57 protein-coding genes (1 of these 57 only partly in view) are annotated in these 55,424 nt (G+C 70.7%); 27 read left to right on the top strand and 30 right to left on the bottom strand.

What is annotated here, in order from left to right; all coding sequences use genetic code 11:
• Positions 1–89: 89 nt before the first annotated feature.
• The 3 genes from AB3M90_RS11765 to AB3M90_RS11775 are packed head-to-tail and all read right to left on the bottom strand — an operon-like array spanning position 90 to position 2,787.
• Positions 90–1,652 carry a S8/S53 family peptidase gene (locus tag AB3M90_RS11765; RefSeq protein ID WP_412952150.1) on the bottom strand — a complete coding sequence of 521 codons (1,563 nt, stop codon included), beginning with the start codon at positions 1,650–1,652 and terminating at the stop codon, positions 90–92.
• A 56-nt stretch (positions 1,653–1,708) separates the two neighbouring features.
• Positions 1,709–2,164 (bottom strand): hypothetical protein, encoded by a 456-nt coding sequence (locus AB3M90_RS11770; RefSeq protein WP_412952152.1) that lies wholly within the window; start codon positions 2,162–2,164, stop codon positions 1,709–1,711.
• The gene (locus tag AB3M90_RS11775) at positions 2,161–2,787 is read right to left on the bottom strand and encodes an RNA polymerase sigma factor (protein ID WP_412952154.1); all 627 of its coding nucleotides are present in this window, start codon (positions 2,785–2,787) and stop codon (positions 2,161–2,163) included. The genes AB3M90_RS11770 and AB3M90_RS11775 overlap by 4 nt, the downstream gene beginning before the upstream one ends.
• A 99-nt stretch (positions 2,788–2,886) precedes the next feature.
• Between AB3M90_RS11775 and AB3M90_RS11780 the strand changes: the two genes are divergently transcribed.
• Both AB3M90_RS11780 and AB3M90_RS11785 read left to right on the top strand, forming a co-directional pair.
• Positions 2,887–3,795, top strand: coding sequence for a PfkB family carbohydrate kinase (locus tag AB3M90_RS11780; RefSeq protein WP_412952156.1), 909 nt, complete (start codon positions 2,887–2,889; stop codon positions 3,793–3,795).
• Positions 3,796–3,825: 30 nt separating this feature from the next.
• The gene (locus tag AB3M90_RS11785) at positions 3,826–4,656 is read left to right on the top strand and encodes a zinc-ribbon domain-containing protein (protein ID WP_412952158.1); all 831 of its coding nucleotides are present in this window, start codon (positions 3,826–3,828) and stop codon (positions 4,654–4,656) included.
• Between the two features lie 34 nt (positions 4,657–4,690).
• On the opposite strand, the gene AB3M90_RS11790 is transcribed toward AB3M90_RS11785, so the two are convergent.
• From AB3M90_RS11790 to AB3M90_RS11820, 7 genes are all read right to left on the bottom strand, one after another.
• Complete coding sequence (locus AB3M90_RS11790) at positions 4,691–5,803, bottom strand: FUSC family protein (protein WP_412952160.1); 1,113 nt, start codon at positions 5,801–5,803, stop codon at positions 4,691–4,693.
• 120 nt (positions 5,804–5,923) lie between these two features.
• The gene (locus tag AB3M90_RS11795) at positions 5,924–6,610 is read right to left on the bottom strand and encodes a hypothetical protein (protein WP_412952162.1); all 687 of its coding nucleotides are present in this window, start codon (positions 6,608–6,610) and stop codon (positions 5,924–5,926) included.
• Positions 6,610–7,521, bottom strand: a complete 912-nt coding sequence (locus tag AB3M90_RS11800) for an ABC transporter ATP-binding protein (RefSeq protein WP_412952164.1) — start codon at positions 7,519–7,521, stop codon at positions 6,610–6,612. The genes AB3M90_RS11795 and AB3M90_RS11800 overlap by 1 nt, the downstream gene beginning before the upstream one ends.
• Positions 7,518–7,922 carry a GntR family transcriptional regulator gene (locus AB3M90_RS11805; RefSeq protein WP_412952166.1) on the bottom strand — a complete coding sequence of 135 codons (405 nt, stop codon included), beginning with the start codon at positions 7,920–7,922 and terminating at the stop codon, positions 7,518–7,520. Before AB3M90_RS11805 ends, AB3M90_RS11800 begins: the two co-directional genes overlap by 4 nt.
• A 130-nt stretch (positions 7,923–8,052) precedes the next feature.
• Positions 8,053–8,853 carry an ABC transporter permease subunit gene (locus tag AB3M90_RS11810; RefSeq protein WP_412952168.1) on the bottom strand — a complete coding sequence of 267 codons (801 nt, stop codon included), beginning with the start codon at positions 8,851–8,853 and terminating at the stop codon, positions 8,053–8,055.
• Positions 8,850–9,848: an ABC transporter ATP-binding protein gene (locus AB3M90_RS11815; protein WP_412952170.1), complete on the bottom strand. Its 999-nt coding sequence runs from the start codon at positions 9,846–9,848 to the stop codon at positions 8,850–8,852. The genes AB3M90_RS11810 and AB3M90_RS11815 overlap by 4 nt, the downstream gene beginning before the upstream one ends.
• Positions 9,845–10,519, bottom strand: coding sequence for a TetR/AcrR family transcriptional regulator (locus tag AB3M90_RS11820; RefSeq protein ID WP_412952172.1), 675 nt, complete (start codon positions 10,517–10,519; stop codon positions 9,845–9,847). Before AB3M90_RS11820 ends, AB3M90_RS11815 begins: the two co-directional genes overlap by 4 nt.
• A 62-nt stretch (positions 10,520–10,581) precedes the next feature.
• Between AB3M90_RS11820 and AB3M90_RS11825 the strand changes: the two genes are divergently transcribed.
• From AB3M90_RS11825 to AB3M90_RS11850, 6 genes are all read left to right on the top strand, one after another.
• The gene (locus tag AB3M90_RS11825) at positions 10,582–11,916 is read left to right on the top strand and encodes a class I SAM-dependent methyltransferase (RefSeq protein WP_412952174.1); all 1,335 of its coding nucleotides are present in this window, start codon (positions 10,582–10,584) and stop codon (positions 11,914–11,916) included.
• A gap of 472 nt (positions 11,917–12,388) precedes the next feature.
• Entirely contained in the window at positions 12,389–13,765 is a 1,377-nt protein-coding gene (locus AB3M90_RS11830) for a quaternary amine ABC transporter ATP-binding protein (protein WP_412952176.1), read from the top strand.
• Entirely contained in the window at positions 13,765–14,724 is a 960-nt protein-coding gene (locus AB3M90_RS11835) for an ABC transporter permease (protein WP_412952178.1), read from the top strand. The genes AB3M90_RS11830 and AB3M90_RS11835 overlap by 1 nt, the downstream gene beginning before the upstream one ends.
• Positions 14,717–15,637, top strand: coding sequence for a glycine betaine ABC transporter substrate-binding protein (locus AB3M90_RS11840; protein WP_412952181.1), 921 nt, complete (start codon positions 14,717–14,719; stop codon positions 15,635–15,637). The genes AB3M90_RS11835 and AB3M90_RS11840 overlap by 8 nt, the downstream gene beginning before the upstream one ends.
• A 198-nt stretch (positions 15,638–15,835) precedes the next feature.
• Positions 15,836–17,329 carry a lipase maturation factor family protein gene (locus AB3M90_RS11845; protein ID WP_412952183.1) on the top strand — a complete coding sequence of 498 codons (1,494 nt, stop codon included), beginning with the start codon at positions 15,836–15,838 and terminating at the stop codon, positions 17,327–17,329.
• A 76-nt stretch (positions 17,330–17,405) separates the two neighbouring features.
• Positions 17,406–17,564, top strand: coding sequence for a hypothetical protein (locus AB3M90_RS11850; protein ID WP_412952185.1), 159 nt, complete (start codon positions 17,406–17,408; stop codon positions 17,562–17,564).
• Positions 17,565–17,667: 103 nt separating this feature from the next.
• Here AB3M90_RS11850 and AB3M90_RS11855 read toward each other — a convergent pair whose 3' ends face one another.
• From AB3M90_RS11855 to AB3M90_RS11875, 5 genes are all read right to left on the bottom strand, one after another.
• Entirely contained in the window at positions 17,668–18,435 is a 768-nt protein-coding gene (locus tag AB3M90_RS11855; protein ID WP_412952187.1) for an ABC transporter permease, read from the bottom strand.
• Positions 18,432–19,280, bottom strand: coding sequence for an ABC transporter ATP-binding protein (locus tag AB3M90_RS11860; RefSeq protein ID WP_412952188.1), 849 nt, complete (start codon positions 19,278–19,280; stop codon positions 18,432–18,434). Before AB3M90_RS11860 ends, AB3M90_RS11855 begins: the two co-directional genes overlap by 4 nt.
• Positions 19,277–19,645 (bottom strand): DUF1048 domain-containing protein, encoded by a 369-nt coding sequence (locus tag AB3M90_RS11865; protein WP_412952189.1) that lies wholly within the window; start codon positions 19,643–19,645, stop codon positions 19,277–19,279. The genes AB3M90_RS11860 and AB3M90_RS11865 overlap by 4 nt, the downstream gene beginning before the upstream one ends.
• Before the next feature lies 1 nt (position 19,646).
• Complete coding sequence (locus tag AB3M90_RS11870; protein WP_412952190.1) at positions 19,647–19,991, bottom strand: PadR family transcriptional regulator; 345 nt, start codon at positions 19,989–19,991, stop codon at positions 19,647–19,649.
• Positions 19,992–20,237: 246 nt separating this feature from the next.
• Positions 20,238–20,840: a TetR/AcrR family transcriptional regulator gene (locus AB3M90_RS11875; RefSeq protein ID WP_412952192.1), complete on the bottom strand. Its 603-nt coding sequence runs from the start codon at positions 20,838–20,840 to the stop codon at positions 20,238–20,240.
• Between the two features lie 65 nt (positions 20,841–20,905).
• Here AB3M90_RS11875 and AB3M90_RS11880 point away from each other — a divergent pair, with 65 nt between their 5' ends.
• Positions 20,906–21,409 carry a hypothetical protein gene (locus AB3M90_RS11880; RefSeq protein ID WP_412952193.1) on the top strand — a complete coding sequence of 168 codons (504 nt, stop codon included), beginning with the start codon at positions 20,906–20,908 and terminating at the stop codon, positions 21,407–21,409.
• A gap of 51 nt (positions 21,410–21,460) precedes the next feature.
• Here the strand turns inward: AB3M90_RS11880 and AB3M90_RS11885 are convergent, their stop codons facing one another.
• Genes AB3M90_RS11885 through AB3M90_RS11900 form a run of 4 tightly spaced genes read right to left on the bottom strand, consistent with a single transcriptional unit; the run spans position 21,461 to position 26,515 of the window.
• Complete coding sequence (locus tag AB3M90_RS11885) at positions 21,461–21,763, bottom strand: putative quinol monooxygenase (protein ID WP_412952194.1); 303 nt, start codon at positions 21,761–21,763, stop codon at positions 21,461–21,463.
• A complete protein-coding gene (locus AB3M90_RS11890; RefSeq protein ID WP_412952195.1) occupies positions 21,760–23,304 on the bottom strand; it encodes an FAD-binding oxidoreductase in 1,545 nt (514 codons plus the stop codon). Before AB3M90_RS11890 ends, AB3M90_RS11885 begins: the two co-directional genes overlap by 4 nt.
• Positions 23,301–24,968, bottom strand: a complete 1,668-nt coding sequence (locus tag AB3M90_RS11895; RefSeq protein WP_412952196.1) for a glycerol-3-phosphate dehydrogenase/oxidase — start codon at positions 24,966–24,968, stop codon at positions 23,301–23,303. Before AB3M90_RS11895 ends, AB3M90_RS11890 begins: the two co-directional genes overlap by 4 nt.
• An 11-nt stretch (positions 24,969–24,979) precedes the next feature.
• Positions 24,980–26,515 carry an FGGY-family carbohydrate kinase gene (locus tag AB3M90_RS11900; RefSeq protein WP_412952198.1) on the bottom strand — a complete coding sequence of 512 codons (1,536 nt, stop codon included), beginning with the start codon at positions 26,513–26,515 and terminating at the stop codon, positions 24,980–24,982.
• Positions 26,516–26,598: 83 nt separating this feature from the next.
• Between AB3M90_RS11900 and AB3M90_RS11905 the strand changes: the two genes are divergently transcribed.
• The 15 genes from AB3M90_RS11905 (at position 26,599) to AB3M90_RS11975 (ending at position 41,564) form a co-directional block, all read left to right on the top strand.
• Positions 26,599–27,564: a dihydrodipicolinate synthase family protein gene (locus AB3M90_RS11905; protein ID WP_412952199.1), complete on the top strand. Its 966-nt coding sequence runs from the start codon at positions 26,599–26,601 to the stop codon at positions 27,562–27,564.
• Positions 27,564–28,682, top strand: a complete 1,119-nt coding sequence (locus tag AB3M90_RS11910) for a mandelate racemase/muconate lactonizing enzyme family protein (RefSeq protein WP_412952200.1) — start codon at positions 27,564–27,566, stop codon at positions 28,680–28,682. Before AB3M90_RS11905 ends, AB3M90_RS11910 begins: the two co-directional genes overlap by 1 nt.
• The gene (locus tag AB3M90_RS11915) at positions 28,682–29,611 is read left to right on the top strand and encodes an MBL fold metallo-hydrolase (RefSeq protein ID WP_412952201.1); all 930 of its coding nucleotides are present in this window, start codon (positions 28,682–28,684) and stop codon (positions 29,609–29,611) included. Before AB3M90_RS11910 ends, AB3M90_RS11915 begins: the two co-directional genes overlap by 1 nt.
• Complete coding sequence (locus tag AB3M90_RS11920; RefSeq protein WP_412952203.1) at positions 29,608–30,690, top strand: hypothetical protein; 1,083 nt, start codon at positions 29,608–29,610, stop codon at positions 30,688–30,690. Before AB3M90_RS11915 ends, AB3M90_RS11920 begins: the two co-directional genes overlap by 4 nt.
• On the top strand, positions 30,683–31,435 hold the full coding sequence (locus tag AB3M90_RS11925; RefSeq protein WP_412952205.1) for an SDR family NAD(P)-dependent oxidoreductase: 753 nt from the start codon (positions 30,683–30,685) through the stop codon (positions 31,433–31,435). Before AB3M90_RS11920 ends, AB3M90_RS11925 begins: the two co-directional genes overlap by 8 nt.
• A gap of 30 nt (positions 31,436–31,465) precedes the next feature.
• Positions 31,466–32,611: a Gfo/Idh/MocA family protein gene (locus AB3M90_RS11930; protein WP_412952207.1), complete on the top strand. Its 1,146-nt coding sequence runs from the start codon at positions 31,466–31,468 to the stop codon at positions 32,609–32,611.
• Positions 32,608–33,342, top strand: a complete 735-nt coding sequence (locus AB3M90_RS11935) for a carbohydrate-binding family 9-like protein (RefSeq protein WP_412952209.1) — start codon at positions 32,608–32,610, stop codon at positions 33,340–33,342. The genes AB3M90_RS11930 and AB3M90_RS11935 overlap by 4 nt, the downstream gene beginning before the upstream one ends.
• A gap of 29 nt (positions 33,343–33,371) precedes the next feature.
• Entirely contained in the window at positions 33,372–34,067 is a 696-nt protein-coding gene (locus AB3M90_RS11940; RefSeq protein WP_412952211.1) for a FadR/GntR family transcriptional regulator, read from the top strand.
• 125 nt (positions 34,068–34,192) lie between these two features.
• Positions 34,193–35,509, top strand: coding sequence for an ABC transporter substrate-binding protein (locus tag AB3M90_RS11945; RefSeq protein ID WP_412952212.1), 1,317 nt, complete (start codon positions 34,193–34,195; stop codon positions 35,507–35,509).
• Positions 35,506–36,405, top strand: coding sequence for a carbohydrate ABC transporter permease (locus tag AB3M90_RS11950; RefSeq protein WP_412952213.1), 900 nt, complete (start codon positions 35,506–35,508; stop codon positions 36,403–36,405). Before AB3M90_RS11945 ends, AB3M90_RS11950 begins: the two co-directional genes overlap by 4 nt.
• Before the next feature lie 7 nt (positions 36,406–36,412).
• Complete coding sequence (locus AB3M90_RS11955; protein WP_412952214.1) at positions 36,413–37,228, top strand: carbohydrate ABC transporter permease; 816 nt, start codon at positions 36,413–36,415, stop codon at positions 37,226–37,228.
• 2 nt (positions 37,229–37,230) lie between these two features.
• Positions 37,231–38,670 (top strand): NAD-dependent succinate-semialdehyde dehydrogenase, encoded by a 1,440-nt coding sequence (locus tag AB3M90_RS11960; protein WP_412952215.1) that lies wholly within the window; start codon positions 37,231–37,233, stop codon positions 38,668–38,670.
• Positions 38,661–39,413: a sulfite exporter TauE/SafE family protein gene (locus AB3M90_RS11965; RefSeq protein ID WP_412952216.1), complete on the top strand. Its 753-nt coding sequence runs from the start codon at positions 38,661–38,663 to the stop codon at positions 39,411–39,413. The genes AB3M90_RS11960 and AB3M90_RS11965 overlap by 10 nt, the downstream gene beginning before the upstream one ends.
• 17 nt (positions 39,414–39,430) lie before the next feature.
• Positions 39,431–40,561, top strand: a complete 1,131-nt coding sequence (locus tag AB3M90_RS11970) for a zinc-binding dehydrogenase (RefSeq protein WP_412952217.1) — start codon at positions 39,431–39,433, stop codon at positions 40,559–40,561.
• 37 nt (positions 40,562–40,598) lie between these two features.
• The gene (locus AB3M90_RS11975) at positions 40,599–41,564 is read left to right on the top strand and encodes an acetylxylan esterase (protein WP_412952218.1); all 966 of its coding nucleotides are present in this window, start codon (positions 40,599–40,601) and stop codon (positions 41,562–41,564) included.
• A gap of 6 nt (positions 41,565–41,570) precedes the next feature.
• Here AB3M90_RS11975 and AB3M90_RS11980 read toward each other — a convergent pair whose 3' ends face one another.
• Entirely contained in the window at positions 41,571–42,932 is a 1,362-nt protein-coding gene (locus AB3M90_RS11980) for a threonine/serine exporter family protein (protein WP_412952220.1), read from the bottom strand.
• On the bottom strand, positions 42,929–43,321 hold the full coding sequence (locus tag AB3M90_RS11985) for a VOC family protein (protein WP_412952222.1): 393 nt from the start codon (positions 43,319–43,321) through the stop codon (positions 42,929–42,931). Before AB3M90_RS11985 ends, AB3M90_RS11980 begins: the two co-directional genes overlap by 4 nt.
• 473 nt (positions 43,322–43,794) lie before the next feature.
• On the opposite strand from AB3M90_RS11985, the gene AB3M90_RS11990 reads away from it, so the two are divergent.
• The gene (locus tag AB3M90_RS11990) at positions 43,795–44,760 is read left to right on the top strand and encodes a GlxA family transcriptional regulator (RefSeq protein WP_412952224.1); all 966 of its coding nucleotides are present in this window, start codon (positions 43,795–43,797) and stop codon (positions 44,758–44,760) included.
• Here the strand turns inward: AB3M90_RS11990 and AB3M90_RS11995 are convergent.
• From AB3M90_RS11995 to AB3M90_RS12015, 5 genes are all read right to left on the bottom strand, one after another.
• Complete coding sequence (locus tag AB3M90_RS11995; RefSeq protein ID WP_412952226.1) at positions 44,757–45,761, bottom strand: zinc-dependent alcohol dehydrogenase family protein; 1,005 nt, start codon at positions 45,759–45,761, stop codon at positions 44,757–44,759. The genes AB3M90_RS11990 and AB3M90_RS11995 overlap by 4 nt on opposite strands.
• Before the next feature lie 353 nt (positions 45,762–46,114).
• Positions 46,115–46,948, bottom strand: a complete 834-nt coding sequence (locus tag AB3M90_RS12000) for an SDR family NAD(P)-dependent oxidoreductase (RefSeq protein ID WP_412952227.1) — start codon at positions 46,946–46,948, stop codon at positions 46,115–46,117.
• Between the two features lie 8 nt (positions 46,949–46,956).
• Positions 46,957–47,805 carry an SMP-30/gluconolactonase/LRE family protein gene (locus tag AB3M90_RS12005; protein ID WP_412952229.1) on the bottom strand — a complete coding sequence of 283 codons (849 nt, stop codon included), beginning with the start codon at positions 47,803–47,805 and terminating at the stop codon, positions 46,957–46,959.
• Complete coding sequence (locus AB3M90_RS12010) at positions 47,802–48,626, bottom strand: hypothetical protein (protein ID WP_412952230.1); 825 nt, start codon at positions 48,624–48,626, stop codon at positions 47,802–47,804. The genes AB3M90_RS12005 and AB3M90_RS12010 overlap by 4 nt, the downstream gene beginning before the upstream one ends.
• Positions 48,627–48,638: 12 nt before the next feature.
• Complete coding sequence (locus AB3M90_RS12015) at positions 48,639–49,154, bottom strand: gluconokinase (protein ID WP_412952232.1); 516 nt, start codon at positions 49,152–49,154, stop codon at positions 48,639–48,641.
• A gap of 206 nt (positions 49,155–49,360) precedes the next feature.
• Here AB3M90_RS12015 and AB3M90_RS12020 point away from each other — a divergent pair, with 206 nt between their 5' ends.
• Positions 49,361–49,909 carry a DUF7010 family protein gene (locus AB3M90_RS12020; protein ID WP_412952233.1) on the top strand — a complete coding sequence of 183 codons (549 nt, stop codon included), beginning with the start codon at positions 49,361–49,363 and terminating at the stop codon, positions 49,907–49,909.
• 99 nt (positions 49,910–50,008) lie between these two features.
• On the opposite strand, the gene AB3M90_RS12025 is transcribed toward AB3M90_RS12020, so the two are convergent.
• Both AB3M90_RS12025 and AB3M90_RS12030 read right to left on the bottom strand, forming a co-directional pair.
• Positions 50,009–50,365, bottom strand: a complete 357-nt coding sequence (locus AB3M90_RS12025) for a TraR/DksA family transcriptional regulator (RefSeq protein ID WP_412952235.1) — start codon at positions 50,363–50,365, stop codon at positions 50,009–50,011.
• Positions 50,366–50,594: 229 nt separating this feature from the next.
• The gene (locus AB3M90_RS12030; protein WP_412952236.1) at positions 50,595–53,198 is read right to left on the bottom strand and encodes an MMPL family transporter; all 2,604 of its coding nucleotides are present in this window, start codon (positions 53,196–53,198) and stop codon (positions 50,595–50,597) included.
• Positions 53,199–53,267: 69 nt separating this feature from the next.
• Between AB3M90_RS12030 and AB3M90_RS12035 the strand changes: the two genes are divergently transcribed.
• Positions 53,268–53,840 carry a TetR/AcrR family transcriptional regulator gene (locus tag AB3M90_RS12035; protein ID WP_412952237.1) on the top strand — a complete coding sequence of 191 codons (573 nt, stop codon included), beginning with the start codon at positions 53,268–53,270 and terminating at the stop codon, positions 53,838–53,840.
• Positions 53,841–54,109: 269 nt separating this feature from the next.
• Here the strand turns inward: AB3M90_RS12035 and AB3M90_RS12040 are convergent, their stop codons facing one another.
• Together AB3M90_RS12040 and purL are read right to left on the bottom strand one after the other, a co-directional pair.
• Complete coding sequence (locus AB3M90_RS12040) at positions 54,110–54,256, bottom strand: hypothetical protein (protein WP_412952239.1); 147 nt, start codon at positions 54,254–54,256, stop codon at positions 54,110–54,112.
• A 55-nt stretch (positions 54,257–54,311) separates the two neighbouring features.
• Positions 54,312–55,424, bottom strand: the 3' portion of a protein-coding gene (gene purL, locus AB3M90_RS12045; protein ID WP_412952240.1) for a phosphoribosylformylglycinamidine synthase subunit PurL. It continues 1,260 nt past the right edge of the window; the window shows 1,113 of its 2,373 coding nt (coding positions 1,261–2,373); the start codon falls outside the window, past its right edge; the stop codon is at positions 54,312–54,314.

The raw sequence follows: 55,424 nt of genomic DNA on the forward strand, positions 1-55,424 counted from the left end.
AGGTCGATTCGGCGGGTTTCGACCTGCAGGTGTGTTTTCGACCGACGGATGCAACGGCCGCCGGACACCCGACCCGGGATGCCGCGGCCTCAGCCCCGGTCGCCAGGGGTGGGCAGGGCGTCGAGCACGGCGGAGACGGCCTTCGCCGCGGCATCCGGCGACACGCCCTCGACGGGCACGGTGCCCAGCTGCGCCGCGATCCGGCCGGCGACGTAGGGAGCCGCGAACGACGTGCCGCTCCACACCGCGAAGCCGCCGCGGTAGTCGTCGGGGTCGAGGGTCTCGCGGTGCAGCCCGTCGACGTCGGCTCGACTCGCGGCCTGCTCGCCGCCGAGGAACGCCGGCGAGCAGCTGACCACCGCGGCGCCGGGTGCGTAGGCCCGCACCCACGGTCCGACGTTCGAGAACAGGGCGACCGACCGCGCCGAGGGGTTCAGCGCCCCGACCGAGACGAGCGGTGCGCCGTCGTCCGACGGAATGCCGTTGTCGGCACCCGGCCACGGCCACAGCGACGCGGGGAACGACGGTCGATCGATCGCGTCGTTCCCTGCCGAGCACACCACGACGCAGCCCAGTGCGCGTGCCGTCGCGAGGAGTGCGTAGAGGGTGCGGCTGAAGAGTCCGTCGGTCGGCGTCTCGTGGTAGTACCCCAGCGAGAGGTTCAGCACGTCGATGGGGAAGCCCGTCGACGGATCGTCGCGGTGGCGGCGCAGCAGCTCGACGACCTGGGCGACGGTGTGCAGCAACGTGCTCTCGTCGATGACGCCGAGCGCCCCGGCGACGCGGATGGAGAGGATGTCGGCATCCGGCGCGCACTGCCGCACGATTCCGGCGATGAACGTGCCGTGGCCGGCGACGGCGTCGATCTCGCCGTCGAGCTGGCCGTACAGGTCGGGATAACGCTCGGGGTCGGCGTCGTCGGTGAGCCCGACGGGGTGCCCGTCGAGCTCGACGTGCCGCGTGACGATGTCGGCCGGCAGCCAGGCGTGCTCGCCGCAGCCGGTGTCGAGCACCGCGACGACCGGGCGCCGGCCCTTCTCGGGGAAGGGCCCGCGCTGCGGGGCCGGGCCCACCCAGCTCACCGGCTGTCGGGCGCCGCGGCCCGGCTCGAGGTAGTCGTCGCTGCCGCCGTACCCCGCCCCGCGGATCGGGTTCGTGCGGGTGAACGGGTTCGTGCGGGTGAAGGGGTTCGTACGGGTGAACGGGTTCAGCCCGACCGGGTCGATCGACAGCACGTGCTCGAGGCTCGTGCGCGGCATGGTCGACCGCGACATGCGGCGCGCCCGTTGCAGCACCCGCCACGCATCGGGCGCGATCGGGGATTCGCCGCGACCCGGTTCGTCGGGTGTCGTCAGGAACGCCCGCAGGAAACCCGGCACGCCCGGCGCGAGCTCCGCCGACCGCTGATCGTCGGACTCGACCTCGAGCCGCCACCCGAACGAGTCGGCCGCATCGCGCAGGGTGCGCAGCTCGCGGTCGTACGCCTCCTCCTGCTCATCGCGATTCTGCGTGATGAGCAGACGCTGCGGCAGATACGCGGTGGGGAAGGCGCGGATGCCGTCGACCGGCTCCAGACTCGGGTCGAGCGCCGTGCCGCGGCGGATCGATCCCTCGGCGCGGTCCTGCCAGGTCCATCCCTCGGGTTGTTCCATGGGTCATCCTCTCCCTGCGGGTCGCCCCGCGACTCGGCTGCGGGCGGTGCCCGTGCTCACAGTTCGAACTGCGGTGTCGACAGCGTGCGACTGGCGTCCCCCTCGCCGGCCGTCAGGCGCACGCGGGTGAGCCCGGGCGGCACCTCGTCGAAGACGAAGCGTCCGGTCTCGGCGGGCGACGTCGACGCCGACCGGTCTCCCTGCGTCAGCACGATCTCGGCCACGGCCGTGTCGACCCAGCCGTCGACCCGCCGACGCCCCGACGCGGTCGTGGTGACGTGCAGCAGGATGCTGGTGGTGCCGTCGCTGAACTGCAGCGTGAGCGCATCGGCCTCGCCGCGCACCGCTCCGAGCTCTCCCTCGACGAGGGTGAGCAGGGCGTACTCGCGGTTCAGGCCGTCGGCCGCGACGGCGGCGACCATGCGGTCGATCAGCCCGGCCGGCACCGGGTCGACCTCGCGCCACAGGGTGCGGAGTCGGGCGAACATCGCGGCGTCGTCGTGGTCGGTCATGCGATCCCCTCCCGTCGCGGTGCCGACGGTGCGTCGAGCAGAGCCCGGAGCTTCGCCAGGCAGCGGCTGCGGGTGGGGCCGATGCTGCCGATCGGCATGGCCAGGTCGGCGGCGAGGCGGGCGTAGTCGGGACGATCTTCGAAGGCGATCACGCGCAGCAGGCGCTGACAGCGCTCGGCGAGTCGCTGCACCGCTGCCCACAGGCGCCGGTTCTCGTCGTCGGTCGCGGCGTGGTCTTCGGCCGATGCCTGCTCGGGGAGCAGGGCGTCGAGGTCGTCGGCCTCGGCCGTGTCGACGCGGCCGTGCGCCTTGCCGACCTTCCACGCCTCGCGCCGAGCGGTGGTCGTGAGCCAGGCCGAGACCGCGCGCGGGTCGGCGATCGACCCGTCGCCCCGCACGAGCTGCAGCCACGTGGTCTGCACGACGTCTTCGGCCAGCGTGCGGTCGAGACCGTAGGCGCGCACGACGTGCCAGAGCACCGGCGTCATGAGACGCACCAGCTCATCCATCGCACGACCGTCGCCCTCGCGCCATGCCCCGAAGAGGTCGGCGGCCCGCTGCCAGCGTGCGGGACCGTCGTCCGGAGCAGGATCGAAGGCGGCGCCAGGTGCACCGTCGACCATGGAGCCCATTGTGATCACACACACCAGGAGCACGGCAAGAGCCTCCTGATACATGGACGGTGTCGATCTCCGGCCCGCTCGGACCGTTAGCGTGGAGGGGTGACCCCGACCCGCATCGATCGTCTCGTCGTCTTCGGTCAGATCGCGCAGGACCTGGCGCTCGCCGTCGACGAGCTCCCGGCGGTCGGCGCCTCGGCCGACGTGGGCGAGGCGCGATGGCTGCTCGGCGGCAAGGGCGCGAATCAGGCGGTCGGTCTGCGGCAGTTGGGTGCCGGGGTGGCGGCCGTCGGAGTCGTCGGCGACGATGCGATCGGGGCCGCGATGATCGCCGCACTCGAGCGCGATGGCGTCGACGTCGCCGGCGTCGTCCGCCGGGGTGCCACCTCGGTGCTCCTCGACGTCGTCGATCCGGATGCCGATCGGATGCTGTTCGAGCACACGCCCGCGTCGGCTCTGCTGACGCCTGACGACGTGGAGCGCGCGGCCCGATCGGTGCGAGAGGCGGATGCCGTGTGCCTGCAGGCGCAGCAGCCCGGCGATGCGCTGCTCGTCGCCGCACGGCTGGCTCGGCGGTCGGGATCGCTCGTCGCGCTCGACGGGGCGCCGGATGCCGCCTTCGCGGAGGAGCTCGTGTCGTGCGCTCACATCGTGCGCGCGGACGCGGCCGAGGCCGAGATGCTGGTCGGCTTCGCCCTGTCGGACCTCGCCGCGGGGCGGGAGGCGTGCCGCCTGCTGCGCGAGCGCGGCCCGTCCGTGGTGGCCGTGCAGGTGAAGGGCGAGGGCGATCTGGTCGCCTCGACCGCGGGAACGACCTTCCGCCCGTACGGCCAGGACGAGACGGTGGTCGACCGCACCGGCGGGGGCGACGCGTTCTTCGCCGGCCTGGTCCGCGCGACAGGTCTGGGGTGGTCTCTGGAGCGGACGGCGGACCTCGCCGCTCGTGCGGCCGCCTCCGTCGTCGCCCGTCTGGGCGGACGACCCGACCTCGTCGGCATGATCGCGGACTGAGATGTCGGCGCCCCCGGTTACAGTCGCCGTGTGTCGGAGCCGGTGCAGCAGTGGTGGGCGAGGAGACAGTTCTCGCGGGGGCTCGCCGTGCCCTACGAGGTCGGCACGTTCCGCGAGGCGTGGGGTTCCTATCCCGAGATCATCCGTCAGTATCATCCCGAACTGAATCACGGGGTCGTGCTGTCACAGGTGCCGCTCGCCGCCGACGTGCTCCTCTGTTGGGAGTGCGCCGTGGGGCACCGGTTCGCCGCCACCCCCACCGAGCAGCGCGAGAGGCCAGGACGCGTGCGACGCCGGTCGGCGTGGTGCCCCGAGTGCTCGGCCCTGGCGCGACCGCAGCCGGTGATCCTCGGCGAGGCGCGGGCGATCCCTGCGCGGCCGAAGAGGCGGGCGCCCGACGTGTGCACGAAGACGCCCGACCTCCCGAAGGGCACCGCTTTCGCCAGCGTGTGCGCGCCGAAACCCGCGTCGGCCGCCGAAGCACGTCTGCGTGCCGAGCTCGCCGCGCGCCTGACGTTCTCCGGCGGTCTCAACGCCGTCAAGGTGGCGCGACCGTTCTTCCGCCACACCGAGGTGTGGCCCGACATCCTCCTCCCCGAACTGCGCGTCGCGATCGAATACGACACCGTCGGTCGCTACGGACTCGAGCACGTCGGCAAGAGGCAGGATGCCGACCTGCGCAAAGACCGCGCTCTGCGCGGTGCCGGGTGGGAGGTGGTGCGGATCCGCACCGGCGCCCTCGAGCCGCTCGGGCCCTTCGACGTGTCGATGACGTCGCTCGGCGCGCGCGGCATGGCGCGAATCGTCGACCGGCTCCGTGAGATCCGCGGGGCGCTGATGGTCGATGCGTATCTGCGGTGACCGGTGGCCCGGCGTGCGGCGACGAGGGCCGCGTCTACTCCGTGTCGTCCGACGCCGCCCCCGCGGGTCCGCTGAGGATGAGGAGGATGCGGCGCAGGTGCATGACCGTGAGCACGCCCGGACCCATCGAGCTGCGTGAGTCGACCGTGCGATCGTCGACGCGCTCCAGGAGCAGGCGCACGGCCCGGGTGGCCTCCCCCCGCAGCCGGTGGCTCTCGCGCGAAGACGGGTCGTGCTGAGCGATGACGTCGGCCACCGCGTGGCAGGCGGCCGACAGCGGCTCGGGCAGGGCGGGGTCGAGCGGTAGAGCGGCCGGGCGCTCCCAGATCGTGTCGGCCGTGGCATCCGAGATGTCGCGGATGAGGTGGGCGATGCGATCGAGGGCCGCGAGCTGCTCGTGCATCTGCTGCGTCTCGCCGCGCGCGCCGCGCGCGCGGGGGTTGCCGCGACGGCTCTCGTCGGCCTCGGCGAGTGTCTCGCGCAGCGTCGCGGTGGTGTCGGCGAGCGAGGCGGCGTCGTCGGCCCAGTGCGTCCGCTCGGGCGGCCACGAGTCGGTCACGGCGTCTCCGATGTCGTGCAGGTGCCGGCTCAGCTGCGCACGGAAGGCGCCGACCCGGGCCGCGGCGACCTGCGTCAGCGGCGCCGGGGCGATCAGCACGTTCACCAGCAGGCCGACGATCACGCCGACCGCCATCTGCGCGAGGTATCCGAACGAGAAGTCCTCGGCGTCCTGACCGCCGATGACGAGCACGAACAGCGCCGCGATGGGCACGTACTCGCGGCCGGCGCCGAACCATCCGGTTCCCGAGAGCAGCACGCCGACGCCGATCACGAGCGGGATCGTCCACCAGGTCGGCCCGAGGGTGAGCGCCACGAGCGACGCGAGCCCGATGCCGGTGGCGAGGCCCAGGAGGGTCTGCAGGCTCGACCGCACCGATCCCATCAGCGTCGGATACATGCTCACGAGCGCGCCGAGCGGGGCGTAGTAGGGATACTCGTCGGCGACGCCCGGCATGTGCGGGGCGATGGTCCAGGCGAGCCCCACCGCGAGGGTGGTCTTCGCGACGAACAGCAGACGGGCGGGCAGCACGGCCTCGCGGAGCGCGCGGGCGAGGTCGGCCTGGCGTGCGCGGAGGGAGGTCTTCACGCCGAGCGACATTACGCGGCTCGGATCGCCGCCTCCTGCCGATCCCCTGGGAGCGCTACCGCGCAGAGCGACGCCGGCCGCCCCGGAGAGGACGACCGGCGTCGCCGGATCTCGGTTCGATCAGGGGACCGTCCGCCGGAAGGCGAGGAAGGAGACGACCGACAGCACGGCCACCGCCACGAGTCCCCAGAGGGCGAGTCCGAGGGCTCCCAGGTCGCCGATCGTGCGACCGACGTGCAGCCACAGCTCGAGCCGGGTGACGAAGAAGATGAGCCCGAGGAGCACGAGGGCGAGCGCGACGGCCACGATCGTCAGCACCACCGGGCCCCAGCTCTTGTAGATCGTCGCTCCGGTGAAGCCGAGCACGAACAGCAGCAGCGCGAGGGTGAAGAACACGACGAACGCGCCCGCCGGCCCGCCCTCCCACACCCAGGGCAGGTGGAACACGTAACCGTTGACGCCATACCCCTTCGTCGCGATCTCGATGGCCGCGCCGAGCAGGAACACCAGACCCAGCAGAGCGCTGCCGAGGACGGCCGTGGCCAGGGTGCCGAGGAAGAAGTCCCGGCGCGTGACGCTCATCGCCTGCGAGAACGGGAAGGTGTAGGTCATCGCCCCGATCCCGATCCCGAAGAAGTACCACAGGGGTGCCTGACCGCCGCCGCCGTACTTCGGGGTGTCGACGGGGATCATGGCGTAGATGATCACCGAGATCACCACCGCGGATGCGAGGATGATCAGGGGCACCCAGATGAACGTCTGACGGTTGATCAGCTGCAGGCGGATGACGTTGAGTGTGCGACGCATCAGCGGACTCCTTCCTTCACGGCGATGACTTTCGTGGCGGATTCCGCCTTCTGCGTCAGGCGGACGATCAACTGCTGCAGCGAGACCGGCGCCAGATCGAGACCGGATGCCGTGATCTCGGCGCGCTCGTCGGCCGAGACGCCGCCGAGCACGGTGATCGAGGCCACCCGTCCGAGGGATTCGCGGTGCAGGACCTCGCGCCCCGACGCCCAGGCGTCGACCTTCTCCGCGTCGCCGACGACGGTCACGGCACGGTCGCGCACGGCATCCGTATCGTCGTCGAGGAGGATCCGCCCGTTGTCGATCACGATGACCTTCTCGATGAGATTGGCGACCTCGTCGATGAGGTGCGACGACAGGATGATCGTCCGCGGGTGCTCGGCGTAGTCTTCGAGCAGGCGGTCGTAGAAGATCTGTCTGGCCACGGCATCGAGCCCGAGGTAGGGCTCGTCGAAGAACGTCAGGTCGGCGCGCGACGCGAGGCCGATGATGACGCCGACCGCGGAGAGCTGACCGCGGGACAGCTTCTTGATGGTCTGCTTCATCGGCAGCTGGAACTGCTCGATCAGCTGGTCGGCGAGCCCCTGGTCCCAGTTGCGGAAGAACAGGCTGGCGGCCTTGAACGCGTGACGCGGGTAGGCGTCGTCGGGGTACTTCTGGCTCTCGCGCACGAAGCAGACCCGGTCGAGCACGCGGGCGTTCTCGTAGGGCTGCTCGCCGAAGACCCTGACCTCGCCGGAGCTGGCGAAGTTCTGCGCCGTGAGGATCGACATGAGGGTCGTCTTGCCGGCGCCGTTGCGCCCGAGCAGGCCGTAGATCGCGCCTTCCTCCAGGCTCAGCGACACGTTGTCGAGTGCACGCTTGTCCTTGTAGCGCTTCGTGAGGTTCTGCACCTCGATGACGGTGGTCATGCGGGGGTCTTCCCTTCTGCGGTGGGCTCGATGGATGAGGGGCTCTGCGCGGCGCGCCGGCGGAGCAGGTCGGCGAGGTCGTCGGCGCTCAGCCCGAGCGTGCGGGCCTCGGCGAGGAGCGGGTCGATGTAGCGGTCAGCGAAGGCGGCGCGGCGTTCGCCGAGCAGCTGCGCCTTGGCGCCGGCGGCGACGAACATCCCGATGCCGCGGCGCTTGTACAGCACGCCCTTGTCGGTGAGCATGGCGACTCCCTTGGCTGCGGTGGCGGGGTTGATGCGGTAGAAGGCGGCGAGCTCGTTGGTCGAGGGCGCCTGCGCCTCCTCCCCCAGGGAGCCGTCGACGATCGAGTCCTCGATCTGCTCGGCGATCTGGAGGAAGAGCGGCTTGCCTTCTTCGATCACGAGTCCTCCACGGTGGTTCTTGGGTTAGTTACATGAGTAGGTAACCATGGAACCGTGTGCGTGTCAACCATCGGGGCGCGGCGTTTCGTCTCGTCGCCGCGCTCCTCGCTCGACGACCGGGGTCCGCGTATCAGCCGCGCAGGTCGCGAGCCCGCAGGGCGACGGCGGATGCCGCGACGCACACGAGCGCCAGTCCCCAGGTGAGAGCCAGGCCCGCGGCATCCGGCCCCTCGGCCAGCGGCGACTGCCGGTAGACCCAGGCGTACGGCGACAGCGCGTTCAGCCACTCGAGGTCGCTCGACTGCTTCGCGAGCGCCTGCAGGATGTACCCGAGCACGGCGATGCCCGCGCCGACTCCGGTCGCCCAGACGCGCCGCCCCGTCGCCGCCCCCGCGAGCAGCGCAGCGGAGGCCGTGAGGAAGGCCAGCCCGGCCAGCGCGGCGCTCGCGCCGACGATGCGCGCGGGTTCGAGGTCGAGGTCGGCCGGTCCGTTCAGCGCCTGGATCACCGCGCCCGAGAACACGGCCAGCCACAGCAGCCGCACCAGCACGCTCGCCGCCGACTCGAGGGCGTACTGCACGCGACCGATTCCGTGCGCGAGGTCGAGCTCCGCGCGACCGCTCTCCTCGGCGCCGGCCAGCGCCGCCGACCCCCACACGACCGCGGCGATCGTCAGGAGCAGGAAGCCCATGAGTCCGTAGAAGGTGCTCTGCGTGTAGCCCGCGCCGCTGGAGATCTGGTCGTATCCGAGCGTGTCGACGAGCTCCTTCGGCAGCGCGGCGAGCAGATCCTGCAGCTGTTCGCTGCCGCCCAGGCTCGGATACAGCGGGAGGTACAGCAGCAGCACGGCCGCGAGACCGAGCGTCCAGCCGAGCACTCCGCGCCACGACTCGCGCAGACTGCGACGGAGAACGGGAAGGATGCCGCTCATCGCGCGCCCTCCCGTCGCTCGCGCCGCGTTCGTCGCGTCGGCGTGGACCCGGCCGGCTGGGACTGCTTTGAGGAACCCGCGCTCGCGCCGTAGAGGCGCAACACCGACTCCTCCAGATCGGGCTCCTCGACCGACAGATCGCGCACCTCGAACCGGGCCAGCGCCTTCACGAACGGGTCGATCCCACCCTCGACCGTGCCCGAGACGTGGAGGACTCCGTCGGCGTCGTGCTGCTCCAGACCGCTCAGACCGGGGATGCCGTCGAGCACGCTCCGTGCCGCCGCGGCATCCGTCGCCAGCGCGGCCCGCACGCGACGCACCGATCCGAGCCGCAACGACGCCACGTCGCCGTCGGCGACGACCCGTCCGTTCGCGAGCACCGCGACCTCGTCGGCGGTCTGCTGGATCTCGCTCAGCACGTGCGAGCTGAGCAGGACGGTCTGCCCGGCGTCGCGCGCTTCGCGCACCATCGCGAGGAACTCGCGCTGCACGAGGGGGTCGAGGCCGCTCGTCGGCTCGTCGAGGATCAGCAGCTCCGGGCGGTGCATGAACGCCTGGATGAGCCCGACCTTCTGCTTGTTGCCCTTCGAGAGCGTGCGCACCGGGCGCGACAGGTCGACGCCGAGGCGCTCGGCGAGTCCGCGGGCGGTGCGCAGGGTGCCGGCGGTGTCGCGCGCGCCCGAGACCTGCGCATAGAACGACAGCATCCGGTGTCCGCTCGACCGCCCGTCGAGGCGCAGCTCGCCGGGCACGTAGCCGAGGCGGCGCCGCAGTGCCGCCCCGCCGCTCCGCGGGTCGGCGCCGAGAACCCGCACGGTGCCCGACGACGGGCGGATGACGTCGACGAGCGTGCGCAGCGTCGTCGTCTTGCCGGCGCCGTTGGGGCCGATGAGTCCGAACACGGTGCCCGGACGCACGGTCAGGTCGAGCTCGTGCAGGGCGATCCGGTGGCCATAGCGCTTGTGCAGTCGGCGGATCTCGATCGCATCGCTCATGATGCCGATCCCTTCTCCGCCCCGTCGGCGGGGAGCTGTTCCTCCTCGTCGGCGAGAGCCGCACGGGCTCCGTCGAGCAGGGAGGTCGTCGAATAGATGCCGTGCGTGAGGAGTTCCAGGGTCGGCACGGTCATGCGCCGGAGTCCGGCGGGGCTGAGCTGATCGGAGCCGAGCACGCGGGCCATCTGCGCACGCATGATCACCGGCCCGAGTCCGATCAGCGTGACCAGCAGGGTCGTCATGTCGGGGTCGCTCATCGGCTCGAGCATCCCCGTGTTGCGCTGGTCGTCGAGGATCGCGCGGGTGCCTGCGAGGAGGGCGTCGAAGAGCCGGTCGGCGGCCGCAGAGCCGTCGAGGAGCATGCGACCGAGGTAGTCGATGTACGGCCCGTAGCGCTCGATGTCGTGCATGGCCGCGCGGATGCGGTCTTGCGTGGGGGCCTCGATCACGACGTGCTCGTCGTCGATGAAGATGCTCACGACGTGGGCGTCGCATTCCGCGCGCAGGGTGTTCTTGTCGCCGAAGTGATGCACGATCAGCGCGGGGCTCACCTCGGCCTCCCGGGCGATCGACCGCAGGCTGGTCGCGTCGAAGCCGTCGCGGGCGAAGGCGCGGATGGCGGTGTCGCGGATGCGGGCACGAGCGGTGAGATCATCGGATGCTGAACGCATGTACAGTATGCTAAACAGCCGTTCAGCCGGGGTCAAGGGGTTGGCGCTCGTAGGGTGGAGAGGTGGATTTCCCGTACGCGCGGCTTCGTCGGAGGCCAGACGTCGAGGCCGAGAACCTTCAGGCCCACGACGCGACCGATCTGCTGCTGGTCGAGCGGGCGCTGTCGCGGGGAGCGGCCGGCGAGGAGATCGCCGTGATCGGCGACGGATACGGAGCGATCACCCTGGCGCTCACGGCCGCCGGCCGCCCAGGGGTTCGCGTGCACCAGGACGTGGTCACCGGACGACGCGCCCTGGAGCTCAACGCCGCCGACCTCGGGTTGTCGGGGTTCGCGACGCACGAGCTCGACGCCGGGCTCCTCGCGGGCGCGCGACTCGTTCTCCTGCAGCTGCCGAAGTCGCTCGCGGAGCTGGAGGAGATCACCGATGCCGTGGCGCGCTGGGCGGCGCCGGATGCCGTGCTCGTCGCGGGTGGCCGGGTGAAGCACATGACCCTCGCGCAGAACGAGGTGCTCGGGCGCCGCTTCGCGGTCGTGCAGCCGCAGCGGGCGGAGCGCAAGTCGCGCCTGATCGTCGCGTCCGAGCCGTTGCCCGTGCCCGCCGATCCGCCGTTCCCGGTCGCGGCGCCGCACGGAGGGCTCCAGCTGGTGGCGCACGGCGGGGCCTTCGCCGGGGCGAAGCTCGACATCGGCACGCGGGTGCTGCTCGACGTGCTCGGACTCGCGTCGGGGGCCCTTGGCGGATGGATCGCTGAGCCTGTCGAAGCGTCGGGGGCCCTTGGCGGATGGATCGCTGAGCCTGTCGAAGCGTCGGGGGCCCTTCGACAAGCTCAGGGACTCACCGGTGGCCAGGGACCCATTCGTGGCCAGGGACCCACCGGTGGCCAGGGACTCACTGGTGGCCAGGGACCCACTGGTGGCTGGAAGTCTCCCGGTGGCTGGGTCGCTGAGCCTGTCGAAGCGTCTCCGACCGTCGTCGACCTCGGATGTGGCACCGGTGCCCTCGCCGTCTCCTACGCTCTCGCCCACCCGTCGGCGCGGGTGATCGCGACCGACCGTTCTGCGGCGGCGGTCGCGTCGGCGCGCGCGACGGCCTCGGCGAACGGCGCGGCCGATCGGATCGAGGTCATGCATGACGACGCGGCATCCGAGCTTTCCGACGAAAGCGCCGACGTCGTGCTACTCAACCCGCCGTTCCACCTCGGCACGAGCGTCCACACAGGCGCCGCGACGCGGCTGTTCGAGGCCGCCGCCCGCGTCCTCCGCCCCGGCGGCGAGCTGTTCACGGTCTTCAACTCCTCGCTCGGGTACCGCGCCGAGCTGGCGAGGCTGGTCGGTCCGACCGAGCAGCTGCAGCGTACGCCGAAGTTCACCGTGACGCGCAGCATCCGCCGCTGACGAACGTCCGGGCTCGAGTCCGTGGGATGGACGTGGGCGGGCCACTTGCAGGTCGGGATCACACCTGCAGGTCGATTCGGCGGGTTTCAACCTGCAGATGTGCTTCCGACCGACGGGACGACCGGCCACACCAAGAGGCAGATGCGTCCGCGGCATCCGTCGTTGAACATATGACCAATTCCCCGGTCAGCGCGCGAAACGCCCGGGCGTCGCTCTGACCCGGATTTGCCCCTGAACAGCCATTTCGTTACGTTGATCTGTGGGCCTGACGGCCCCAAGACCAGTCCGCGACCGCGTCCTTCTTTCGATGAGCTGTGCTGCGAAGAGGCGCGGACGTACGGTCGATGCTCTGTCGCGGCGGATCCGACATCCGCCGTCCGCGCCGCCACAGCACCACTCGAACGGCCGGGAGCGTCACCCGGGCGTGACCGAAGCAGGCTCAGCCACCCGAAGGCCGAGCCGCAGGGGAAACGTGTCCGAAACCGCACTCGAAGCGCGCCATCTGTACAAGGTGTTCGGGAAGAACCCGAACCACGCCATCCGTCGGCTGAAGGCCGGTGAGACCCGCGACGCCGTCGCCGACGCGGGCACCGCCGCCGTCATCGACGCCAGCTTCACCGTCAACCGCGGGGAGATCTTCGTCATCATGGGACTGTCCGGCTCGGGCAAGTCCACCATCATCCGGATGCTGAACGGCCTGCATCCCGCGACCGACGGCACCGTCACCGTGGCCGGCGACCCGATCACCGGCATCCCCGGCTCTCGTCTGCGCGAGATTCGCCGCGACCGCATCTCGATGGTGTTCCAGCACTTCGCCCTGCTGCCGCACCGCACCGTCGCCGCCAACGTCGCCTACCCGTTGGAGCTGAAGGGCACAGCCAAGGCCGAGCGCCTGGCGAAGGCCGACGAGATCCTGACGCTCGTCGGACTCGACGGCCTCGGCGACAAGATGCCGTCGGAACTCTCCGGCGGCATGCAGCAGCGCGTCGGCATCGCCCGCGCGCTCGCGGCCGACAGCGACATCCTGCTCATGGACGAGGCCTTCAGCGCGCTCGACCCGCTCATCCGCCGCGAGATGCAGGAGCAGCTGCTCGAACTGCAGCAGAAGCTCCAGAAGACCATCGTGTTCATCACCCACGACCTGAACGAGGCCATGTTCCTCGGCGACCGGATCGCCGTGATGCGCGACGGCCGCATCGTGCAGATCGGCACGCCCGAAGACATCCTCATGGACCCCGCGAACGACTACGTCGAGCAGTTCGTGCAAGACGTCGACCGCGCCCGCGTGCTGACCGCAGCGAACGTGATGGAGCGCCCGCGCCCCGTGGTCGCCGAGACCGCAGGACCCCGCACGGCCCTGCGCCAGATGCGCGACAGCTACATGTCGGCCACCTATGTCGTGGGCCGCGATCGCAAGCTCGTCGGCATCGTCACCGATCGGGATGCCGTGAAGCTGGTGCGCCGTGGAACTCCCACACTGCGCGACATCATCAAGCCCGTGCCGCAGAGCGTGCGCGAAGACGAGGTGCTCATGAACCTGTTCGTGCCGTCGGTCGAGTCGCCGGTGCCGCTCGCCGTGGTCGACGGCGAGGGACGGCTCACCGGCGTCATCCCCCGCATCACCCTGCTCGCCGCGCTCGGCCCCGGCCCGGGTGCGACCGGCGAGCTCACCCTGCCGCTGCTGCCCATGCCGCAGGCCGAGATCGACGCCGTGCTCGACGACGGCTGGACCGCCCCTTCGACAGGCTCAGGGACCCAGGACCCGTACTCAGGGTCTCAGGCTTCCCCGGTCGTCGAGCGCGGAGCGCTGCACCGAGACGAAACGACGCTGACGAAGGGAGCCCGCTGATGGACGGCTTCCGCATCCCGCTCGGCAGCTGGGTCGAGGGCGGCGTCGACTGGATCAGGACGAACCTCGACGGACTGCTCGATGTCGTGTCGTTCGTCGTGACGTTCCTCGTCGACGGCCTCACGTCGCTGCTGCTCCTGCCGTACTTCTTCGTGGTGATCGCGCTCGCCGCGCTCGTCGCCTGGCTCGTGCGCTCGTGGCAGCTCGCCGTCGGCACCGTCATCTCGTTCGCGCTCATCGTCGCGATGGGTCTCTGGGTTCCCGCGATGCAGACGCTCGCGCTCGTGCTGGTCGCCGCCCTCGTGGCGGTGGTCATCGCGGTGCCGCTCGGCATCTGGTCGGCTCGCAACGCCACGGTGCGCGCCGTGCTCAAGCCCGTGCTCGACTTCATGCAGACGATGCCCGCCTTCGTGTACCTGATTCCGGCGATCGTGTTCTTCAGCATCGGCGTCGTCCCGGGTCTCGTGGCCACGGTCATCTTCGCGCTTCCTCCGGGTGTGCGTCTGACCGAGCTCGGCATCCGTGGCGTCGACGCCGAGACGGTCGAGGCAGGTCAGGCCTTCGGTGCGACACCCGCGCAGATCCTGCGCGGCATCCAGCTGCCCCTCGCCATGCCCACGATCCTCGCCGGCATCAATCAGGTGATCATGCTCGCCCTGTCGATGGCGGTCATCGCCGGCATGGCCGGAGCCGACGGGCTCGGCAAGATGGTCGTCGAGGCGATCTCGACCGTGAACATCGCGAAGGGCGTCGAGGCCGGACTCGGCGTCGTCCTCATCGCGGTCTTCCTCGACCGCGTCACCGCGGCTCTCGGAACCCTCGGTCAGCATCCGGCATCGCTGCTCGCCCTGCTGCGCACCGGTCGTGGCCGGCGTGAGACGGATGCCGTCGCCGCGGCATCCGCCCCCGTCTCGAGCACCGAGGCGCCCGTCGACGAGAAGGAGCTCCAGAATGCGTAAGCGCACGATCACCACCCTCGCGGCCATCGGTGCCGCGGGCGTCCTCGCCCTCTCGGGCTGCGCGTCGGACGGCGCCGGCGGCACGATCGAGCTCGGCGGAGGCAGCGGTGGCGGTGGCGGCGGCGGTGGAGCCAAGGGCACCATCACCCTCGGCTTCCTGCCCTCGTGGACCGACGGTCTGAGCACGGCGTATCTGCTGCAGGATCAGCTGCAGAAGATCGGGTACGACGTCGAGATGAAGACGCTCACCGAGGCAGGGCCGCTGTACACCGGTATCGCCCAGGGCGACGTCGACGTGTTCCCGTCGGCGTGGCCCGAGGTCACGCACGCCGAGTACATGGAGACGTACGGCGAGTCGATCGACGATCTCGGCACGTACTACGACAACGCGCGGCTCACGATCGCCGTGCCCGAGTACTCCGAGCTCGAGACGATCGACGACCTGGCGGATGCCGACCTCGGTCGGATCTACGGCATCGAGCCGGGTGCCGGACTCACCGCGCAGACCCAGAAGATGCTGCCCGAGTACGGTCTCGACGGCGAGTACGAACTCGTGACCTCGTCGACCGCGGCGATGCTCACCGAGCTGAAGTCGGCGACCGAGAAGCAGGAAGACATCGTGGTGACGCTGTGGCGACCGTTCTGGGCCAACGACGCGTTCCCGGTGAAAGACCTCGAAGACCCGAAGGGCGCCATGGGCGAGGCCGAAGGGCTGCACTTCCTCGGCACGAAGGGCTTCGCCGACGAGTTCCCCGAGGCGGCCGACCTCATCTCGCAGATCGTGCTGGATGACGAGCAGTACGGCTCGCTCGAGGATCTGGTCGTGAACGAGTACGGCGAGGGTCAGGAAGCGGATGCCGTCGACGCGTGGCTCGAGGAGCACGGCTCGGACTTCGACTGGGTCGTCGACTGACCTGATCCTCACTGCCTGACGCGCGATGGGCGGGGATCCACTGCGGATCCCGCCCATCGCTGTCGACGCTTCCGAAGGAGATCACGCGTAACGAAGGAGCCGCTGCGAGAATCCGTCCTTCGTTGCGGGAGATCTCCTGCACAGCGTGCGGGGCGCAACCCCCTTCGACGCCGGAGAAGCCGGACGTAGCCTGACCGCATGGACGGGTTCGCGGCGGTCGACTACGGGTTCGCCCGCGAGGTGCTGCAGCGCGGCATCGCGGCGCTGTACCTCGTCGCCTTCGTGTCGACCCTGAACCAGTTCCGCCCGCTCCTCGGCGAGCACGGACTCCTCCCGGCCCCCGACCTTCTCGCGTGGATCATGCAGAAGAAGGAGCGGCGTCGGCTGCTGCATCCGTCCCTGTTCCTCCGTATCCGCTACACCGACCGCCGCCTCGTCGCCCTGTGCTGGTGCGGCATCGCGGTCGCGGCGCTGCTGGTGGCCGGCATCCCTCAGCTCGCAGCCCCGTGGGTGCCGATGATCGCCTTCCTCCTCCTCTGGCTCGGCTACATGTCGATCGTCAGCATCGGGCAGACGTTCTACTCGTTCGGGTGGGAGATGCTGCTGCTCGAGTGCGGGTTCCTGGCGGCGTTCCTGGGGTCGAACGATCAGCCGCCGCCGACGGTCGTCATCGTGCTGTTCTGGTGGCTGGTGTTCCGGTTGGAGTTCGGCGCCGGCATGATCAAGATCCGCGGCGGGCGCGAGTGGCGCGACCTGACCGCGATGACGTATCACCACGAGACGCAGCCGATGCCCGGGCCGCTCAGCCGGCAGGCGCACCTGCTGCCGCGCTGGTTCCACCGGCTCGAGGTGGTCGGCAATCACTTCGCGCAGCTCGTCGTGCCGTTCTTCCTGTTCGTTCCGCTGCTGTCGATCTGGATCCCCCGCGACTGGCCCCCTGAGCTCGTCGAAGGGCCGCTGATCATCGGCACCGTCGCCGCCGCGATCGTCATCGCCACGCAGGTCTGGCTCGTGGTGACCGGCAACTTCGCCTGGCTGAACTGGGCGACGATCGTGATCGCGTTCTCGGCGGTCGCGCTCCCGGGTGTCGGCTCGCCGCCGGCGGAGAGAACGGATGCCGGCGCGCCCTGGCCCGGCATCCCGCTGTACTGGTTCGTGATCACCGCCGCCGTCGGCATCCTGGTCGCGGCGCTGAGCTGGCCGGCGCTGCGCAACCTGTTCGCCCGGCGGCAGCTGATGAACGCGAGCTTCAACCGCTGGCAGCTCGCCAACGCCTACGGCGCGTTCGGCACGGTGACGAAGGAGCGCATCGAGCTCGTCGTGGAGGGATCGGCGTCCGACGACGGCGACGACTGGGCGGAGTACGAGTTCAAGGGCAAGCCCGGCGACGTGAGACGGATGCCGCGGCAGTTCGCCCCATACCACCTGCGGCTCGACTGGCTGATGTGGTTCCTGCCGCTGGGGCGTTCGCTCGACGACTGGTTCACGGTCTTCCTGCTGCGACTGCTCGAGGCGGATGAGCCGACGCTCGCGCTCCTGCGTGTCGATCCGTTCGACGGCGCGCCGCCGCGCCGGGTGCGGGTCGTGTCGTACCGCTACCGCTTCGCGACGCGCGCGGAGCGCCGGGCCGAGCGTGTGCGCTGGGTGCGCACCGGCCGCCGACCGGTCCTGGGGCCCCTCGCCCTCCGGTGACCCCGCCTGCGCGATTCGAAAACGATCAGAGGTCTCCCGAGCCGCGCAGGAGATCGCGCGACAGCATCCCGAACCGTTGGCCCATGCGTTCATAGCCCTCCGCATCCGGATGCAGGCCGTCGGGAAGCAGCCCCTCGTCAGCATCCGGTTGGATGACCTCGGCCCGCAGCTCGAGGATCTCGGCGCCCAGGCGACCGCAGCCGCCGAGTCCAGCGGCTACACCGTCACGCGGTAGAGGAGGCTGACCCGATTCGAAAGCGATCAGGCGCCGAGCGCAGCGAAACGCCCCGCCCGGGGTGCGAACCCCGGACGGAGCGTTCCGTTCCGCTCGACGTCGATCAGCTGACCTTCTTCCGATACGAGATGATCGCGAGCACGTAGGCCACGACCAGGATGCCGACGCACCAGGCGAGCGCGATCCAGATGTCGTCGCCGACGGGCTGCTCGGCGAACAGCGCCTGGAGCGTGTTCACGATCGACGTGACGGGCTGGTTCTCGGCGAACCAGCGCACCGGTCCCGGCATCGTGTCGGTGGGCACGAACGCCGAGCTGATGAACGGCAGGAAGATCAGCGGGTACGAGAACGCGCTCGCTCCGTCGACCGTCTTCGCGCTGAGTCCGGCGATGATCGCCAGCCACGTCAGGGCCAGGGTGAACAGCAGCAGGATGCCGATGGCGCCGAGCCACGCGAGCACACCCGCTCCGGTGCGGAATCCCATCAGGAACCCGACCGCGAAGATGATCGCGAGGGTGATGGCGTTCGCGGTGAGCGACGTCAGCACGTGCGCCCAGAGGACGCTGGACCGCGCGATCGGCATGGAGTGGAACCGCTCGAAGATGCCTGACTGCATGTCGGTGAACAGCCGGAACGCCGTGTAGGCGATGCCGGATGCGATCGCGATCAGCAGGATGCCGGGCAGCAGGTAGTTCACGTAGTTCTCGGAGCCGGTGCTGGTGCGCAGCGCCCCTCCGAAGACGTACACGAACAGGAGCATCAGCGCGATCGGGGTGACCGCCGTGGTGATGATCGTGTCGGGGCTGCGGAAGATGTGCCGCATCGAGCGGCCGGTGAGTGTCGCGGTGTCCGCGGCGAAGTGCGTGCTCATGAGCGGTTCTCCATGTTCTGGGGCGCTTCGACAGGCTCAGCGACCCAGCCGTCCTGGGCCCCTGAGCCTGTCGAAGGGCCTGAGCCTGTTGAAGGGGACGGGCCGATCAGGGTGAGGAAGATCTCCTCGAGGGTGGGCTGCTTCTCGACGTACTCGACCTTCGCGGGAGGCAGCAGGGCCTTCAGCTCGGCGAGCGTGCCGTTCGCGATGATGCGGCCCTCGTGCAGGATCCCGATGCGGTCGGCCAGCTGCTCCGCCTCGTCGAGGTACTGCGTGGTGAGCAGCACGGTCGTTCCCGTGTTCGCGAGCTCCTTGACGACGGTCCACACCTCGATGCGGGCCTCGGGGTCGAGTCCGGTGGTGGGCTCGTCGAGGTAGATCACCTCGGGGTCGCCGACCAGGCTCATCGCGATATCGAGCCGGCGCCGCATTCCGCCGGAGTACGTGCCAACTTTGCGTGCTCCGGCATCCGTCAGACGGAACGTCGCGAGCAGGTCGTCGGCGACCTTTCCGGGTTCGGGCAGGTGGCGCAGCTTGGCGACGAGCACGAGGTTCTCGCGTCCGGTCAGGATCTCGTCGACCGCGGCGAACTGACCGGTCAGGCTGATCGATTCGCGCACCCGCAGGGGCTCGGCGGCGACGTCGAATCCCTGCACGGCGGCGGTGCCGGCATCCGCTCGGAGCAACGTCGAGAGGATGCGCACCATGGTGGTCTTGCCGGCGCCGTTCGAGCCGAGGAGCGCGAAGATCGACCCCTTCTCGACCTCGAAGTCGACTCCGCGCAGGACGGGGAGGTCTTTGTACGACTTCTCGATGCCGCGCACCGAGATGGCTGCATCCGTCATGATTCCTCCTTCTTCCTCGCATCTGCGACCGCCTTGTTCAGGCGGGCGCGTTCCTTGTCGACCCACTGGGTGCCGCCGTACGCCTCGGCGTAGGTCTCGGCGAATTCGACGGGGTCGTCTCCGACGATGTCGCCGATGGGGGTGCGGTCGATCGCGGCGCGCTCCCACAGGTCGGCGAGGTCGAGGAAGATCTGCACGAGGGTGTCGCCGTCGGTGATGCCCCCGTAGTACATCGTGTAGCGGTGCTGCGCCTCGGCCACCTGGCGGTAGGGCTCGGGCAGCGCCTCGATGCGGGCCTTCGCCTGCTTGTACTGCTTCTTCTGCTCGAGCGATCCGGTGAGCGCTTCGATCCATTTCGCGGCCATGTCAGTTCTCCTTGTCGTGTGCGTTACGGGTGTTCAGCTGTTCGATGTGCGTCTTGAGGAAGCTCCAGGTGCTCCAGAAGTCCTCGAGCTCCTGGGTGCCCGCTTCGTTGAGCGAGTACACCTTGCGGGGCGGGCCCTTCTCGCTCGGGACCTTCTCGACGTCGACGAGCTTCTTCTGCTCGATCCGCACGAGGAGTGCATAGATCGTGCCCTCGGCGATGTCGGTGAACCCGTGATCGCGCAGTCGCGCGGTGATCTCGTATCCGTAGGCCGGCTGCTCGGCGAGGAGGGCCAGCACGATGCCCTCCAGAGTGCCTTTGAGCATCTCGGTCATCTGCTTGCCCATGACGCTCCCTTCCTGATGTTCGGTACTCAGTGTTGCTGGGTACCAGTACAAAGTAACACTAGGTACCGGTACTTAGCAACACCGAATACTGAGGTCGCGCACGCACTGCGAAAGAGATCGCACGCTCTGAAGGATTAATACCCGGAACGGCTCCTGCAGACCGTGTGATCTCCTTCAGGCCGAGCGGGAAGCGGATGCTGCGCTCAGGGTCCGATGAGGCGGCGCTCGAGCCGGGCAGGGCCCGGATCAGGCCGTGAGCAGCGGCAGGTAGATGTCGTCGACGAGCGACACCAGATCGGTGTGCGGCAGGGGAGCGGAGGCGAGGAAGAGACGCATCCGGAAGAGGTCGAAGAGCACGTCTCGCACCGAGGTGGCGACGGGCCCATCCGAGAGCTCGCCTCGGCGACGCGCGTCGGCGAGGATCCGATCCACGGTCGACGGGGTCTGCGCGAGGAACTGATCGCGGATGTCCTCAGGGCGCATCCCCTCTGCGGCGAATCCGCCGGCGACCACGCTGAACATCGCGAGGTAGCGCTCGGGTCGCGCGTTCGCCTGCTCGAGCAGGGCGATCAGATCGCCGCGCAGGCTTCCGGTCTCCGGCACGGTGAGTGCGCTCTCCTTGCCCTGCCGGGCGAGGGTGGCAGCGAGGAGGTCCTGCCGGGTGGGCCAGCGCCGATAGAGCACGGGCTTGCTCGTGCTCGCCCGCTCGGCGACGGCGTCGAACGTGAAGCCGCTGTACCCGGCTTCGAGCAGCTGCTCCCACGCCGCGGACAACAGTGCCGCTTCGAGTTCATCGCCGCGACGACGGCTGGGTCGGCTCGGTCGGCCGGGCTCCGAAATAAGATCCACTTGCGTATCCTACCTGACCGTGCTTTCCTTTAAGAAACAGTTTCGTTTCTTAATTAGGAGAAGTCATGAATGCCGTTCAGCTCGTCTTCCTCGCCGGCATGGTCGGCTTCGCGATCTACCGGCAGACCCGTGTCGGCCCTGCGGGTGGTCCCGGGCGCTTCACGATGGCGCTCCTGTACGGAGCGATCGGTCTGATGAGCGTGGCCCTGACGGGGTGGGTGCTGCCCGGCGACTCTCGCGGCTGGCTCGTCCTGGCGATCGGCATCGCTCTCAGCGCGGTGGTGGGAGTGGCCCGCGGGCTGCTCACCCGGGTCTGGACAGACGAGAACGGTCGAGCACTGCGCCAGGGAACCTGGCTGACGGTGTCGCTGTTCGTCGGGATGATCCTCGTGAAGATCGCGATCACGGTCTTCGCCCAGCTCTCCGGCATCCCGACCGGGTCGAGCTTCGCGCAGGTGCTGCTGATCGTGGCGGTCATGATCGCCGTGCAGGCCGAGATCGTGCATCGTCGCGCGCAACGTCTGACGCAGGGCGAGCGCGCCCCGCTGACGGATGCTGTCCGCGCCTGACTCCGGCCGGGACAGGGCCAGGGGAGCCAGGCGCGAACAGGTCTCTGCGCGCTACGCGCGCGTCGCGCCCGAGAACGTCTGCACGACGCGCGACTCGAGGCGCGGGATGATCTCGCCGAAGCCGAGGCGCTGGAAGTGCTCCGAGGCGCGATGGGCGGCGAAGGCGTCGTCGTCGACGTACACCTCGACGATCACGAACCGCTCCGGGGCGAGCACGTCCTGGGTCGCCTCGTACGAGACATTGCCCTCCTCCGAGCGGCTCGCGGTCGCGAGCTCGGCCAGCAGGGCACGCACCGTGTCGGCCTCGCCGACGCGGGCGACGTAGCGGGCGATGACGAGCAGCGGATCGGTCACAGCGGCAGGCCCAGCTTTCCGGGGTTGAGGATGTTCTGCGGGTCCAGGCTCTTCTTGACCTGTTCGAGCACAGCGTATCCGGCCCCGAGCGACTCGCGCATGTACGGGCCACGCAGCAGGCCGACGCCGTGGTGGTGGCTGAGGGTGGCGTCATGGCGCAGCAGCACGGCGTTCGCGGCATCCCACGCCTGGCGGTACCAGTCGGCCCGACGAGCGGGGTCGACGTCGCCGCGGAGCGAGAAGTAGAGGCAGGCGCTGTCGACGTACGCGTGCGACTGGTGCGCCGACCCGGCGAGTGTGCCCGGCACCGACGAGAGCGCCGCGACGACCTCGTCGTAGATCGCCGGGAGGTCGCGCCAGCGGCCGATCATCTCGAGCGTGTCCGACACGAATCCCGGTCCGGGCGTGAAGCCCTCGGAGCTCTTGCCCGTGAGGTACCGGGTGTCGAGCCACCGCTCGAAGATCGCTTCGCCGTCGAGCGGCGCCCCACCGACCCGCTCGCACTCCTCGCGGGCGATGTCGAGGCCCGCGTCGACCAGCCCGGTGGGTCCTTCGTCGGCGATCAGCAGGACGTTGGTCTCGGGAAGCCCGAACTGCACGCCGCTCTCGAGCTCGTCGTACAGGCGGAGCGCCGCCGGCGTCGCTCCGGCCTGCAGGATGCGGCGGCAGGCGTCGAGCCCCTCGGCGAAGCTGCCGAAACCGTAGGCGACGGCGCGGGCGTACTCGGGCAGGCGGTGGAGCTTGAGCCGCACCCGCACGATGACGCCGAGCGTCCCCTCGGAGCCGACGAAGAGCTGCATCAGGTCGGGGCCCACCGCGGCGCGCCCCGCATCGCCCACGGTGATGAGCGTGCCGTCGGCGAGCACCACGTCGAGGCCGAAGACCATGTCTTCGATCTTCCCGTAGCGCGTGGAGAGCTGACCGGCACCGCGGCACGCCACCCAGCCGCCGACGGTGCTGATCGCGAACGACGAGGGCCAATGGCCCGTGGTCATGCCGTGGTCCTCCTGGATGCGCTTCTCGAACAGGTCGCCGAACATGCCGGCCTCGACCTCGACGATCTGACTCGTCTCGTCGAAGCCGAGGAAGCGGTCGAGCCCGCACACGTCGAGCACGATGCCGCCCCGCAGCGGCAGGGCGGCGCCGGTCACGTTGCTGCGCCCCGCCGAGACGGTCACCGGGATGCCCTCGGCCGAGGCGATGCGCAGCACGCCCTGCACCTGCTCGACGGTCGACACCCGCACGATGACGCCCTCCGGGGTGCCCGGGTCGCCGGCGGTCTCGGCGATCATCGTGCGCGCCCACCAGTCGCGGGTGGCGGCGATCACGTCGTCGCGGGCGACGAGCACCTCGTCGGACGTCTCGCCCAGGCGCTCCACCGTCTCGGCCGAGACGCTCACCACGTCGGTCTGCAGTCCGGTGCCGGCCTCGGATGCCGCGGCGTCGGGGCTCAGGCGCGCGACCCAGTGCGGCACGGTCGGGGCGCCCACGGTGTAGTTGCCCCGGTTGTATCCGCGGACGATGGCTTCTCGGCTGATCATTGGTGTGCTCCTTCCGCGACGCCGGTCAGGACGTCGCGCTCGCGGGCGATGGTGGTGAGGTAGTGGTCGATCTGGCGCTCGAGCTCGGCGTCGTCGAAGCCCAGTTCGCGCTGCAGCAGCTCGCCGACGCGGCGCGCGGCACCGCCCGAGGCGTCGCGGGCAGCGAGCCGTGCCCGCGTGCGCCGCGAGAGCACGTCGTCGATCGAGCGCGCGAACTCGTAGCGCGCCGAGAAGACGACCTCGCCGGCCCGGTACGGCAGTCCGTCGATCAACGGCTCCTGCAGGGCCGGCTCCGACGCGAGGAGGGTCGAGACGACCGCCGCCTGGGTGCCGTAGCGCTCGCCGAGGTGGGCCTGCAGCCCGCCGGTCGCGGTGATGGACTGCGGGTCGTATCCCGCTGCTCCGAGCAGCGGCGCGTCTTTCGTGCGACAGCGTCGCGTGGTGCCGAGCACCTTCTGGGCGGCGTCGATCGTCTGCTCCGCCATGTGGCGGGCCGTGGTGAGCTTGCCGCCCACGACCGTGACCAGCCCGTCGGGGTCGACGCGGATCTCGTGGTTGCGCTTCACCTCGCGGGTGGCGCCGCCGGGAGGGGCGACGAGCGGCCGCGTGCCGGCGATGCTGCCCAGCACGTCGTCGGGCGTCAGGTCGGTGTCGAGCGCCGATGCCGCGCCCTCGAGCAGGAAGTCGCGCTCCTCGCGCGTGCAGTGCACGTCGTCGAGGTCGCCGGAGTAGTCCTCGTCGGTGGTGCCGAGGTAGGCCGTGTCGCCCCATCGGGTGATCGTGGCGCGGCGCGCGCGCCCGGGCACCGGGATCGTGATGGTGCAGTCGTTGCGGATCTTGAGCCACGGCACGACGATGTGCACGCCCTTCGCGGGGCGGATGTTCGGCGTCTCGACGTCGTCGGCCGCGCCCGTCCATTCCCGCAGCCACGATCCGGTCGCCACGACCACTGCGCGCGCGTCGACGCGGATGTCGGCGCCGTCGGCTTCGACGCGCACGCCGGCGACCCGGCGCCCGGTGCGCACCACCTCGGTCACCTTCGCGCCGTTGAGCACGACCGCGCCGTGGAACGCGGCCGTGCGCGCGACCGTGAGGGTCAGCCGCGCGTCGTCGGCGCGCGCGTCGAAGTACATCAGCCCGCTCTTCAGCGCGTCGGCGCGGAAGGTCGGGCAGTGCGAGAGCACCTCCTGCGGGGTCAGCTTCTGGTGCAGCACCCCCTCCCGCCAGCCGCCGGCCAGGTCGTAGCTCCACAGCAGCGCCTCGAAGCCCTTCGCGAGCCGCGGGTCGAACACGCCGTCGCTCGACAGCACCGGGAAGAGGAACGGCAGCCGCTGCACCAGGTGGGCGGCGTTCTTGCGCAGGCGCTGGCGTTCGAGCAGCGAATGCCGCACGAGCGGCAGGTTGCCCTGCTCGATGTAGCGCAGCCCGCCGTGGATCATCTTCGACGACTTCGACGACGTGCCCGACGCGAAGTCGTCCTTCTCGAGCAGGGCGACGCGGTAGCCGCGCAGCGCCGCGTCGAGGGCGGCGTAGGCGCCGGTGATCCCTCCGCCGACGACGACCACGTCGAACGGGCCGTCCTGCAGCTGCGCGATCGCCTCTGACCTGCGGTGCAGACGCGGTTCCACCGCCATGGCGGCCTTCACGGCATCCGGTCTTCTCATCGGGAGCAGATTCACTGCTGTTCCTCTCTCATCGTTCGGCGACTTCTCGCCAGCATCAGTTCCGCATCGATCACGTGCGCCCACTCGCGTCGGCGCACGGCACGTTCGTCCGCCGACGTCGACGGCACGAAGACGTCGGGCGCGGGAATGGTCGCGACCGCCGCGTCGAGGTCTTCCCAGAGCAGCCCCGACCCGGCGAGGAAGGCGGCACCGCGCAGCGACGCGGCCTTCGCCCCGGGCGGCCGCAGGAGGGGGATGCCGGTCGCGTCGGCCTGGAGCTGCAGGAAGGGATCGCTGGCCGAGAGCCCGCCGCCCACGATGACCTCGTCGACGGTGGTCGCGGCGGCGGTCGCGGTCTGCTCGACCGTCGTGGTCACGGAGTGCGCGATGCCCTCGAGCACCGCGCGGGCGAGGTCGGCGCGAGTGGTTCCGAGGCCGAGCCCGGTGAACGACGCGCGCGCGTCGGCCTCCTCGGGCGCGCGCAGTCCGGTGAGGCTCGGCACGAACCAGGTGTCGGAGGGGCCGTCCGCCTGCTGCGCCAGGCGTGAGACGTCGGCCGGCGCGTCGAAGAGTCCGATGCCGCGGCAGAGCCATTCCAGGGCGGAGCCGGTGTTGGCGGTGAACGACTCGAGGGCGAACGACGACACGCCATCGCGGCGCGCGGTGACGATCGACGTCACCGGTCCGATCGCCGGCGCCGGGGGAGTGCTGCCGACGAGCACGTCGACGAAGCTGCCCGTGCCGTGCACGCACAGCACCTGGCCGCGGCGGATCGCCCCGAGGCCGATGCCGCCGGCGAGCTGGTCGCCGACCGCGGCGAGGATCGGCACGGCGATGCCGAGAACCGCGGGTGCGGTGGTGGCGAGGTGCGAGACGTCTTCGCGGAGCTCGGGGAGGATGTCGTCCGGGCAGCCCAGCGCAGCGATCCAGTCGTGGGCGTAGCGGTGCTCGGAGAGCACGTACCCGCCCGTGGCCGCGGCCATCGATGCGGTCGCGACGTGGGTGCCGTCGGCGGCGAGGCGGTTCAGCAGCCAGGTCTCGATCGTGCCCAGCCGCAGCGCGCCCGCGGCGTGGCATCGCGCGACCTCCGGATCGCGCGCGAGCACGTCGGCGGCCCAGAGGAAGGGCGAACGGATGCCGACGCCGCGGCCGACCGAGGCGCGCAGTCTGTCGTCCCACTCGGGCGCGAAGCCGCCGAGGCGCCCCGCGAAGCGCGTGTCCTGCCAGCTGACGGCGGGTGCGAGCGGCAGACCCGTGCGTTCGTCCCACAGCACGGCCGTCGCCCGCTGCGTCGAGAGGGCGACGGCGTCGATCGCCGATCCCGCCTGCCGGGCGGCGGCGATTGCGGAGCGTGCCGCATCGATCGTGTGGGTGAGGATCGACATCGCGTTCTGCTCGACGACACCGCGGGGCCCGGGCTCGATGCTCAGGCGGCGGTAGGCGATGTCGCGGACGACGCCGTCCTGGCCGACCCAGGCGGCGCGGGTGCCCGTCGTGCCCGCGTCGATCGACAGGATCGCGCGCGCAACTCTTCCGGGATCAGCCACCACAGAACTCCTTCGGTCCTCCGGCCGTCTGGTCAGTGGTCTGACCTCTTGCCAACGTGTGATGGCGATGCTAGCATCGCCGTGTGTCACTGTCGACCCCCACACCAGCGAACCCGTCCGCCCTGCCGAGCGGGGTCATCCCCGCCCTGCCGACTCCCCTGACGCTCGATCGGCGGCTCGACGACGCAGCCCTCCGGGCCGTCATCGACCGCGCCGTCGGCAGCGGCGTCGACGGGCTCCTCCTCCTCGGCTCGTCGGGCGAGGTCGCCTCGCTCGGCGCAGACGTGCGCGAGCGGGCGGTCGAGGTCGGTCTCGAGGCGGCCGCAGGCCGCGTGCCCGTGATCGTGGGCGTCGCCGCCACCGACGCGCCGCAGACGCGTGCCACGGTCGAGCGGCTCGGACGCCTCCCGATCGCCGGGGTCCTGGTCGCTCCCCCCTCCTATGGCACGATCGACCAGCGCGGCGTCATCGCCCTCTACGAGGATGTCGCCTCGGTCGCCCGCCAGCCCGTGCTCGGCTACCACATCCCCGCGTTCACGGGCGTGCGTCTCGAGCCGGCCACGGTCGCCCATCTCGCCCGATCCGGCGCCCTGTCGGGCGTCAAGGACTCGAACCGCGACCTCGAATACCTCCAGCAGATCATCGCCCTGCGCGACGAGACCGACCGTCCGTGGCACACCTACGTGGGCACCGACTCGCTGGTGCTGCCCAGCATCCTGCTCGGAGCCGCCGGAGGGATCACCCTGGCCGCCTCGGTCGCGCCGTCGTGGGTCGTGGAGCTCGTCGCCGCGGTGCGCGCCGGCGACCTCTCGACGGCACGCCGTTCCCAGGCCCGTCTCACGAAGCTCATCCTCGCGCTGCGTCGAGGCCCGTTCCCCGCCGGCGCGAAGGGCGCGTTGGCTCTGCAGGGCATCGCCACCCCCACGCTGGCCGCGCCTCAGACCGGCCTGTTTGACGACGAGCTGCGCGACCTCGCCGCCGTCCTCGCTGACCTCGGCGTCCCCGACCTCGAAGCCCTCGTCGGGCATGCATCGAAGGAGCACAGCTGATGTCGCACGGAGCCGTGCTCGTCGAGAGCATCGAGGTGTTCCCGGTCCGGGTGCCGCGTCGCGGGGTCTTCGCGCTGCAGCGCGGCGACTCCGACCAGTCGTCGTGGTTCTCGCTCGTGCGGGTGACGACGCGCGACGGCAGCTACGGCTGGGGCGAGTGCGTGACCCGTGTGCGCTCGATGCACCAGGTCGTCGAGGATCAGCTGGAGGGCGTGGTCGTCGGGCGCGACATCTTCGACATCGAGGGCCTGCATCGGGCGATCGACCGGCAGGAGATGCTGGCCATCGAACGCCTCTGGCACTGGAACCCGCTGCGTGCCGCGATCGAGATGGCGTTCTTCGATCTGCAGGGCAAGCACCTCGGGCTTCCCGTCGCGCAGCTTCTCGGCGGCATCCGTCGAGAGCGCATCCCCACGGTCAAGAACGTCGGTGTCGGCAGCCCCGAGCAGTCGGCCGATCTCGCCCGGCACTACGTCGAGGCCGGCTACGAGCTGCTCAAGGTGCGTGTCGGCGCCGATCCGCGCGCCGACGAGGCCCGCCTGCGCGCCATCCGCGACGTGGTCGACGACCGCATCCGCATCCGCCTCGACGCCAATCAGGCGTGGGCCGCGCCCGAGGCGGTGGCCGCGATCGACCGCTACGCGCCCTACGGCCTCGAGGCCGTGGAGCAGCCGTGCGCGTTCTGGGACGTCGAGTCCAACGCCCGCGTGGTCGACGCCTCGCCCGTGCCGATCATCTCCGACGAGGGGTTCGTCTCCGCGCCCGAGGCGCGGGTGCTGCTCTCGGGAGGGGGCGCCGACGTGCTCCACGCCTACATCGGCAAGTGCGGTGGCATCGCGCCGGTCATGGAGATCGCGGCGATCGCGCGCTCGTTCGGCGCCCGCATGACGCTCGGCGAGCGCGTGCCCCTCGGCGTCTCCGAGGCCGCCCACCTGCACGTGGCCGCGGCGCTGCCCGAGCTCGAGTTCCCCTGCGCGCTGGCCTACGACCTCAACGAGTCCGACCTGCTGGTCGAGAGCCCGCGCCGCGACGGCGGCGGCATCCACCTGCCCGAGGGTCCGGGTCTCGGCGTCGACGTCGACCTCGACCTGCTCGAACGGTACCGGCGGGACGCCTGATGCACGCCGAGATCCTCATCGTCGAGGGGCGGATCGGCCGCGTGAAGCCGGTGCGCACGGCCATCGTGTGCGGAAGCGATGCGTGGCTGTGGGTCGACGCCGGCATCTCCGGAACGCCGACCGACGCCATCCTTCCGGCTCTCGCGGCCCGCGATCTGGTGCCGCCACCCCGCAACCTCGCCGTCGTCACGCACGCCGACGTCGATCACTTCGGGGGCATCGCCGAGCTGCGGCGAGCGGTTCCGCAGCTGGTCACGATCGCCCACGCGCTCGACGCGCGCCTGATGGACGACCTCGACGTGCTGGTCGCCGAGCGGTACGACCGCTTCGGCGACGCCGGTGTCGACCTCGAAGCGGAGCGCATCGCCCAGCTGCGCGCCCGGGCGGGGTCGGCCGTCGCGGCCGATGTGCGCCTCACCGCGGTGACCGAGCTCGACCTCGGCGACGGCGAGCGCTGGAGCGTCGTGCCGGCGCCCGGGCACTCCGACGGGCACGTCGTCGCGGTGTCGGCGGCGCGCGCCCACGCCTTCGTCGGCGACGCGGTCATGGGCTGGGGCGTCATCGACGGCGAAGGCCGACTGCTCCCGCCCCACTACACCGACGTGCCGGCGTACCGCGCGACGATCCGCGCGCTGCGTGCCCTCGACCTGCAGACGATGGATGCCGCGCACGAGCCGCGCTTCCACGGCGACGCCGTCGACGCGTTCCTCGTCGAGAGCGAGCAGGCCGTCGAGGCGATCGGCGCCGAGGTCGCGGCCGCGGCCGAGGCCGTCGCGGGCGACGCCCCCGACCGTCTCGCCCGCATCTGCTCCCGCGTGCACGAGCGGCTGGGTCGCTGGCCCGACGTGTCGCCGCTGACGCTGGCCGACGCGGTCACCGCCCACCTGGCCGACGGCGCCCCCGCCTCGTCGAAGGAGGGCCGCGCATGATCGAGCGCAGCGACTTCCCCGCATCCGAGTACCTCGACCACCGCGCCCGCGTCGGCGGCGAGAAGCAGCTCTGGGAGAACAACGGCTGGAGCATCCGCGGCCGCGACGGCGACACCGACTATCTCTTCTGGAGCTCGCCCTACCTCGTGCACGGCGTCGCCGGTGCCTCGTACCGCCCCGGGTCGTTCGCCCTCGACCAGACGCTGTTCGTCGAGGCGCCCGCCGGGGCTGAGGCCGAGCTCGGCGACAACGACTTCATCGCCATCGGGTGGGACGCCCGTGACCAGTACGACTGGTCGCAGGTCGCGGTGACGGCCGAGACGGATGCCGCGCCCGACGCGGTGATCTGGACCACACCGCACCGCAGCTACCGCGCCGCCCCGCCGACCTTCGGCATCACGGGGACGCACGCGGGCGTGGAGGCCGACCTCCGCATCGACCTCGATGCCGAGCCGATGTGGTTCACCGACCCGGCCGAGGGCCTCGACGTCCGTGCGAACCGGTGGTGGATCGCCTCGGGCAGCGCCTCGGGGGCGCTCGTGCTTCCCGGCCGCCGCGTGGCGGTGCGCGACGCGCATGCGGTGCACGAACGGCACATCCACCTCGGACTCGTCCACGACCCGGTCCGGCTCCTCGCCGGGGGAGGTGTGTGCTGGTACACCGCCTCGGGAGACGGCCTCAGCGTGGCGCTGCTCGCACGACCGTCTCTCGGCTCGGCCTGGGCGCAGGTCACCCTCGGCGATCGCACCTGGGACGTCACCGGCGACGGGCTCTCCCTGCGCACCACGCGCACGTGGCACGACCCGCAGACGAACATGCTCGTGGCGCAGGCCTGGGAGGTCGTGGTCGACCTGCCCGACGGCGCCGGCACGATCGAGCTCGCCCTGCAGGCCACGGCCCGCGCCTATTACACGTGGGACTTTCTCGCGGAAGGACAGACGATGCTCTACTGGTGGCTCTGCACGGGCACGGCCGACGTGCGGCAGGGCGGCGCGCGGCGCCGGATCCCCGACCTTCTCGCCGAGGCGCACCTCAACCGCACCTTCAGCGTGCGTCACGACGGGAGCCGACGTGGCTGACCGCATCGTCGTCACCGGCGCGGGCGCCGGCATCGGACGCGCCACGGCCCTGCGGTTCGCCGCCGACGGCCACCGTGTCGCCGTGCTCGACCGCGATGCCGACCGGGTGCGCGAGGTCGTCGCCTCGCTCGCCGGCTCGGGTCACCTGGGGCTGCCGGTCGATCTCGTCGACGGCGCGGCCGTCGACGAGGCCTTCGCCGCGATCGACGAGGCATGGGGCGGCGTCGACGTGCTGGTCAACAACGCCGCCCGCTACGACCATCGCGGAGAGGTCGGCGAGCTCACCGACGAGCAGTGGGACGACGTTCTCCAGGTCAACGTGCTCGGCGTGGTCCGCTGCACCCGTCAGGCCGTGAAGCGGATGCCGCGCGGCGGCGCGATCGTCAACCTCACGGCCCTGCAGCGCGAACGTCCCATCGCCGGCTGGGCGGCCTACGCCGCCTCGAAGGCGGCCGTCGCCACGCTGACGCGCTCGATGGCCATCGACTTCGCCGCCCGCGGCATCCGGGTCAACGCCGTCGAGCCCGGCGCCATCGCCGCGTGGGTCTCTCCCGACGTCGCGCCGCCGGGAACGAGCCTGCTCGACCGCTTCGGCGCGCCCGATGAGGTCGCGGCCGTGATCGCGTTCCTCGCGTCGCCGGCGGCCGGCTTCATCGTGGGCGAGATCATCCGCTGCGACGGCGGGCGCAGCATCCTCCCCCGCAGCGACCCGCAGACGCAGACCGCGTCGGCCGCCGAATCCTGAACCGAACCCACGCACCACCGAAAGGAAATCATGTCGAGCAACACCGTCCGCGTCGCGATCGTCGGACTCGTCCAAGGCCTGGAAGACGTCTACACCGTCCTCCACCACCCCCGCTACACCCTCGTCGCCGTCTGCGACACCAACCCCCGGCCGTGGCACTGGCTCACCGGCGAGGAGGACATCGAGACGGTGGATGCGAGCGCCGCGGTGTTCCAGCACCACAAGGACTGGGTGAAGGCGTCGCGCAATGCCCCCGGCTTCGCCGATGTCGACTACCTCTCCGACTTCGAGCAGGTGCTGGCCCGCGACGACGTCGACGCCGTCGTGCTCGTGCTTCCCGACGTGCTGCACGCGCCCTATGCCATCAAGGCCCTCGAGGCCGGCAAGTACGTGCTGTCGACCAAGCCGATGGCTCGCACGATGGACGAGGCCTTCGCGATCGCGGAGGCGGCGCGGCAGCATCCGAACCACTACATGCTCGGGTTCCAGCTCAGCTACAGCGGCTTCGCGAACGCGATCCGCGAGATCATCGCCTCGGGCGAGATCGGATCGCCGCGCCAGATCCGCTTCGACTACCACCGCGGCCCCTGGCGGCCCGTGCACCGCAAGAAGTACGCCGAGGTCGACGGCTCGATGATCAAGGAGGGCGTGCACTGGCTCGACATGATCTACCGGCTCAGCGGCGAGCTGCCCTGGCAGGCGATGGCCGGCTTCGGCGGTCGCGAGACGTTCCCCGACGACTTCGAGTTCGAGGACAACGGGGTGCTGATCATCGACTTCCCGGGCTTCCGGGCGGCGCACACGTTCACGTACTTCCGTCGCGCTCTCACGCACTCCGACGACTTCCTGCTCGTCGGTGACAAGGGCACGATCCGCGGCACGTTCGAGCAGTTCGACGTCGAGACCGACGAGGGCACCCGCACGGTCGTGCCGACCACCAGCCCGCTGGACGATCAGCACCACTACGGCTACTACGAGATGCACGACGCGTTCAGCGCGATGGTGCTCGACGGTGTGGAGCCCTACACGAACTGGCGCACGGGCCTGGAGAACATGCTCACCTGCTACGCCGCTCAGATCGCCGTGGCGGAGAACCGCCTCGTGACCCGCGCCGAGTTCGCCGACGTCGACTGGCGCGAGACGGTCGCCGAGGCGAAGGCGGTCGCGGGAGCGTGACCGAGCAGGCATCCGCGGGAGCGGCCCTCCCCCTCCCGACGTGGGAGACCGGGCCGACCGGCTGGGACGATCCGCGATGGGCGGACCATCCCGGACGGTCGCTGGTCGACGCACGATCGGGGGCCGCCCCGCGGATGCCCACCCTGGTGCAGGTCGCCGTGACGCCGGAGCATCTCTGGGCGCGCTTCACGGCCGACGCGGTCGACATCCGCGCCACCCTGTCACGCTACAAGGACAAGGTGTGGCAGGAGCAGGCCGTCGAGATCTACCTGCGACCGCCGGGCGATGCGTGCCTGTACGAGTTCCAGGTGAGTCCGATCGGCACCGTGCGCGATCTGCGCGTGCACGACCCGGGCGGCGCGGCACAGCGGTACGACGATTCGTGGAGTTGCCCCGGCTGGGTCACCGACGCACGGATCCGTCGCGACGCGGGGCGAGACGTGTGCGGCTGGGATGCCGTGCTCGGCATCCCGTGGTCGGCGTTCGGCGCCTCGGCGCCGGCGCCGGACGGCGCGTCGTGGCGCATCGGGGCGTTCCGTCTCGAATGGGGTCCCGACGAGTTCAGCGCGCTGCGCGCCGGCGGTGACGCGGATGCGCACGGCGACGGGTTCCTCCTCGACATGATCGTCGAGCCTCCCGGGGCAGACGATCGACCGGACAATAGGATGATCATCACTGCGCCGGCGACCCGATCGCCGAGCGGAGCGGAAGGGGAGACGCGGGCATGGTGAGCTGGAGAGCCGTCGGGGATCGTTCGAGCGTGCCGGAGCGCGTGGCCGATGAGATCCTGCGGTTCATCGAGACCGAGGCCCTCAAGCCCGAGGACCGGCTGCCGTCGGAGCGTGAGCTGGCCGAGCTGCTCGGCGTCTCGCGCCCGTCGGTCCGCGAGGGCGTGAAGTTCCTCGAGGCGCGCGGCTACCTCGCCGTGCGACGGGGCCAGGGCGTCTTCATCCAGCGGCCGCCGTTGTACGAGGGTCTGCGCAAAGGCCTCGACGAGGCCATGCTGACGGTGAACCATCTCTACGACATGCGCGAGGCGCTCGAGGTGCCGGCGGCGGGATGGGCGGCCAAGATCGGCAACGAGGAGGCCCTCGAAGCCGTCGAGGAGACGCTGCGGGCGCTGAACGCGAAGGCCGACGAGCCGGTCAAGGACTGGACGGCGCTGCAAGACCTCGACGTGCAGTTCCACATGCGCATCGCGGCGGCGGCCGAGAACCCGTTCCTCGATCAGACGCTCGGCGTGCTCAACGACCTCATCCGTGAGGGCCTGCGCACGACCATCCACGTGCAGGGCCGGCTCGAGAAGTCGCGCCTCGATCACGAGGCCATCCTGCACGCCCTGAAGACGGGCGACGAGGCCGGTGCCCGTGCCGCGGCCCGTCGTCACATCCGTGCGGCGTACCGCACGGCGATGCGCGCAAACGCGACGGAATCCGCGGGCTCCACCGAGGCGTGATCGCCTCGCTTCCTAGATATTTTGAGGTCAGTGGTCAGACCTCTTGCCACAGCCGACGATCCGGTGTTACGATCACTCGACCGCGTGGCTCACGGTGTGTCAGCTCAACGACGAGAGGAACAGAAATGACGGTCCAGCCCGAGAACGGCATGACCCGGCGCAACATCCTGCAGTTGGCGGGAATGGCCGGTGCCGGCCTCCTGCTCGCCTCCTGCGCCGGTCCCGGCACCCGCCCCGGCGGCGGCAGCGCGCCGGCCGCCGGACCGACCCCGCCGGCATCCGGCACGCCCAAGGGCGAGGTCTCGTTCGCCCACTGGCGCGGCGAGGACCAGGCGGCGTTCGACGAGCTCATCGCGCGGTTCCAGAAGGAGTACGCCGACGTCACCGTGGTGCAGGACATCACCGCGTCGAACGACTACTCCCGACAGGCCCTGCAGCGGGTGCGCAACGGCGCCAGCGGCGACGCCCTCACCAGCTTCCGCGGATCGCAGTTCAAGAGCTTCGTCGACGCCGAGATCCTCACCGACCTGTCGGGCACGAAGGCGCCGAAGTCGTACACGGCAGACCTCATCGAGGCGGGGCAGGCCGACGGCAAGCAGCTGGCCATCCCGTACCAGACGGTTCTGCTGATGCCCGTCGCCAACGTCGACCTGTTCGACAAGGCGAAGGCCGACATCGCCCCCGCCGACTGGGACGCATTCCTCGACGCCTGCGACAAGCTCAAGAGCTCGGGGGTCACCCCCATCTCCTGGCCCGGCGGCGACCAGGGCAACGCCGCACAGCTGGTGAACAGCCTCGTGCTGCACGACGCGCCGTCCGACGACATGTTCACCCAGGTGCAGGAGGGCAAGCTCAAGGTCACCGACGACTGGTTCCTGAAGGTGCTCGAGAAGTACCAGCAGCTCGCGCCGTTCTTCCAGTCGAACTTCACCGGCACCAGCTACGAGTCGTCGCAGCAGCTCTTCGCCAGCGGTCAGGCGGCGATGCTCGCCACCGGCTCCTACAGCCTGGCGACGGTGCGCGGCCTCGGCAGCACCTTCGACATGGACATGATCTTCCCCAACCCCGCCCCGAAGGGGGAGGGCAAGTGGGAGGGCGTCTACAACGCCACCTTCATGCTGGGCGTCAACGCGGCCAGCAAGGTGCAGCCCGCGGCACTCGCCTGGGTCGAGTTCCTCAGCCGCAAGGAGTCGGCGGAGTTCTACGCCAACGAGACGGCCCAGTTCGTCACGGTCGCCGGCGTCGAGTACACCAACCCCGACCTCGCCAAGGCAGCCGCGTTCCTCGACAAGAAGATCGCCCTCGCCCCGCGCTACCAGTTCACCAACCTCGACATGGCGAACGCGGTGTGGGAGTCGTGCGTCAAGGTCGCGGCCGGCACCTCTCCCGAGCAGGCGGCCGAGGCCGCTCAGCAGATCATCGACCAGCAGCAGGGCACATGACTCGCACACGCAGGCGCAGCCCGATGCGGGTGGACTGGAGACTCTTCCTGTTCCCCGTACCGGCGCTGGCGCTGATCACGTTCTTCTTCCTGCTGCCGCTGGCGCAGTCGTTCCAGTACTCGGTCACGAACTGGGACGGCTACTCCGCCGACTTCGACTACGTGGGCGTCGGCAACTTCGTTCGCGCGTTCACCCAGGACAGCCTCTTCGGGAACGCCCTGGGCAACAACCTGCGGTTCCTGCTGATCGTCGTCATCTTCCAGACGCTGTTCGCGCTCGTGCTCGCGCTCCTGCTCGTGCGCAACTCGCGCGGCTCGGTCGTGCTGCGGGCGCTGTACTTCTTCCCGACCATCCTCTCCTCGGTGTCGGTGGGCTTCATCTGGAAGTTCGTCTACGACCCGAGCTTCGGACTCGCCAACAGCGCCCTCCGCGCCGTCGGGCTGGGCGGGATGGAGGGCAGCTACCTCGGCGACGCGAACACCGCCATCATCTGGCTGGCCGTCACCCAGGTGTGGTTCCACTCCGGGCAGATGATGGTCGTGTTCATCGCCGGGCTGCAGAACATCCCGCGCGAGCTGTACGAGGCGGCCGAGGTCGACGGCGCGAGCCGCTGGCAGCAGTTCCGGTCGATCACGTGGCCGCTCATCGCCCCCGCGATGACGATCGTCGTGGCCTACACCACCATCCAGGCCTTCAAGGCGTTCGATCTCGTGCTGGGTCTGGTCGGCAATCCGCCGCAGACGGCCCTCGACATCCTGTCCACCCGCATCTACACCTCCTTCGCGAACTTCCAGTACGGCTACGCCGCTGCGGAATCGATCATCTTCATGGCCCTGATCGGCGTCGTGGTGTTCGTGCAGCGTCGCGTGCTCAAGGTCACGCAGGCTCAGAGCTGAGGGAATCATGATCGCCAAGGTCTCCCGATGGGGCATCCTCCTCATCTACTCGGTCCTCATCATCGTCCCGCTGACCGTGGTCGTCTTCGGCAGCTTCAAGTCGAGTCAGGAGCTGTTCTCCGCACCGTTCTCGCTGCCGTCGTCGCCGTCGCTCGCCAACTACGAGACGCTGTTCGGCACGGCCGACCTGGGCACGCCCTTCGTCAACAGCGTCATCGTCACCGCGGTCTCGCTGGTGCTGGCGCTGTTCATCGGCAGCCTGGCCGCCTACGGGGTGGCGCGCATCCCGGGCTGGCGGGGGTGGCTCATCTTCGGCGTGCTCGTGCTGGGCATGTCGATCCCCGCGCAGGCGATCATGGTGCCGCTCTACGTGATGTTCGGATCGATGGGTCTGCTCAACTCGCTCGTCGGCCTGATCCTGATCGAGGTGGTGCACTCGCTGCCCATCACGGTCTTCATCCTCGGCGGGTTCATGAAGACGCTCCCGCGTGAGCTGTACGAGGCGAGCTCGATCGACGGGTCGGGGCCGTGGCGCACCTACCGCTCGATCGTCATCCCGCTCTCCGCTCCCTCGCTCGCGGCGACCGCGATCTTCCTGTTCGTCATCATCTGGAACGACCTCCTGTTCCCGCTGCTGTTCATCCAGGACGACGCCTACGAGACGCTCCCCCTCGCGCTCCTCGGCTTCCAGGGCGAGTTCCAGACCAACTACCCGGCGATGTTCGCCGGCGTCATCATCGCGTCGATGCCGGTGGTCGTGGCGTACATCTTCCTCCAGCGGTACTTCGTCGCCGGCATCACCGCGGGGGCGAGCAAAGGATGACCATGCACTCCGAGGCCCTCTCCCTCATCGCCGGCCGCCGAGAGGCGACCGACGTCTTCCGCGACGTGATCGACCCTGCGGACGGCACGACCGTCGGACGGGTGGCCTGGGCGGATGCCGCGGCGGCCGGCCGCGCGGCCGATGCGGCGGCGGCGGCCTTCGAGTCGTGGTCGGCGACCACGCCCCGGTACCGTGCCGACCTGCTGCGCGAGGCCGCCGACCTGCTCGCCGAGCGATCGGCCGACCTCGCCGAGACGCTGGCGCGGGAGGCGGGCAAGCGCCTGCCCGAGGCCGAGGGCGAGCTGGCGTTCTCGGGGGAGTACCTGCGCTGGTTCGCCGAGGAGGCGCGCCGCGGCGGGGGTTCGACCATGGAGGGTGAGCGCAGCGGTCGCCGTCACCTCACCGTCCACCGCCCGGCGGGGGTCGCGCTCTCGCTCACGCCGTGGAACTTCCCGGTCTCGATCCAGGCGCGCAAGCTCGCCGCCATGCTGGCCGCAGGCTGCACGGTCGTCGCGCGCGTCTCGGAGCAGGCGCCCCTCGCGGCGACCGGGCTCATCGAGGTGCTGCACGATGTCGGCGTCCCGGCGGGCGTGCTCAACCTCGTGCACGGCCCGGGCCGCGAGGTGACGTCGGCGCTGATCGCGCACCCGGCCACCCGGGTGGTGAGCTTCACCGGATCGACCGAGGTCGGACGCAGTGTGATGGCCCAGGCCTCCGAGGGCATCGTGCGGCCCCTGCTCGAGCTCGGCGGCAACGCTCCCTTCCTCGTCTTCTCCGACGCCGACCTGGATGCCGCGCTCGACGGCGCCGTCATCGCGCGCCTGCGCAACACGGGTCAGTCGTGCGTCGGAGCCAACCGCTTCCTCGTCCACGAGGACGTCGCGGAGGAGTTCACCGAGCGGCTCGCCCGGTCCTTCGACGCGCTCGAGCTCGGCCACGGTCTCGGACCCGACCGCGACGGCGCCGGCATCCCCGACCTCGGTCCGGTCATCTCCGGGGCGCGCGCCGCCGAGATCGGCGCCTTCGTGACCGACGCTCTCGAGCGCGGAGGACGACGTGTCACCGAGCGCGACGACGTGCCCGCCGAGGGCTCGTTCGTGCGGCCCGCGCTGATCGCCGACGCCCCGACCGACGCGCGCATCTTCCGCGAGGAGATCTTCGGCCCTGTCGCCGGCGTCTGGTCGTTCCGGTCCGACGACGAGGCCGTGGCGATGGCGAACGACACCCCGATGGGCCTCGCCGCCTACGCCTGGACGCGCGACGCCGGGCGGGTCTGGTCGCTGACCGACCGCATCGACGCCGGCATCCTGGGCGTCAACGACGCCGTGCCGTCGGTGGCGTTCGCGCCCATGGGCGGCTCCAAGCTCTCGGGGATCGGGCGGGAGGGCTCCTCCGTCGGCATGGAGGAGTTCCAGGAGACCCGTTACATCGCATGGAGTTGACCGTCTTCGCCACGCTCCTCGCGATCATGGTCGTGGGGGCGGGCATGCAGCGGATCACCGGTCTGGGATTCGCGCTGGTCGCCTCGCCCTTCTTCGTGCTGCTGCTCGACCCGATCAGCGGCGTGTTCCTCGTGAACGTCTGCGGCGTCGTCGTCTCGGCCGCCCTCACCGTGCGGTCGCTCGCGCAGGTCGAATGGCGGCGATGGGCGATTCTGGCCGCGTCCGCCATCCTCGGCATCATCCCCGGCGCCCTGCTCCTGATCGTGCTCCCCGTCGCCTGGCTCGACATCCTGGTGGGCGCGCTCATCATCGCCGGGCTCATCTCGTCGCTGGTGGTGCGGTCGCGGCTGTCGCCCGACCACGTGCCGCCCTTGGTCGCCGCGGGCGCGCTCAGCGGGGTGATGAACGTCACCGCCGGGGTGGGCGGACCGCCGCTGGGCATCTACGGCGTGCTGACCCGCTGGGACCATCGGTCGTTCGCCGCGACGATGCAGCCGGTGTTCCTCACCATCGGCAGCATGTCGCTCGCGGCGAAGCTCTGGCTCTCGCCCGGCGGCATCCCGGGTCTCGACATCTGGATGTGGGTCGCCGTCGCCGCCGCCTGCCTGGCCGGGATGGTGATCGGCGAGCTGCTCAGCCGCGTGGTGACGCCGCGGGTCGCCCGCAGCCTGCTCGTCGCCCTCGCGCTCGTCGGCGCCGGCACGGTGCTCGTGCGCGGCATCCTGCTGCTCATCGGTCTCTGACTGCGAAAGGAAGCTCCGTGAATCACGACGTCGAACCCCTGCCCGCGACCATGCGTGCGGCGATCTGGGAGGGCGTGGGACGCCCGCTCGTCCTCGAAGAGGTGCCGGTCCCGCGACCGCTGGACCGGGAAGTGCTCATCAAGGTGGTCGCCTGCGGCGTCTGCCACACCGACCTGCACCTGCTGAAGGGCGAGGTGCCGTTCCCCGCGCCCGCCGTGCTCGGGCACGAGGTCAGCGGCATCGTCGTCGAACTCGGCGGCGGGCTGGACGACAGCGGCCTCGAGATCGGGATGCCGGTCGTGGGCGCGTTCATCATGCCCTGCGGCACGTGCCGGCAGTGCCGACGCGGACGCGACGACCTGTGTCCCGTGTTCTTCGAGCAGAACCGCGTGCACGGCAACCTGCTCGACGGCACGTCGCGCCTGCGTCGCGCCGACGGCTCACGCATCTCGATGTACTCCATGTCGGGGCTGGCCGAGTACGCGGTGGTGCCCGTCGCCGCCCTCGCCCCCCTGCCGCCGGAGGTTCCGCTCGAAGAGGCCGCGATCCTCGGCTGCGCGGTGTTCACCGCCTACGGCGCCGCGTCGAAGGGCGGTCTCTCGAGCGACGACTCGGTGGCCGTCGTGGCCGTCGGCGGCGTCGGCTCCAGCATCATCCAGGTCGCGGCCGGACTCGGCGCGTCGCCGATCATCGCGGTCGACGTCGACGACGACAAGCTCGAGGCGGCGCGGGCGCTCGGTGCCGACATCGTCGTGAACTCGACCAGGGAAGACGCCCTCGCCGCCATCCGCGCCGCCGTTCCGGGCGGCGTCGACGTGTCGTTCGAGGCGCTGGGCCGCCCCGAGACGTTCGAACTGGCGGTCGCGTCGCTCGCCGAAGGCGGCCGGATGGTCGCTGTCGGCATCGCCGCCGGTGCGGCCACGGCTGCCGTGCCCATCACTCCGGTGGTGCGTCGCGGGCAGAGCATCGTCGGCTCGTTCGGCGCCCGGACGAGGGAGGAGCTGCCGCGCGTCGTCGCCCTCGCCGCCGACGGCGGGGTCGATCTGCGCCGCCTGGTCACCCGGAGGTTCTCCCTCGACCAGGCGCAGGAGGCGTTCGCCGCGCTCGCCGAGGGCCGCATCTCGGGCCGCGCCGTCATCACCCCCTGACCCGAGCACCGGCCCGCGGATCGGCTAGGGTGACGCCGTGGCACTCACAGACCTCTCCCTCGAGCAGCTCCGCACCTTCCGCCCCGACGTCGCAGAACCCGCGGACTTCGACGCGTTCTGGGAGCGCACGCTCGCGGAATCCCGCGGGCTCGCGGCTCCGGCCCGGATCGAGGCGGCGATCACGCCGATCGATCAGCTGATCGTCGAAGACCTCACTTTCACCGGCTTCGGCGGCGAGCCGGTCCGCGCTTGGATCACGCGCCCCCGCGAGGGCGGACCGCGCCCGGCCGTGGTCGAGTACGTCGGCTACGGCGGCGGTCGCGGCCTTCCGGGCGAGCGTCTGCAGTGGGCGGCGGCGGGCTACGTGCACGTGCTCATGGACACCCGCGGTCAGGGGAGCGGATGGGGATCCGGCGGGGACACGGCCGACCCGCACGGATCCGACGGGTCGACTCCCGGATTCATGACGCGGGGCATCCGGCATCCCGACACGTACTACTACCGGCGCGTCTTCACCGACGCCGTCCTGCTGATCGACGCGGTGACCCGGCTGGAGGCGGTCGATGCGCGCCGCATCGCGGTGACCGGCGCGAGCCAGGGCGGCGGCATCAGCCTGGCGGTCGCGGCGCTGCATCCGGCCGTCGCCGCGACGATGCCCGACGTGCCGTTCCTCTGCCATTTCCGTCGGTCGGTGCCGCTCACCCCCGACAACCCCTTCGTCGAGATCAGCCGCTACCTCTCGGTGCACCGCGACCGGGTCGACCGGGTGTTCGAGACGCTGTCGTACTTCGACGGTGTGAACTTCGCCCGCCGCATCACGGCACCGGTCCTGTTCTCGGTCGGGCTGATGGATCCGGTCGTGCTGCCGTCGAGCGTCTTCGCGGCCTTCAACCACTGCGGCTCCACCGATGCCGAGATCGAGGTCTACGAGTTCAACGCCCACGAGGGCGGGCAGATGGTGCAGTGGCTGCGGCAGACCGAGTGGCTGGCGGCACGGCGGTAGCCCACCTCAGGGGCGGCGGTCGCGGCGGCGGGGGCGCACCCACGAGGGAAGGCTCCGTCGACCCTCGGCCCCGGCCTCACCGTCCTCCGGCGTGGGCGCGGCGACCGCGAACTGCACGATCTCCTCCGCGCCGTGGCGCGCGACGCGGAAGAGCGCGGTGCCGATGAGGACCCCGAGGGCGATCGACATGACCGAGACGAGCGCGGCCGTGAAAGTGGCGAGCCCGCTGCCGGTGGCGACGGCATCCGTCAGTCCCACGAGGCCCGTCGCACCGGGCACGAGCAGCCAGAACGCCGGGAGGAAGGTCAGCTGCGACGGTGCCCCGTGGCGCAGCCCGGCGATCCAGAACACCACGAGGGTCATCGCGACGGCGCCGACGAAGCCGCCCACCATGGGACCGATGAACTCGGTGCCCGCCCACTGCCCCGCATAGGCGACCACCAGCGCGATCAGCACCCACAGGAACGTCGACGCCGGGGCGGAGAAGTGCAGGTAGTTTCCCAGGGCGAAGACGATCAGACCGATGAGCGCGACCCACCACGGCAGGAAGGATGATGCCTCGATCGGTCCGTAGGACTTCGAGCCGACGCCGATGACCGTGCCGGCGGCGAGGATGCCGAACGCGAGCAGCCCGAGCTGCACGAAGCCGTAGACCAGGCGCGAGGCGCCCGAGATCATCTGACCGGCGGCCAGTTCGACGGTGGCCGTGGTGAGCAGTCCCCCGGGGAGGAACGTGACCAGGGGAGCGATGAGCAGGCGCAGCGGGTCGCCGATCTCGACCACCTCGGCGAGAAGGAAGACGGATGCGGCGCACACGAAGGCCGCGGCGACGGGCAGCACGAGCTGCAGGGTCGGCGACCGCACGAGCTTGAGGAGTCCGATGCCCGCGCCGAGGACGAAGGCGACGATCGCTCCCTGCCAGGTGGGTGCGAGGAGGAGCGCGAGTCCGGTGGTGAGCAGCGCGTGCCCGAGGGTGCGCGTGGCCCATCCGAAGCGCGGGCGCATCGCGCCGATCTCGTTCAGCCGACGGATGCCGTCCAGCGGGGCGATGGAACCCGCCCGCGCCTGCTCGACGAGCTCGAACAGCGCCGCGACCTGATCGAGACGGAACGACACGTTCGTCTCCGAGCTGATCGCGACGCGTCCGTCGGCGCCCTTCCCGGTCTCGACCAGGATGAGGGTCGGCAGCACGACGAAGTCCGTGTCGTCACCGCCGTATGCCGCCGTGATCTCGGTCAGGATCTCGCGGATGCGACCGACGGACTCGGCTGACGCGTTCATGCCCTGCGCCAGCCCCAGCAGGAACTGGCGGAGCGCGGCGCGGTCGTGATCGCCGACCGGCTGCTCGGGAATGCCTTCCGCGGTCACCCGGCCAGCACCGACAGCACGTTGCCGGCGGGGTCGCGGAACCAGGCGATGTCGGGTCCGGTGCCGGGGCTCGCGTGCGAGATGCCCTTGTCGTCGGTGCCGAGGTCGGGGTCGTCGTAGATCTTCGTCACCACGCCGCGGGCGTTGAGCTCGTCGACCGCCGCCTCGACGTCGTCGACGGGGAAGTTCAGGATCGTGAAGCTCGCCGGCGAGTGGTCGGGCTTCGAGTAGATGAGGATCGACCCTCCCTGCGGCAGATGGAGCTCGAGGAAACCCATGGCGTTGTCGGTGACCTCCATGCCGAGGGTGTCGCGGTAGAAGGAGCGGGCGGCGTCGATCGAGTCGACGCTGAAGCCGCTGAACGCGTGCGTGGTCTGGAAAGCGGTCATGGATTCAGCATGACCCCGTGTCGGCGACGTGTCCAGGGTTCGGCGCGGGTGAGCCGGCCGTCGGTCGCCCGTCGGTCGCCCGTCGGCCCGCCGCCCGGTCTTGTCGGCCACACCCGTCGGTTTGCAGGTCGAGATCACAGTTGCAGGTCGAATGATCCCGTTTCGACCTGCAACTGTCTTTCCGACCTGCGGTTGTCCGATCGGCGGCATCCTCACGTGACGGATGCCGCGGGGGCGGATGCCGCGGGGGCGGATGCCGTGTCCACGGTCGTCGGCGGTCCAGCGGCCGCCTTCCTACGCCGGTTTGCAGGTCGAGACCACAGTTGCAGGTCAGATCATCCCGGTTCGACCTGCAACTGTCTTTCCGACCTGCGGTTGTCAGACCGGCCGCGGTGACGGATGCCGGGGAAGCGGATGCCGCGGCGGCGGCGCGCGCCGACGTGAAAGGATCGAGAGCCGGGGGAAGGAGAGGGATGCCGAACGAACATCACGTCGTGGTGCTGGTGCTCGCCGGCGCGCTCCCCCTCGATGTCGGGATCGCGTCGGAGGTGTTCCACCCCGAGACCGGCTTCCCGTACCGGGTGTCGGCCTGCGGCGTCGAGGTCGGGACGGTGTCGGGCCACGGCGATTTCGGTTACGCGGTCTCCCGGGGGCTCGACGCGCTCGCCGAGGCCGACACGATCATCGTGCCGGGGTATGCACCGGCCGGTCGACCGATTCCGACCGAGGTGGTCGAGGCGCTTCGCGCCGCGGCATCCCGGGGCACCCGCATCGCGTCGATCTGCTACGGCGCCTTCGCCCTGGCCGACGCGGGGCTCCTCGACGGGCTGCGTGCCACCACGCACTGGGATGCGGCGGAGAAGCTCGCGGCGCAGCATCCGCTGATCCGGGTCGAACCCAACGTCCTGTTCGTCGATGAAGGGGCGATCCTCACGTCGGCGGGAGCGGCCGCGGGCCTCGATCTCTGCCTGCACATCGTCCGTCGCGACCTCGGCGTCGGCGCCGCGAACGACATCGCCCGCGACCTCGTCACCGCTCCCTACCGCCCCGGCGGCCAGGCCCAGTACCTGCCGAAGACCCGTACCGCCGCCCGCGGCGAGAACCTGGCCGCGACGCGGGAGTGGGCGCTCTCCCGGCTCGGCCAGCCGCTCTCGATCGCCGCTCTCGCCGCCCACGCGCGCATGTCGCCGCGGACCTTCCTTCGCCGCTTCACCGAGGAGACGGGCACCACTCCGCTGCAGTGGGTCCTGCGCGCCCGCATCGACACGGCTCGCGAGCTGCTGGAGAGCACCAGGCTCCCGATCGACCAGGTCGCCGACCGCGTCGGCCTGGGAACCGGCGCGAACCTGCGTCTGCACTTCCGCCGGATGCTGGGCGTCGCGCCGTCGCACTATCGAGCCACCTTCGCCGGCTCACCGGAAGCACCCGCCCGCGCCTAGACGCGCGCGGGAAGGAGCGTGGTCTCGCCCGCCACGTCGATCGCGACCTTGCCCCGGAGGGCGAACGACCTCCGGTTCTCGAGGAGATCGTGGGCGTCGGACATGCGAGCAAGCGGCAGGGTCGCGCCGACGACCGGTCGGAGCAGGCCGCGCTCGACCAGGGCTGTGAGCGCGTCGAGCTTGTTGCGGTTCTGCCGGGTGAAGACGAAGTGGTAGGCGGCGTTCCTGCCCCAGGCCTCGATGAGGTTCTGCGGCTCGGCGATGTCGACGATGCTGACGACGCGCCCGCCGTCCGCCAGCATCAGCGGGCTCCGGCTGAGGGTGTCACCGCCGATCGTGTCGAAGACGACATCGGCTCCCCGGCCGTCAGTGATCTCGGCGACGGCGTCGACCCCGTCGCCCGCGGCGGGATCGATGGCGGCATCCGCCCCGAGCGCGCGCACGAAGTCGTGGTTCTCGGCCCTCGCGGTCGTGATCACGCGTGCCCCCATCGCCTTCGCCACCTGGATCGCGATCGAGCCCACCCCGCCGGCGCCGCCGTGCACGAGGACCGTCTCGCCCACCGTCACGCCCGCCCGGGTCACGAGGGCCTCCCACACCGTTCCGCCGACGAGGGTGAGGCTCGCCGCCTCGAGGTGCGTGATGTTCCCGGGCTTGCGGGCGACGATCTCGACATCGGCCACGTGGCGCTCGGCGTACGACCCCGGGCCTCCGAAGATCTGCGGCGTGTACCAGACCTCGTCTCCGACCGCGAACTCGGTCACGTGCGACCCGACGGCCTCGACGACACCCGAGACGTCGTGTCCGATGATCGAGGGCAGCGGCACCTGGTCGGCGTAGTCGCCGCGGCGGATCTGATAGTCGAGCGGATTGACGGCCGTGGCGTGCACGCGAACCCTCGCCTGGCGGGGGCCGACATCGGGAACGGTGACGTCGCGCAGCTCGAAGACGTCGGCATCTCCGAATCCGGTCAGCACGACGGCTCTCATGGTCTCTGTCATCTTGTCTCCTCCTGCGGGATCTGCTGGCTGTCGGGATGCCGCGCGCAGCGGCCCTCTCAGTCTCGGCAGGCGCGCGAGGCGCCTCCAGTGGCGCGGACGCCAGCTATCGCAAGGAAAGTGACAGAAGGCTCGCCAGTCCCCTGGGTCCCTGAGCCTCCCCCGCCTGGGTCCCTGAGCCTGTCGAAGGGCCCCGGGGGGGTCCTGATCCTGTCCCCCTGGGTCCCTGAGCCTGTCGAAGGGCCCCGGAGGGGGTCCTGATCCTGTCCCCCTGGGTCCCTGAGCCTGTCGAAGGGCCCGGGGTGGGTCCGGATCCTGTCCCCCTGGGTCCCTGAGCCTGTCGAAGGGCCGACCCCTCAGCCGATCCCGACGAGCTCGGCGCTCCGTCGCCACAGCGCCTCGGCGAGGTCGGCGTCGTCGACCTGCGGGTTCACCCGCGTGCTCAGCTCGCGTTCGTCGTAGTAGGCGCCCGAGAACCAGGTCTCGCCGGGCGTGCCCTCGATGAACCACCGCAGCGTCTCGCCGCCCGTGTCGGAGCTCACCGTGAGCAGGCGACGCAGCGGCGTGCGGTAGAGCAGCCGCATGACGCTCGACGTCTCGGCTGCGAAGTTCGTGCGAACGACTCCGGGGTGGAACGCGACGGCGCTCAGCCCCTGCGCGTGGAACTTCGCGTGCAGGCTCTTCGTGAAGAGGATGTTGGCGAGCTTCGCGTCGCCGTAGGCCTTGTTCGCGCTGTACCTGCGCCGGTTGTCGAGGTCGTCGACGTCGATGCGGCCGAACAGGCGGTGCCCCACGCTCGAGGTGTTGACGACCGCGGCATCCGCCTGCAGCAACTGCGGCAGTAGCAGGTTCGTGAGCAGGAACGGGGCCAGGTGATTGACCTGGATCGTCTTCTCGAACCCGTCGGCGGTGGGGGTGCGGTCGCCGAAGATGCCTCCCGCGTTGTTGGCCAGCACGTCGATGCCCTGGTCGCCGACGGTCTCGGCGATGCGCGTCGCGAGCGCGCGCACCTCGTCGAGTCGCGCGAAGTCGGCGGTGAAGTGCTCGGCACCCGTCTCGCGGGCGATCGCCGCCGTCTTCTCGACCGACCGGCCGACGAGCAGCAGGCGGTGCCCTGAGCCGGCGAGCTGGCGGGCGGCGGCGGCGCCGATCCCGTCGGATGCTCCGGTGATGACGACCATGCGGGGCATCGGCGCTGTCAGCCCGCGAACGGCAGCACGGGAAGACCGCGCACGCCCGGGCGGACGGCGAACACCGACCCGGCCTCGGTGCCGTGGTCGGCGGGAAGGCCCTCCGCCGAGGTCGTGATGAACAGCGTCTCGAGGTCGTCTCCACCGAACGTGCAGGCGCTCACCTGCGGCACCGGCAGGGTGATCGACGCGATGAGCGCGCCGCCGGCGTCGTAACCGTGCACGGCGCTGCCGCCCCAGATCGCCACCCAGACGCTCCCGTCGGCGGCGACGGTGAGACCGTCGGGCGAGCCGACCTCTTCGGGCACCTTCGCGAAGGCGCGTCGCCCGCGCAGCTCGCCGTCGACGACGTCGAACACGTCGGTGCGCTGCGTGGCGGTGTCGTCATAGTAGGCGCGGCGGCCGTCGGGCGAGAACGCGATGCCGTTCGACGAGGTGGCGCGCGGAAGCACCGTCGTCACCGCGAGCTCGGCGTCGACCCGCAGCAGGCTCCCCGCGTCGGGCGTCGAATCCTCGGCCGTCGACCCCGTGAGCAGGCGGCCGCGCGGGTCGCAGCATCCGTCGTTCATCCGCACCGAGGGATCGTCGACGAGGTGAACGACCGGCCGCGTTTCTCCGTCGACGTCATCGGCGAGGTACACGGTGCGCGCGCCGACCGCGACCAGGCCGCCGCCGATCCGCGGACGCGCGAAGGCCAGGTATTCGTCGTCGATGTGCTGACGGGTCACGCCGTCGTCGCGCAGCGTGAGCAGGTCGCCCGCGTGGCCGTCGGTCCACCGGAGTCCGCCCCATCCGGGCCACCAGACGGGGGTCTCGGCGTGGTGGGCGACGGGACCGGTGATGTTCTCGGGGGTCATGCGCCCTCCCGCCCGGGCACCGGCGGAGCGGCCGGGCGCAGCGGCTCGGCGACCGGCGTCGGCTGCGGCTCCGACCCGGCGGGCCGCTGCGGCAGCTCTCTCGCGACCTGCTTCTCGAGCACCGTGACGGCGTCGTCGGAGAGCAGGATCAGCCCGTCGAGCTCTTCGCGCACCCGCTTGTACGCGACATTGCGCTCGGCCTGCGTGGCCGACTCGTCGACCGCGACCTTCAGCAGCTGCTGCGCCCGCTCCAGGCGCTTGCGCTCCGGTTCGGTGAAGGTCGAGTCGCGCAGGCGGCGGGCATCCTTCTCGGCGATCTCGAACGCGACGGCGTAGTCGCCGACCGCCTGCAGATACTCGGCGACCTGGTGCTCCGAGACCTTGGCCTCGGCGGATGCCGGACGCAGAGCATCCGCGGTCTTCTTCGCTCGCAGGAACGCGGCGGTCAGCGGCTGGCGGCCGTCGCTCATCGCGGGGAAGGCGATGAGCTTCGCGACGTCGAGCTCGTAGTCGAGCCAGCGCGCGGTGATCTCGTCGTGCTCGGCGAACAGCCGCACCAGCAGATCGTCGGGAGCCACGGATGCCGTCGTCGGCGCGACCGCCGGTGCGCGGCGCCTGCCCTGCTGGTTGAGCGCACGCGCCTCGATCTCGGCGGTCTTCAGCTGCGCCTTCATCCGGAGCGTCTCGAGGCGGCGCTCGTGACGGCGCTTGGAATTGCGCTCCCACGCCTTCGCCGCGCCGCCGGCCATCCCCATGAGAGGGAACACGAGCCACCAGTAGGTGCCCGCAAAGGTCCAGAAGCCCTGGATGAACTGGTCCATGATGCGTTCAGCCTACTTCTCGCGGTGCTCCCGCTCACCTGCCAGTCGTCGCACGATCCGGTCGACCAACGTGTCGGGGCCGGCATCCACCGCCACGGCGAAGCCGACCTCGTCGGGGCCGAGCGGCTCGAGGGTGGCGATCTGCGACTGCAGCAGGGTCGACGGCATGAAGTGCCCGTCGCGCTCCTCGGCCTGCAGGGCCACACGGGCGGGCGCGGCATCGAGGTGCACGAAGAGGGTGGTCGGGGCGCTGCGGCGCAGGCGATCGCGATAGCTGCGCTTCAACGCCGAGCACGCGACGACCGCGCCGGGCGTGGTCGCGAGCACGGTGCCGACCCGATCGAGCCACGGCCACCGGTCATCGTCGGTGAGCGGGACGCCGGCGCTCATCTTCGCGACGTTCGCCGGACCGTGCAGGTCGTCGGCATCGACGAACTCGGCGCCCAGTCGGCGGGCGAGCGCGAGGCCGACCGTCGTCTTCCCGACTCCCGACACGCCCATCACCACGATCGGGGTGTCGCTGGTCATCGGGGCTCCTCGGGGTTTGGTCTATCGAACCATGTCCTGCTTGGGAGTCGGGCGCGGGCCGACACGAATCTCGCAGAACGACACGAACTTCGCAGCGATACGGCGAACCCCTCCGATGTTCGTGCTGTTCTCCTGCGGGAGTGACCGCGCGGATGCGGCGGATGTAGCGGATGCGGCGGATGCGGCGGGCGATCTAGCCTGTCGGCATGATCATCGGCGACTTCCCGCGCGACCTCCTGATGACCGGTGCCATCTTCGGCGTCGCATCCTTCGTCTGGGCGGGCTGGGCGCAGGAACGACCGCCGAAGGGCGTGGTGTGGCGCATCGTGCTCGCCGTGCTCAGCGTCGGCGGTGCGGCGCTCGCCGGAGTGAGCCTGCCGCGCGCCATCCGCGAGTGGTCGTCGCCGACGGCGATCGCGACAGGCGGTCCGGCGCTGATCTGGTACATCGTGATCTTCTGGGTCGAGGTGATCGCCATCGTGGCGCTGGCGATCTGGGCGACGAAGCGCCGGCGGAAAGACCTCATCCCCCCGCTCGTGCTGGCTGTCGTCGGCATCCATTTCGTACCCCTGGCGTGGGTCTTCGCGCAGCCGATCTATGCGGTCGCCGGTGTGCTGGTCACCGCGGCCGCCGTGATCGCCGCACTCGTGGAGGACGAGACGGCGGCCCGGAGCTTCTGGTGCGGCATCCTCGCGGCGCCCGTCCTGCTCGCCGTCGGCACCCTGTGCTCGGTGGCGGGTTTCTCGGCCCTGTGAGTGCCGCCGCGAACGCCACGCGGTGCATCCCGATCTCGTCGGGCAGTGTCGCCTCGGATGCCACTCCGCGCGAGGCGCGTCGGGCCGGTCGCCCGCGGCTCAGCCGCCGAGCCTCTCGGCGCACCCGACGCAGTGCACGGCGAACGGACGAACCTCGAGCCGCGCGGTCGGGATGGGCTTGCCGCAGTTCGCGCACACGCCGTAGGTGCCGGCGTCCATGCGGGCGAGCGCGTCGTCGATCTGCTGGAGTTCGGATGCCGCGGCCTCGGCGAGCCCGGTCAGTCGCGACCACTCCGACGACAGGGTCACCCCTTCGGGGTCGTGCTCGTCGTCGTCGTTCGAGCCCGCACGGTCGCGGGTGAGCTCGGCGAGCACACCCGAGGTCGCCTCGACCCGCTTCCGCGCCTGTGCCCGCATCGCCGTCAGCAGCGCCCGCAGACCGCCGTCATCGTCCATGACGTCACCCTACGGGCGGGCGAGGCGCTTCGACAGGCTCAGCGACCCGGGCGGGCGGGGCGCTTCGACAGGCTCAGCGACCCACGCGGGCGAGCGCTTCGACAGGCTCAGCGACCCACGCGGGTGGGGCGCTTCGACAGGCTCAGCGACCCACGCGGGGTGGGCGCTTCGACAGGCTCAGCGACCCACGCGGGTGGGCGCTTCGACAGGCTCAGCGACCCACACGGGCTCAACCGCGCTCGCGGGCCTTCCGCTCGGCGCGGGTCCGTGGGGGCCTCCGCTCGGCACGGGTCGCCGGCGTCGCGTCATCTCCGCCGGCATCCCCGGTGGGCACGGCCACGGCCTGCATGCCGGGGTGGTCGCGCTCGAGCGCGGCGCCCTCCATGTCGACGTTCGGGATGATGCGGTCGAGCCACCGCGGCAGCCACCACGCCGAGCGCCCGAGCAGGTGCATGAGCGCCGGCATGAGCAGCATCCGCACGACGAACGCGTCGAGCAGCACGCCGAACGCGAGGCCGAACCCGATGGAGCGGATGATGGTCGACTCCGAGAAGATGAACCCGCCGAACACCGACACCATGATGAGCGCGGCGGCGATGACGACCGAGCGGCCGGCGCGGAATCCCTGCGCGACGGCATCCCGTGCGCTGGCTCCGTGCACGAACGCCTCGCGCATGCCCGACGCGAGGAACAGCTGGTAGTCCATCGCGAGGCCGAACAGGATGCCGACGAGGATCACCGGCAGGAAGCTGAGGATCGGGCCCGTGCTGTGGAGCCCGATGAGGTCGGCGCCCCATCCGAACTGGAACACCGCGACGATGAGCCCGTAGGTCGCGAAGAGCGACAGCACGAATCCTCCCGTGGCGATGAGCGGCACGAGCAGCGAGCGGAACACCACGATCATGATCAGCAGCGAGAGCCCGACCACCACGGTGAGGTAGAGCGGCAGCACGCCCGCCAGCGCCTCGGAGATGTCGATGTTGATCGCGGCCTGCCCGGCCACGCCGAGTTCGATCCCGTCGCCGATCTCGGGCAGCGAGCGGAGATCCTGCACGAGCTTCTCGGTGGAGGCGCTGTTCGGTCCCTCCTCCGGGAGCACCTGGAAGGCGAGCAGCGTGTTGTCGTCGGATGCCGCGATCGGCGCGACCGCGGCGACGTCGTCCTGTTCGGCGATGGTCTCGGCGACGGCGACCTGGGTGGCCAGGAGGTCGTCGTCGGAGATCGCGTCGGGCAGGGTGGCGGTGACCAGCAGCGGTCCGTTGGCGCCCTCGCCGAACTGCTCGTCGACCGCCTGGTAGGCGCGGTAGCTGGTCGAGTCGCTCGGTTCGCTGGAACCGTCGGGCAGCCCGAGCCGCATCGACATCGACGGGATGGCGATGATCAGCAGGGCGACCACGCTGACGACGGCGGTCACCACCGCGCGAAGGGTCGACATGCGCTTCACGGGCTTGCCCGCCGCATGCTCCTGCCCGATGGTGGCGCGCACCGTGCGGCGCAGAAGTCGGGTGCCGACGAGGCCGAGGATGGCGGGTGCCAGCGTGACGGCGACGAGCACGGCGACGGCGACGCACACGGCACCGACCGTTCCCATGAGACCGAGGAACGGCACGCCCGTGACGTTGAGGGCGAGCAGGGCGACGATCACGGTCGACCCCGCGAAGACGACGGCGGTGCCCGACGTGCCGGTGGCGAGTCCGATCGATTCCCGCACCGGAACGCCGGCGAGCAGCTGCTTGCGGTGACGGTTGACGATGAAGAGCGAGTAGTCGATGCCCACGGCGAGACCGAGCATGACGCCGAGCACCGGCGTGACGGAGGCCATGTCGACGACGCCCGAGAAGGCGAGGGATGCCGTGACGCCGACGCCGACGCCCACGACGGCCGTGACGATGGGGAGCGCCGCCGCGACGAGCGAGCCCAGCATGACGATCAGGACGATCGCCGCGAAGGCGAGCCCGACGGCTTCGCCGATGCCGAAGATCTCGGGAACGCCCTGGGCGATGTCGGTGCCGAAGTCGACCTCGAGCCCGTCGATCGGCTCGGACTCGAAGTGCTCGATCGCCGCGTGCTTGACCTCTTCCGACAGCTCCAGGCGCGGGTCGACGAAAGAGATGTTGACGATCGCGGTCGACTCGTCGTCGGACACCACGCCGATGCCGCCGGCCAGGTCGAGCAGGCGAGACCCGAGATCGACCTGTTCGGCGTTGGCCTCGAGCTCGGCGCGCGACGACTCGATCGTCGCCTGCTGCGCCTCGAGCTCGGCCAGCTGCGCGTTCAGCGCGGCCTGCTGCGCGTCGAGGGCGGCGAGCTGCTCGACGGGGGCGCCCGCCGACTCGGCCTGCGCGCGTGCCGCGGCGAGCTGGTCGAGCCCTGCCTGCAGCTGGGTGCGGCCCTGGTCGAGCTGCGCCTGTCCGGCATCCAGCTGGCTGCGGCCGTCGGTGATCTGCGCCTCGCCGTCGGCGAGCTGCTGCGCCTGATCGGCCTGCTGCTGCTGGGCGTCGAACGGGTCGACGACGGACGCCACGCCGTCGAGGTCTTCGGCGCTCGCGGCCAGCTCGGAGATGGCCTTCTTCTGCTCGTCGGTGAAGGGCGAGCCGTCGGTCGTGCGGTAGACGACGGTGCCGGTGCCGCCGGCGGTGTCGGGCAGCTTCTCGGCGAGCTCGTCGGTGACGGCGCCCGACGCCGTTCCGGGGATGTCGAAGCTGTTGCTCAACGTGCCGCCGAGGGTGAGGAAGGCGCCGACGCCGATTCCGAGGATCACGATCCACGACACGATCACCGCCCACGCCCTGCGAGCGGCGAACGAACCCAGACGGTACAACAGCGAAGCCACGTCATCTCCCTCAGTCGAGGTTGAGCATACGGTACGTCTCGTCTAAAGAACTGTGGTTATCCTGAGCGGGTGGTGAACGAGCATCGGAGCGGCCCCGTCCGCAGCGCTGCCGCGCGGGAGGCGATCCTCGACGCCACCGCGCGCCTCTTCCACAACCAGGGATACGACCGCCTCACGATCGAAGGCATCGCCAAGGAAGCGGGCGTCGGCAAGCAGACCATCTACCGGTGGTGGCCCTCGCGGGGCGCGCTCATCGGCGACTGCCTGGCCGACGGGCGGCTCATCCCCGTCGACTTCGTCGTCTCCGACACCGGCGACCTCGCCGCCGACGTCGAAGCCTGGCTGCGATCGGTGCTCTCCATCCTCGAGGCACCGCACGGCGGTGCGCTGCTGCGGTCGCTCGTCGCCGCGGCGACCGAAGACGTCGGGGTCGGCGCCCACCTCGGAGACAGTCTGGGCGTGGAACGGCATCTCAACGATCGCCTGCGCGCCGGCATCCGAGACGGGCAGCTGCCCGCCGACGCGCCGATCGAACAGATCGGCCGGGCGATCCTGGGCGCGATCATCGTGGAGACGCTCGGCCACGGGGCGCCCGACGCGTCGTCGATGGTCGGACTCATCCGCTACCTCTTCGATGGGTAGTTCTGCCCCTGGTACGCGCCGGAGAGCCGAACTACAGTCGACCCGGCGACGCTGGGGAGGGTCGCTCCATCCCACCCCCGGTCGTCGAGCCTGTAGCGCGCGCCCTTCATGCTGGGTGGAGGCCTGTCGTCCCGCCGCGCTCCCTCGACGGCCGGGGAATCCCGTGTGCATCCCACGCGTGAAGGTCGCAGAACAGCACGAACGCCGCAGAGATCCGGCCGATTGCTGCGACTTTCGCGTCGTTCTGCGACGTTCGTGCTCGCGCGCGGTCAGCCCAGGAGCAGCGTGAACACCGTGGCGCCGCCGCCGCCGAGGATGAGCGCGACGATCACGGTCCAGGCGACGATGCGCAGTCGGCGATTGCGCTTCTCGCCGAGGTCGCCGTAGTCGTCGTCGGGCCTGCTCAGTTCACTCATCCGTTCCCTTTCGTGAAGACCCGCACTGAGCGAGCGCAGCGAGTCGAAGTGCCGCTCAACGACCGGGGGTCGCGGGCTCGGTCACGGTCGGGCCGAAGTACGAGGGGAGCGTGGCCTGCGAGCGCTCGCGCAGCTCGGCGGCCGACACCGTGAAGACGCCTTGCACCTCGAGCTGCGGCTCGCTGTCGGTCACGCCGATGCGCAGCACCGGATAGCCGCGACCCTCGCACAGCCCGCGGAACTTCACGTCGTCCTCGCGGGGAACCGTCACGATCACGCGACCGGTCGACTCGGAGAACAGAGCGGATGCCGCGTCGACGCCGTCCCGTTCGATGATCTCGTTCAGCCAGACGCGGGCGCCGACGCCGAAGCGCATGACGCCCTCGGCGAGCGCCTGCGCGAGCCCGCCCTCGGACAGGTCGTGCGCCGACGAGATCAGCCACTCGTCGCGGGCCGCGGCGAGCAGACCGGCGAGGCGCTTCTCGCCCGCGAGGTCGACCTTCGGGGGGCGTCCGCCCAGGTGCTGGTGCACGACCTCGGCCCACGCCGAGCCCGAGAGCTCGGTCTGCGTGGTGCCGAGCAGGTAGATATTCTGCCCCTCGTCCTGCCACCCCGACGGGATGCGGCGCGAGACGTCGTCGATGATGCCGAGCACGCCGACGAGCGGGGTCGGGTGGATCGGCACGTCGCCCGTCTGGTTGTAGAACGAGACGTTACCGCCGGTGACCGGAGTGCCGAGCTCGTAGCATCCGTCGGCGAGACCGTCGACCGTCTGCCCGAACTGCCACATGACCTCGGGGTTCTCGGGCGAGCCGAAGTTCAGGCAGTCGGTGATCGCGGTGGGGACGGCGCCGGTGACGGCGACGTTGCGGTAGGCCTCGGCGAGCGCGAGCTGCGCGCCCGCGTACGGGTCGAGCTGGCAGTAGCGGCCGTTCGCGTCGGTCGCGATCGAGAAGCCGAGGCCCGACTCCTCGTCGACGCGGATCATGCCGGCGTCGTCGGGGAACGCGAGGGCCGTGTTGCCGAGCACGTAGTAGTCGTACTGGTTCGTGATCCAGCGGGTGTCGGCGAGGTTCGGGCTCGCGACGAGATTCAGGAACTGCTCGCGCAGCTCGGCCGGGTCGTTCGAGCGGGGCAGGTTCTCGGCGGCATCCGCCTGCAGCGCGTC

The sequence above is a fragment of the Microbacterium martis genome, from assembly GCF_047246685.1.
In the GTDB taxonomy this organism is placed as follows: domain Bacteria; phylum Actinomycetota; class Actinomycetes; order Actinomycetales; family Microbacteriaceae; genus Microbacterium.

What these genes read in the sequence shown, in the direction of transcription:
- AB3M90_RS11765 (WP_412952150.1), bottom strand. Translation starts at nt 1,652, where the DNA reads ATGGAACAACCCGAGGGATGGACCTGGCAGGACCGCGCCGAGGGATCG.
- AB3M90_RS11770 (WP_412952152.1), bottom strand. Translation starts at nt 2,164, where the DNA reads ATGACCGACCACGACGACGCCGCGATGTTCGCCCGACTCCGCACCCTG.
- AB3M90_RS11775 (WP_412952154.1), bottom strand. Translation starts at nt 2,787, where the DNA reads ATGGTCGACGGTGCACCTGGCGCCGCCTTCGATCCTGCTCCGGACGAC.
- AB3M90_RS11795 (WP_412952162.1), bottom strand. Translation starts at nt 6,610, where the DNA reads ATGCGTCGCACACTCAACGTCATCCGCCTGCAGCTGATCAACCGTCAG.
- AB3M90_RS11800 (WP_412952164.1), bottom strand. Translation starts at nt 7,521, where the DNA reads ATGACCACCGTCATCGAGGTGCAGAACCTCACGAAGCGCTACAAGGAC.
- AB3M90_RS11810 (WP_412952168.1), bottom strand. Translation starts at nt 8,853, where the DNA reads ATGAGCGGCATCCTTCCCGTTCTCCGTCGCAGTCTGCGCGAGTCGTGG.
- AB3M90_RS11815 (WP_412952170.1), bottom strand. Translation starts at nt 9,848, where the DNA reads ATGAGCGATGCGATCGAGATCCGCCGACTGCACAAGCGCTATGGCCAC.
- AB3M90_RS11820 (WP_412952172.1), bottom strand. Translation starts at nt 10,519, where the DNA reads ATGCGTTCAGCATCCGATGATCTCACCGCTCGTGCCCGCATCCGCGAC.
- AB3M90_RS11835 (WP_412952178.1), top strand. Translation starts at nt 13,765, where the DNA reads ATGGACGGCTTCCGCATCCCGCTCGGCAGCTGGGTCGAGGGCGGCGTC.
- AB3M90_RS11840 (WP_412952181.1), top strand. Translation starts at nt 14,717, where the DNA reads ATGCGTAAGCGCACGATCACCACCCTCGCGGCCATCGGTGCCGCGGGC.
- AB3M90_RS11845 (WP_412952183.1), top strand. Translation starts at nt 15,836, where the DNA reads ATGGACGGGTTCGCGGCGGTCGACTACGGGTTCGCCCGCGAGGTGCTG.
- AB3M90_RS11855 (WP_412952187.1), bottom strand. Translation starts at nt 18,435, where the DNA reads ATGAGCACGCACTTCGCCGCGGACACCGCGACACTCACCGGCCGCTCG.
- AB3M90_RS11860 (WP_412952188.1), bottom strand. Translation starts at nt 19,280, where the DNA reads ATGACGGATGCAGCCATCTCGGTGCGCGGCATCGAGAAGTCGTACAAA.
- AB3M90_RS11865 (WP_412952189.1), bottom strand. Translation starts at nt 19,645, where the DNA reads ATGGCCGCGAAATGGATCGAAGCGCTCACCGGATCGCTCGAGCAGAAG.
- AB3M90_RS11870 (WP_412952190.1), bottom strand. Translation starts at nt 19,991, where the DNA reads ATGGGCAAGCAGATGACCGAGATGCTCAAAGGCACTCTGGAGGGCATC.
- AB3M90_RS11880 (WP_412952193.1), top strand. Translation starts at nt 20,906, where the DNA reads ATGAATGCCGTTCAGCTCGTCTTCCTCGCCGGCATGGTCGGCTTCGCG.
- AB3M90_RS11890 (WP_412952195.1), bottom strand. Translation starts at nt 23,304, where the DNA reads ATGATCAGCCGAGAAGCCATCGTCCGCGGATACAACCGGGGCAACTAC.
- AB3M90_RS11895 (WP_412952196.1), bottom strand. Translation starts at nt 24,968, where the DNA reads ATGAGAAGACCGGATGCCGTGAAGGCCGCCATGGCGGTGGAACCGCGT.
- AB3M90_RS11910 (WP_412952200.1), top strand. Translation starts at nt 27,564, where the DNA reads ATGTCGCACGGAGCCGTGCTCGTCGAGAGCATCGAGGTGTTCCCGGTC.
- AB3M90_RS11915 (WP_412952201.1), top strand. Translation starts at nt 28,682, where the DNA reads ATGCACGCCGAGATCCTCATCGTCGAGGGGCGGATCGGCCGCGTGAAG.
- AB3M90_RS11920 (WP_412952203.1), top strand. Translation starts at nt 29,608, where the DNA reads ATGATCGAGCGCAGCGACTTCCCCGCATCCGAGTACCTCGACCACCGC.
- AB3M90_RS11930 (WP_412952207.1), top strand. Translation starts at nt 31,466, where the DNA reads ATGTCGAGCAACACCGTCCGCGTCGCGATCGTCGGACTCGTCCAAGGC.
- AB3M90_RS11945 (WP_412952212.1), top strand. Translation starts at nt 34,193, where the DNA reads ATGACGGTCCAGCCCGAGAACGGCATGACCCGGCGCAACATCCTGCAG.
- AB3M90_RS11950 (WP_412952213.1), top strand. Translation starts at nt 35,506, where the DNA reads ATGACTCGCACACGCAGGCGCAGCCCGATGCGGGTGGACTGGAGACTC.
- AB3M90_RS11955 (WP_412952214.1), top strand. Translation starts at nt 36,413, where the DNA reads ATGATCGCCAAGGTCTCCCGATGGGGCATCCTCCTCATCTACTCGGTC.
- AB3M90_RS11960 (WP_412952215.1), top strand. Translation starts at nt 37,231, where the DNA reads ATGCACTCCGAGGCCCTCTCCCTCATCGCCGGCCGCCGAGAGGCGACC.
- AB3M90_RS11965 (WP_412952216.1), top strand. Translation starts at nt 38,661, where the DNA reads ATGGAGTTGACCGTCTTCGCCACGCTCCTCGCGATCATGGTCGTGGGG.
- AB3M90_RS11985 (WP_412952222.1), bottom strand. Translation starts at nt 43,321, where the DNA reads ATGACCGCTTTCCAGACCACGCACGCGTTCAGCGGCTTCAGCGTCGAC.
- AB3M90_RS11990 (WP_412952224.1), top strand. Translation starts at nt 43,795, where the DNA reads ATGCCGAACGAACATCACGTCGTGGTGCTGGTGCTCGCCGGCGCGCTC.
- AB3M90_RS11995 (WP_412952226.1), bottom strand. Translation starts at nt 45,761, where the DNA reads ATGACAGAGACCATGAGAGCCGTCGTGCTGACCGGATTCGGAGATGCC.
- AB3M90_RS12000 (WP_412952227.1), bottom strand. Translation starts at nt 46,948, where the DNA reads ATGCCCCGCATGGTCGTCATCACCGGAGCATCCGACGGGATCGGCGCC.
- AB3M90_RS12005 (WP_412952229.1), bottom strand. Translation starts at nt 47,805, where the DNA reads ATGACCCCCGAGAACATCACCGGTCCCGTCGCCCACCACGCCGAGACC.
- AB3M90_RS12010 (WP_412952230.1), bottom strand. Translation starts at nt 48,626, where the DNA reads ATGGACCAGTTCATCCAGGGCTTCTGGACCTTTGCGGGCACCTACTGG.
- AB3M90_RS12015 (WP_412952232.1), bottom strand. Translation starts at nt 49,154, where the DNA reads ATGACCAGCGACACCCCGATCGTGGTGATGGGCGTGTCGGGAGTCGGG.
- AB3M90_RS12020 (WP_412952233.1), top strand. Translation starts at nt 49,361, where the DNA reads ATGATCATCGGCGACTTCCCGCGCGACCTCCTGATGACCGGTGCCATC.
- AB3M90_RS12025 (WP_412952235.1), bottom strand. Translation starts at nt 50,365, where the DNA reads ATGGACGATGACGGCGGTCTGCGGGCGCTGCTGACGGCGATGCGGGCA.
- AB3M90_RS12040 (WP_412952239.1), bottom strand. Translation starts at nt 54,256, where the DNA reads ATGAGTGAACTGAGCAGGCCCGACGACGACTACGGCGACCTCGGCGAG.